The 57671-nt window shown below is 62.1% G+C and carries 52 protein-coding genes; 22 read left to right on the forward strand and 30 right to left on the reverse strand.

Annotation, left to right across the window (positions count from 1 at the left end; all coding sequences use genetic code 11):
- Both ACEW8N_RS10125 and ACEW8N_RS10130 read right to left on the reverse strand, forming a co-directional pair.
- Positions 1–545, reverse strand: a 545-nt coding sequence (locus tag ACEW8N_RS10125) for a lysylphosphatidylglycerol synthase domain-containing protein (protein ID WP_373499695.1), incomplete at its 3' end; no start/stop codon positions are given.
- On the reverse strand, positions 542–1393 hold the full coding sequence (locus ACEW8N_RS10130; protein ID WP_373499696.1) for a CDP-alcohol phosphatidyltransferase family protein: 852 nt from the start codon (positions 1391–1393) through the stop codon (positions 542–544). The genes ACEW8N_RS10130 and ACEW8N_RS10125, both read right to left, overlap by 4 nt.
- A 76-nt stretch (positions 1394–1469) precedes the next feature.
- On the opposite strand from ACEW8N_RS10130, the gene ACEW8N_RS10135 reads away from it, so the two are divergent.
- Both ACEW8N_RS10135 and ACEW8N_RS10140 read left to right on the forward strand, forming a co-directional pair.
- Positions 1470–3116: a sulfatase-like hydrolase/transferase gene (locus ACEW8N_RS10135; protein WP_373499697.1), complete on the forward strand. Its 1647-nt coding sequence runs from the start codon at positions 1470–1472 to the stop codon at positions 3114–3116.
- Between the two features lie 171 nt (positions 3117–3287).
- Positions 3288–3845, forward strand: coding sequence for a hypothetical protein (locus ACEW8N_RS10140; RefSeq protein WP_373499698.1), 558 nt, complete (start codon positions 3288–3290; stop codon positions 3843–3845).
- 73 nt (positions 3846–3918) lie between these two features.
- Here the strand turns inward: ACEW8N_RS10140 and ACEW8N_RS10145 are convergent, their stop codons facing one another.
- The 6 genes from ACEW8N_RS10145 to glpK form a co-directional block, all read right to left on the reverse strand.
- Entirely contained in the window at positions 3919–4941 is a 1023-nt protein-coding gene (locus tag ACEW8N_RS10145; RefSeq protein ID WP_373499699.1) for an NAD-dependent epimerase, read from the reverse strand.
- The gene (locus ACEW8N_RS10150; RefSeq protein ID WP_373499700.1) at positions 4938–5912 is read right to left on the reverse strand and encodes an SDR family oxidoreductase; all 975 of its coding nucleotides are present in this window, start codon (positions 5910–5912) and stop codon (positions 4938–4940) included. The genes ACEW8N_RS10145 and ACEW8N_RS10150 overlap by 4 nt, the downstream gene beginning before the upstream one ends.
- A 41-nt stretch (positions 5913–5953) precedes the next feature.
- Positions 5954–6871 (reverse strand): AEC family transporter, encoded by a 918-nt coding sequence (locus ACEW8N_RS10155; protein ID WP_373499701.1) that lies wholly within the window; start codon positions 6869–6871, stop codon positions 5954–5956.
- 65 nt (positions 6872–6936) lie between these two features.
- Entirely contained in the window at positions 6937–7623 is a 687-nt protein-coding gene (locus ACEW8N_RS10160; protein ID WP_373499702.1) for a hypothetical protein, read from the reverse strand.
- A 251-nt stretch (positions 7624–7874) separates the two neighbouring features.
- Positions 7875–9449 carry a glycerol-3-phosphate dehydrogenase/oxidase gene (locus ACEW8N_RS10165; RefSeq protein WP_373499703.1) on the reverse strand — a complete coding sequence of 525 codons (1575 nt, stop codon included), beginning with the start codon at positions 9447–9449 and terminating at the stop codon, positions 7875–7877.
- Between the two features lie 81 nt (positions 9450–9530).
- Positions 9531–11042, reverse strand: a complete 1512-nt coding sequence (gene glpK, locus ACEW8N_RS10170; protein WP_373499704.1) for a glycerol kinase GlpK — start codon at positions 11040–11042, stop codon at positions 9531–9533.
- A gap of 143 nt (positions 11043–11185) precedes the next feature.
- Here glpK and ACEW8N_RS10175 point away from each other — a divergent pair, with 143 nt between their 5' ends.
- Positions 11186–12019, forward strand: a complete 834-nt coding sequence (locus tag ACEW8N_RS10175; RefSeq protein ID WP_373499705.1) for an alpha/beta hydrolase — start codon at positions 11186–11188, stop codon at positions 12017–12019.
- Here ACEW8N_RS10175 and ACEW8N_RS10180 read toward each other — a convergent pair.
- The 12 genes from ACEW8N_RS10180 to ACEW8N_RS10235 all read right to left on the reverse strand — a co-directional run bounded on the left by ACEW8N_RS10180 (position 11965) and on the right by ACEW8N_RS10235 (position 23650).
- Positions 11965–13338 (reverse strand): ATP-dependent 6-phosphofructokinase, encoded by a 1374-nt coding sequence (locus ACEW8N_RS10180; protein WP_373499706.1) that lies wholly within the window; start codon positions 13336–13338, stop codon positions 11965–11967. The two genes, ACEW8N_RS10175 and ACEW8N_RS10180, sit on opposite strands and share 55 nt — an antisense overlap.
- A gap of 206 nt (positions 13339–13544) precedes the next feature.
- Positions 13545–14519: an SIS domain-containing protein gene (locus tag ACEW8N_RS10185; RefSeq protein WP_373499707.1), complete on the reverse strand. Its 975-nt coding sequence runs from the start codon at positions 14517–14519 to the stop codon at positions 13545–13547.
- Between the two features lie 49 nt (positions 14520–14568).
- The gene (locus tag ACEW8N_RS10190; RefSeq protein ID WP_373499708.1) at positions 14569–15120 is read right to left on the reverse strand and encodes a DUF4468 domain-containing protein; all 552 of its coding nucleotides are present in this window, start codon (positions 15118–15120) and stop codon (positions 14569–14571) included.
- A complete protein-coding gene (locus ACEW8N_RS10195; RefSeq protein WP_373499709.1) occupies positions 15117–15659 on the reverse strand; it encodes a nitroreductase family protein in 543 nt (180 codons plus the stop codon). The genes ACEW8N_RS10190 and ACEW8N_RS10195 overlap by 4 nt, the downstream gene beginning before the upstream one ends.
- A gap of 196 nt (positions 15660–15855) precedes the next feature.
- Positions 15856–16764, reverse strand: a complete 909-nt coding sequence (locus ACEW8N_RS10200; protein ID WP_373499710.1) for a TIGR01777 family oxidoreductase — start codon at positions 16762–16764, stop codon at positions 15856–15858.
- A 67-nt stretch (positions 16765–16831) separates the two neighbouring features.
- Positions 16832–17548: an enoyl-CoA hydratase/isomerase family protein gene (locus tag ACEW8N_RS10205; protein ID WP_373499711.1), complete on the reverse strand. Its 717-nt coding sequence runs from the start codon at positions 17546–17548 to the stop codon at positions 16832–16834.
- 121 nt (positions 17549–17669) lie between these two features.
- The gene (locus ACEW8N_RS10210) at positions 17670–17807 is read right to left on the reverse strand and encodes a hypothetical protein (protein WP_373499712.1); all 138 of its coding nucleotides are present in this window, start codon (positions 17805–17807) and stop codon (positions 17670–17672) included.
- Positions 17808–18192: 385 nt separating this feature from the next.
- The gene (locus ACEW8N_RS10215; protein WP_373499713.1) at positions 18193–19413 is read right to left on the reverse strand and encodes an aspartate kinase; all 1221 of its coding nucleotides are present in this window, start codon (positions 19411–19413) and stop codon (positions 18193–18195) included.
- Entirely contained in the window at positions 19413–19901 is a 489-nt protein-coding gene (tsaE, locus tag ACEW8N_RS10220; RefSeq protein WP_373499714.1) for a tRNA (adenosine(37)-N6)-threonylcarbamoyltransferase complex ATPase subunit type 1 TsaE, read from the reverse strand. Before tsaE ends, ACEW8N_RS10215 begins: the two co-directional genes overlap by 1 nt.
- On the reverse strand, positions 19898–20344 hold the full coding sequence (gene ybeY, locus ACEW8N_RS10225; RefSeq protein ID WP_373499715.1) for an rRNA maturation RNase YbeY: 447 nt from the start codon (positions 20342–20344) through the stop codon (positions 19898–19900). Before ybeY ends, tsaE begins: the two co-directional genes overlap by 4 nt.
- The gene (locus ACEW8N_RS10230; RefSeq protein ID WP_373499716.1) at positions 20247–22646 is read right to left on the reverse strand and encodes an HD family phosphohydrolase; all 2400 of its coding nucleotides are present in this window, start codon (positions 22644–22646) and stop codon (positions 20247–20249) included. Before ACEW8N_RS10230 ends, ybeY begins: the two co-directional genes overlap by 98 nt.
- Positions 22643–23650: a PhoH family protein gene (locus tag ACEW8N_RS10235; RefSeq protein WP_373499717.1), complete on the reverse strand. Its 1008-nt coding sequence runs from the start codon at positions 23648–23650 to the stop codon at positions 22643–22645. The genes ACEW8N_RS10230 and ACEW8N_RS10235 overlap by 4 nt, the downstream gene beginning before the upstream one ends.
- Before the next feature lie 447 nt (positions 23651–24097).
- Here ACEW8N_RS10235 and ndk point away from each other — a divergent pair, with 447 nt between their 5' ends.
- The 3 genes from ndk to ACEW8N_RS10250 are packed head-to-tail and all read left to right on the forward strand — an operon-like array spanning position 24098 to position 26132.
- Positions 24098–24520: a nucleoside-diphosphate kinase gene (gene ndk / locus ACEW8N_RS10240; RefSeq protein WP_373499718.1), complete on the forward strand. Its 423-nt coding sequence runs from the start codon at positions 24098–24100 to the stop codon at positions 24518–24520.
- Positions 24517–25305, forward strand: coding sequence for an RNA methyltransferase (locus ACEW8N_RS10245; RefSeq protein WP_373499719.1), 789 nt, complete (start codon positions 24517–24519; stop codon positions 25303–25305). Before ndk ends, ACEW8N_RS10245 begins: the two co-directional genes overlap by 4 nt.
- A complete protein-coding gene (locus ACEW8N_RS10250; RefSeq protein ID WP_373499720.1) occupies positions 25296–26132 on the forward strand; it encodes a fumarylacetoacetate hydrolase family protein in 837 nt (278 codons plus the stop codon). The genes ACEW8N_RS10245 and ACEW8N_RS10250 overlap by 10 nt, the downstream gene beginning before the upstream one ends.
- Here the strand turns inward: ACEW8N_RS10250 and ACEW8N_RS10255 are convergent.
- The 3 genes from ACEW8N_RS10255 to lnt all read right to left on the reverse strand — a co-directional run bounded on the left by ACEW8N_RS10255 (position 26107) and on the right by lnt (position 29421).
- On the reverse strand, positions 26107–26679 hold the full coding sequence (locus ACEW8N_RS10255; RefSeq protein ID WP_373499721.1) for an HD domain-containing protein: 573 nt from the start codon (positions 26677–26679) through the stop codon (positions 26107–26109). The genes ACEW8N_RS10250 and ACEW8N_RS10255 overlap by 26 nt on opposite strands.
- 60 nt (positions 26680–26739) lie before the next feature.
- Positions 26740–27832 (reverse strand): peptide chain release factor 2 gene (prfB, locus tag ACEW8N_RS10260; RefSeq protein ID WP_373499722.1). Its coding sequence is split into 2 segments (ribosomal slippage): positions 26740–27762 and positions 27764–27832, totalling 1092 coding nucleotides; the frame shifts between segments, so codons are not numbered across the junction.
- A complete protein-coding gene (lnt, locus tag ACEW8N_RS10265; RefSeq protein ID WP_373499723.1) occupies positions 27829–29421 on the reverse strand; it encodes an apolipoprotein N-acyltransferase in 1593 nt (530 codons plus the stop codon). The genes prfB and lnt overlap by 4 nt, the downstream gene beginning before the upstream one ends.
- A 431-nt stretch (positions 29422–29852) precedes the next feature.
- Here lnt and cooS point away from each other — a divergent pair, with 431 nt between their 5' ends.
- The 14 genes from cooS to ACEW8N_RS10335 all read left to right on the forward strand — a co-directional run bounded on the left by cooS (position 29853) and on the right by ACEW8N_RS10335 (position 46899).
- Positions 29853–31829 (forward strand): anaerobic carbon-monoxide dehydrogenase catalytic subunit, encoded by a 1977-nt coding sequence (gene cooS, locus ACEW8N_RS10270; RefSeq protein ID WP_373499724.1) that lies wholly within the window; start codon positions 29853–29855, stop codon positions 31827–31829.
- A 353-nt stretch (positions 31830–32182) separates the two neighbouring features.
- Positions 32183–32629: a flavodoxin domain-containing protein gene (locus tag ACEW8N_RS10275; protein ID WP_373499725.1), complete on the forward strand. Its 447-nt coding sequence runs from the start codon at positions 32183–32185 to the stop codon at positions 32627–32629.
- A 171-nt stretch (positions 32630–32800) separates the two neighbouring features.
- A complete protein-coding gene (locus ACEW8N_RS10280) occupies positions 32801–33607 on the forward strand; it encodes an MlaE family ABC transporter permease (RefSeq protein ID WP_373499726.1) in 807 nt (268 codons plus the stop codon).
- Positions 33608–33613: 6 nt separating this feature from the next.
- A complete protein-coding gene (locus tag ACEW8N_RS10285; protein ID WP_373499727.1) occupies positions 33614–34825 on the forward strand; it encodes an ATP-binding cassette domain-containing protein in 1212 nt (403 codons plus the stop codon).
- Between the two features lie 15 nt (positions 34826–34840).
- Positions 34841–35308, forward strand: a complete 468-nt coding sequence (mlaD, locus tag ACEW8N_RS10290; protein ID WP_373499728.1) for an outer membrane lipid asymmetry maintenance protein MlaD — start codon at positions 34841–34843, stop codon at positions 35306–35308.
- Positions 35309–35407: 99 nt separating this feature from the next.
- Positions 35408–36031, forward strand: a complete 624-nt coding sequence (locus tag ACEW8N_RS10295) for an ABC transporter substrate-binding protein (RefSeq protein WP_373499729.1) — start codon at positions 35408–35410, stop codon at positions 36029–36031.
- A 62-nt stretch (positions 36032–36093) separates the two neighbouring features.
- Entirely contained in the window at positions 36094–36873 is a 780-nt protein-coding gene (locus tag ACEW8N_RS10300) for a VacJ family lipoprotein (RefSeq protein ID WP_373499730.1), read from the forward strand.
- Between the two features lie 22 nt (positions 36874–36895).
- On the forward strand, positions 36896–37636 hold the full coding sequence (locus ACEW8N_RS10305) for a lysophospholipid acyltransferase family protein (RefSeq protein ID WP_373499731.1): 741 nt from the start codon (positions 36896–36898) through the stop codon (positions 37634–37636).
- A gap of 307 nt (positions 37637–37943) precedes the next feature.
- On the forward strand, positions 37944–40349 hold the full coding sequence (locus ACEW8N_RS10310) for a 3-hydroxyacyl-CoA dehydrogenase NAD-binding domain-containing protein (RefSeq protein WP_373499732.1): 2406 nt from the start codon (positions 37944–37946) through the stop codon (positions 40347–40349).
- 265 nt (positions 40350–40614) lie between these two features.
- Entirely contained in the window at positions 40615–41799 is a 1185-nt protein-coding gene (locus ACEW8N_RS10315; protein WP_373499733.1) for an acetyl-CoA C-acyltransferase, read from the forward strand.
- A gap of 280 nt (positions 41800–42079) precedes the next feature.
- Positions 42080–43924 carry an ATP-dependent zinc metalloprotease FtsH gene (gene ftsH, locus ACEW8N_RS10320; RefSeq protein WP_373499734.1) on the forward strand — a complete coding sequence of 615 codons (1845 nt, stop codon included), beginning with the start codon at positions 42080–42082 and terminating at the stop codon, positions 43922–43924.
- Between the two features lie 147 nt (positions 43925–44071).
- Entirely contained in the window at positions 44072–45187 is a 1116-nt protein-coding gene (locus ACEW8N_RS10325) for an NAD(P) transhydrogenase subunit alpha (protein WP_373499735.1), read from the forward strand.
- Positions 45188–45208: 21 nt separating this feature from the next.
- Complete coding sequence (locus ACEW8N_RS10330) at positions 45209–45499, forward strand: NAD(P) transhydrogenase subunit alpha (protein WP_373499736.1); 291 nt, start codon at positions 45209–45211, stop codon at positions 45497–45499.
- On the forward strand, positions 45496–46899 hold the full coding sequence (locus ACEW8N_RS10335; protein ID WP_373499737.1) for an NAD(P)(+) transhydrogenase (Re/Si-specific) subunit beta: 1404 nt from the start codon (positions 45496–45498) through the stop codon (positions 46897–46899). Before ACEW8N_RS10330 ends, ACEW8N_RS10335 begins: the two co-directional genes overlap by 4 nt.
- A gap of 114 nt (positions 46900–47013) precedes the next feature.
- Here the strand turns inward: ACEW8N_RS10335 and ACEW8N_RS10340 are convergent, their stop codons facing one another.
- The 6 genes from ACEW8N_RS10340 to ACEW8N_RS10365 form a co-directional block, all read right to left on the reverse strand.
- The gene (locus ACEW8N_RS10340) at positions 47014–48660 is read right to left on the reverse strand and encodes an ABC transporter substrate-binding protein (protein WP_373499738.1); all 1647 of its coding nucleotides are present in this window, start codon (positions 48658–48660) and stop codon (positions 47014–47016) included.
- A 124-nt stretch (positions 48661–48784) separates the two neighbouring features.
- Positions 48785–49669 (reverse strand): ABC transporter permease, encoded by an 885-nt coding sequence (locus ACEW8N_RS10345; RefSeq protein ID WP_373499739.1) that lies wholly within the window; start codon positions 49667–49669, stop codon positions 48785–48787.
- Positions 49670–49805: 136 nt separating this feature from the next.
- Positions 49806–50759 carry an ABC transporter permease gene (locus tag ACEW8N_RS10350; protein ID WP_373499740.1) on the reverse strand — a complete coding sequence of 318 codons (954 nt, stop codon included), beginning with the start codon at positions 50757–50759 and terminating at the stop codon, positions 49806–49808.
- Positions 50760–50812: 53 nt separating this feature from the next.
- On the reverse strand, positions 50813–51778 hold the full coding sequence (locus ACEW8N_RS10355) for an ABC transporter ATP-binding protein (RefSeq protein WP_373499741.1): 966 nt from the start codon (positions 51776–51778) through the stop codon (positions 50813–50815).
- A 29-nt stretch (positions 51779–51807) separates the two neighbouring features.
- Positions 51808–52794 (reverse strand): ABC transporter ATP-binding protein, encoded by a 987-nt coding sequence (locus ACEW8N_RS10360; RefSeq protein ID WP_373499742.1) that lies wholly within the window; start codon positions 52792–52794, stop codon positions 51808–51810.
- A 1-nt stretch (position 52795) separates the two neighbouring features.
- Complete coding sequence (locus ACEW8N_RS10365; RefSeq protein WP_373499743.1) at positions 52796–54100, reverse strand: NAD(P)/FAD-dependent oxidoreductase; 1305 nt, start codon at positions 54098–54100, stop codon at positions 52796–52798.
- A 375-nt stretch (positions 54101–54475) separates the two neighbouring features.
- Between ACEW8N_RS10365 and ACEW8N_RS10370 the strand changes: the two genes are divergently transcribed.
- Complete coding sequence (locus ACEW8N_RS10370) at positions 54476–55990, forward strand: trimethylamine methyltransferase family protein (RefSeq protein ID WP_373499744.1); 1515 nt, start codon at positions 54476–54478, stop codon at positions 55988–55990.
- A gap of 123 nt (positions 55991–56113) precedes the next feature.
- On the opposite strand, the gene ACEW8N_RS10375 is transcribed toward ACEW8N_RS10370, so the two are convergent.
- On the reverse strand, positions 56114–56515 hold the full coding sequence (locus ACEW8N_RS10375; RefSeq protein WP_373499745.1) for a TraR/DksA family transcriptional regulator: 402 nt from the start codon (positions 56513–56515) through the stop codon (positions 56114–56116).
- Between the two features lie 267 nt (positions 56516–56782).
- Here ACEW8N_RS10375 and ACEW8N_RS10380 point away from each other — a divergent pair, with 267 nt between their 5' ends.
- Entirely contained in the window at positions 56783–57643 is an 861-nt protein-coding gene (locus tag ACEW8N_RS10380; RefSeq protein ID WP_373499746.1) for a YitT family protein, read from the forward strand.
- Positions 57644–57671: the final 28 nt, after the last annotated feature.

The raw sequence follows: 57671 nt of genomic DNA on the forward strand, positions 1-57671 counted from the left end.
ACCGCCGCCGCCCCGAAGCAGACGGCCGTCAGCACCCGCCCCGCCCCGCCTCGCCCGAGGGCGTTGAATGGGAGCCCCCACTCCACTCCCGGGAGCGGACGCCGGACCATCCAGAGAAGCCCGCCCCCCACCAGAATGAGGTTCAGGGCCAGTTCCATGGCCCGTTCGAGAAAAACGGCGGCGGCGGCGATATCGGCCGGGACGCCCTCCCGCCTGACCAGCAGGAAGGCCTGCAGGGGCTCGCCCCCGAACTGGCTGCCGGGCGTGACGTAGCTCACGGCGCCCGCCGCGATGCGGTAGGCCGTGAGGCGGACCGGAGCGATACGATGGCCGAAGGCGGAAAGGATCCTCCACCATCGGCCGGTCGCCGCCAGCAGGATGACGCCGTTGATGGCCGCAAGCCACAGGAGGCCGGGAACCCGGATCCGCGCCATGGCCGCCGCAACCCGCTCCGGCCGGAGAACCCCGGCGGCCGATGCCCCGATCCCCAAAACCGCCAGCACCACGACATACCAGAGGAAGAGCCGCAGGATCGACCGCCTCATGGCTTCCGATCCCCCGTTTCACGATCCACCAAACGATCCTCGGGCCGACAGCGGAAGCCGGCAAAACAGTCATTGCCGGCCTGGCCGCAGACAATCATCCAGTCCCTGCCGAAACCGGCCAGGAGGGGAATCATGACCATCCAGGCGGCAATGGCCGCTGCCTTCGGACTGACGGGCGGGAGCAGCGCCAAGGCCACAAACGCCATCTGAAAGCCCGCGATGATTTTGGCGCCCCGCCAGGGCCGCACCTCCTGCACCGGCTTCCCAAGAAATTCCCGGAAGCGGATCCCCGCGGAAAACAGGTAATAGGCCATGCCGGCAACCAGGTATGCCGGGGGCAGGCGATCTGCGATGACGGCGACCATGGATGCCGCAAGCAGTCCCAGGGCGTCCGTCTCCATGTCGAGTTGCTCCCCCATGCGGGTGACGCAGCCGGTTTTTCTCGCGATCCTCCCGTCAACACCGTCCAGGAGGACGGCGGCGCCGTAAAGCATCCCGGGAATCCACGGCCACGGCACGCCTCCCGCGGTCATCCGGGGCCAGGGAACCAGGGCGAACCCCGCCAGGAGGGCGACAAGCCCCCCTCGCAGGAGGGTGATGCGGTTTGCCGCGCCCAGGTCCCCGTAGATCTGCCCGCCGTCCCCGGGCCGGTTCATGGGCAAAAGACGAAGGAAGCGCCGGTAGATCCAGGCGGCGGCGGCTGATGCCGTCCCCAGCCAGAGCATCCCCAGGGAAAGGCCCCCCCAAAGGGAGACCAGGATCACGCCTGCCACAAGGGCCGCCAGAAAACCGCCCCCCACAAGCCTTGCGCTCCGCCGCTGGGCCGGGGCCAGTCCGGTATAAGCCATTGACAAGGGCGCTGCCTGTCCGATAAATTTACGCATTTTTTCAGCATAGGATCAATCGAGGAGTTTTTCAACCCCCATGCGAAGTCCCCGCGAAAAGCCCCCGGAATCACCAACCGCCATACCCCCCTTCAGAACCGCGGCGGCCTTCCTGGCCGTCTGGGCGGGCCTGAATGCCCTGGTCCAGTTCTCCTGGCCCTTTGGGGAGATCCGCCTTCCGGAGCTGCTCATGCCGTCCCAGGAGCTGTTCGCCGCCCTCTGGGTCCTCTGCATCTCGGCCTGGCTGAAACTGCGTTTTCAGAAAGGCATGGCCGCCGGCCTCGCCGGATTCATGATCTTCGCCGCGGTGTTCCGCGCGGCCGACCGTCTCGTGCCCCTCTATTTCGACCGGGAATTCAACCTCTTCATCGACGGCCGGTTTCTGCCGGACCTCGTCAGCCTCCTGTACGACACGACGGCATCGGGCCTGTTCTTCGCCTGGAGCGCCGCCGCAGCCGCCGGCGCGGGCATCGCCTTCTTCCTGATCTACGGCGGCTTCCGGTGGCTGCAGCGCTATTTTGAACAGGACGGACGCCGAACCGTTTTCATGGCCGCGGCCAACCTCCTCCTCACCCTCTCCCTGGGGTGCGTCCTCTTCGCCCCCACACCGGGCGGCCGCGTGTTTTCCCCGGGGATCTGGCCGCGGATCGCCGCCGAGATCGGCTTCATCCTCACTGTCGAGAAGACCCGGCGCCACCAGCTTGACCTCCTGGAAACCGCCGTGAGGCGCATGGCCAGGCTGCCGTCGTCCCTCGACCGGCTGAACGGGCGGAACGTCTACCTCATTTTCGTGGAATCCTACGGCGAGACCGTGTTCGAGGATCCCCGCCATTTCGGGATGATCGCGCCGGTGCTCCGGAGGCTTTCGGCCGACGACCGCTTCTCCGCCTGCTCCAATTACCTGCGGTCGCCCACGATCTCCGGCTCGTCCTGGCTGGCCCACGGCACCCTGGCGGGCGGCGTGATGACCGACACCCATCTCAAGTTCAAGCTGCTCCTGGGCTCCAGGATCAAGCCCATGGCCCACTATTTCATGCGGGCGGGGTATCGGACCGTCTGCGTGATGCCGGGCACCAAAACCCCCCGCCCCGAGGACGCCTGGTTCGAATTTCAAGGCAAATACGACGCCAACGCCCTGGGGTACCGGGGGCCGGCCTTCGGCTGGGTGACCATGCCGGACCAGTTCGTTTTGGATACCATCTGCCGAAAAGAGATCCGGACGGCCGAATCTCCCCTGTTCATCGAATTCATCCTGGTCTCCAGCCACGCCGCCTTTCACCTCCAGCCCCAATACATCGAGGACTGGTCCAGGGTCGGGGACGGCTCCGTATTTCACGACTTGGAGATGCGGACCTTCCCGGTGGTCTGGCCCGACCTCACCAACGCCTCCGAAGCCTACGCCACATCCATCGCCTATGTCCTCACCGTGATCGAAGGATTCCTGCATCAATGCCTCGACCGGAAGGCCCTCGTCATCGTGGTGGGCGACCATCAGCCGAGCCCCCAGATCACCGGGGAGGGCCGGTCCCGGTCCGTGCCGATCCACATCATCAGCCCATCCCCCGACCTGCTGGCGCCATTCCTGAAAAGGGGCTACACCCCCGGCTTCATCCCCGAACAGCCGCCCCCACACCCCGGCATGGATACCTTTCTGGAGGGATTTCTGGAAGACTTCAGCAGCCGGTGAGGACGGATCAACGCAGATAAAAATTGTTAAAATTTGATGAATCCCTTGCATCATCTGAAAAATGCTTTATTATTACGGGTATTCACCCTGCCGGCCTGCGGCGGGGTGATTTGTTTTGATGCGGGGTGATTCGCTTTTCAATGAAAAAAGAGATGAAAGGAAACGATACACATGACGGAACGTTCACAAGTGACACTTTTTAGCGGCGGCCACAAGGGAGCCGAAGCCGAATTCGGGGAAAATGCTGAGCGCTGGGGCATCCGGGAGGTCAACTACACCTTCGAGGGGCATACGATCGCGCGGGAGAAAAACTACACGGTCCTGAGCACGGCGGAGCTTAAGAAAGGAGACATCAGCATGGAGATCGTCTCCAAACGGATGGGACGGAGCTATGCCAAGGCGGACAAGATTCGAAAGGTGATTCAGTCCATCTTCCACATGGTCAACAAGGGATACCATGTCTTCGCCATCGGCTGGATCCAGCCCGACGCCACGGTCAAGGGCGGCACGGGCTGGGGCGTGGAACTGGCCAAACTCTTCAACCGTCCGATCAGCGTCTACGACCAGGACCGGAAAGGCTGGTTTTCCTGGAAAGAAAACCAGTGGGTCGCCGACACCCCCGTGATTGAAGGCGACAGCTTTGTCGGCACCGGAACCCGCAACCTGACCGAGGACGGGACCCGGGCCATCGAGGATCTCTTCCGGCGCTCCTTTGGAACCCCCGCATAATTCCCCCGTGCGCCGGTCCATAAAAGGTCGAACCCGGGGGGTTGGACCTTTTATCCCGCCCCTTCCCCGCCGCCTACAGGCGATGATACTCCCGGTACCATGATACAAAGCGCTCGATGCCCGTTTCGATGGGGGTGTCGGGCTTGAACCCCACCTCTCTCATCAGGTCGTCGACGTCGGCCACGGTGGCGGGAACATCGCCGGGCTGTAGGTCCAGGTATTCCTTTTTCGCCTTCTTTCCCAGGGCCTTCTCGACGGCGGCGATGAAATCCCCGAGCTCGACCGGCGAGTTGTTCCCGATATTGTAGATCCGGTAGGGCGCATAGGAAGTTCCCGGGTCCGGCTGGTCGCCGTCCCATGCCGGATTGGGTCGGGGCAGCGTTCCCATGACCCGGACGACCCCCTCGACGATGTCGTCGATGTAGGTGAAATCGCGCCGCATCTTCCCGTGGTTGAACACCTGGATGGGCCGGTCTTCCAGGATCGCCCGGGTGAACAGGAAGAGGGCCATGTCGGGCCGTCCCCAGGGGCCGTAGACCGTGAAAAACCGGAGGCCGGTGCAGGGGAGGCCGTAGAGGTGACTGTAGGTATGGGCCATGAGTTCGTTGGCCTTCTTGGATGCCGCGTAGAGCGACACCGGGTGGTCGACGTTATCGTGGACGGAAAACGGCATCCGGGTGTTGGCGCCGTAAACCGAACTGGACGAGGCGAAGACCAGGTGCCCGACCCGGTGGTGGCGGCAGCCTTCCAGAATATTGACAAACCCCGCCAGGTTGGACGACACGTAGGCCTGGGGATTGATGAGGGAATACCGGACCCCGGCCTGGGCCGCCAGGTTGACCACCGCGTCGAAGGCGGTCTCCGCAAAGATCCGCGACATGGCGTCCCGATCGGCCAGGTCCTCCTTGACAAAGGTGAACCCGGGATATTTGGCGAGCCTGGCCAGCCTTGCGGTCTTGTAGCTCACGTCGTAATAGTCGTTCAGGTTGTCGAGCCCCACCACCCGGCACCCCTGGTCCAGGAGGCGCCTGGCCAGATGAAACCCGATGAATCCCGCCGCACCGGTGACCAGAACCGTTTTGTAATGGAATGTCATGTTGATTTTCTTTCCGCCCGATCTCGATACCAGGCCATAGTGATGTCAATGCCGCGCTCGAAGTCATATGCGGGCCGGAACCCCAGCTCCGCTTCGGCGCGGTCGATGCTGGAGAGGGATTCCCGGATGTCGCCCGGCCGGGACGGAGCGTAAACCGGGGCCGCGTCGATGCCGGCCCGCCGGGCGATGCTCAGCCACAGATCGTTGACGGTCATGGCCGTCCCCGTTCCCACGTTGAACACGCCGCCGCTGATGTCCGGCGCCACGCCGGCCAGCAGGTTGGCCCGGGCCACGTCTTCCACGAAAACGAAATCCCGGCACTGCTCCCCGTCGCCGTAGACCACCGGCGGCTCGCCGGTAAAGGCCCGGGTCATGAAAATGGAGATGACGCCGGAATAGGGCGAGGAGGGGTCCTGGCGGGGGCCGTAGACATTGAAATACCTGAGGCAGACCGTCTCGATGCCGTACAGCTCATGATACAGGCGCGCGTAGTGCTCGTTCGTCAGCTTCTGGACCGCGTAGGGGCTCATGGGCTTCGGCCGCATCTCCTCCCGCTTGGGCATCACGGGGTCGTCGCCGTACACCGCCGAGGAGCTGGCCAGGACAACCCGGCGGACGCCCGCCTTCCGCGCCGTGTCGAGCACCTGGAGGGTCCCCATGTCGTTGACCGCCGCCGTCTCGACCGGTGCCGCCACGGTCCGGGTCACGGAAACAACGGCCGCCTCGTGGAAGATCACCTCGCACCCCCGGGCCGCCCGCAAGAGCAGGTCGGCATCCCGGATGTCCCCATGGATGAAATCGACCCGGTCGCCCAGGTGGGCCAGGTTGTCCAGGGAGCCGCTGGCGAGATTGTCGATGACGCGGACCTGGCGGCCCGCCCTGACCAGGACGTCGGCGATATGCGAACCGATAAACCCGGCGCCGCCCGTGATCAGGGCGCGGCTGAAATTGAACTCCGAACTGAATGCCATGGACGATCTCCGTTGTTGGATGTTGATTTCATCCTTCCGACTCAGATCACATGGAGCCACACGGCGAACGAGACCGCCGACAGCATGGTGCTGGCGGAAATGGCCGCGGCCGCGAATTCCGTGTCGCCGTTCATCTCCGCCGCCATGACATAGGCGATGGTGGCCGTGGGCGACGCCAGGAGGATCATGGCCGGAAGATAGCCGGCGGCGGGGATCTTGAAAACATGGAAAAGCGCCATGCCAATCCCGGGAAGGAGCCCCAGCTTGACCATGAAAGAGGATACCAGGGGCGCCGGCCGGGACCGCACGAGGCCGAAGGTCAGGCTCGCTCCGATGAGGAGCAGGGCGAGCGGCAGGGCCAGGTCTCCCAGGATCTTGAGGGCCCGGTCCGGAATGACCGGAAGCGGCATGCCCGCAGCGGAAAAAAGAATGCCCGCCATGGCCGAGAGGATCACGGGGTTTCCGGCAATACCCAGGAACATCCGCCGGGGGGAAAGGCGGCCGGATCCGGTATCACTGTACCACTGAAGCACGATCACGGCGAGCAGGTTCTGAAGGATCATGACAAATCCCGCCAGGATGCTCGCCTGGGCCAGCCCCTGGTCGCCCAGATAATAATAGGCCACCGCAAGCCCGATATACCCCAGGTTGCCGTGAAACGAGCTCTGGATGACGGTGGCGAAGCGCCGCCGTTCGAGGCCGGCGGCCTGGCCGACGCTCCACATCAGGACAAAAACCGTGATAATGGCGGCCAGGGTGATGAGGACCACAGGGAGGTTGAAATCCCGGTCAAAGCTCCCCAGCGAAATGGACCGGAAGATCATGGCCGGGATGGCCAGATGGAAGACGAGACGATTGGCCGGACCGAGAAATGCCTGTGGGATCAGCCCCCTTTTCCTGGCGATCCAGCCGGCCAGGATCACGGTGAACATGGGGATGATGGTGCTCAGGATCTCCATGGCCTCAGCCGGTCCCTCCCCTCATGACCCCGAACCGCAGCGGGTTTTCGCCGGATATGCCGCCGTCACCGGCCACCGTCGGAGTAGCATCCCCGGACCGCATCAAAGGGCTGTTCGGCCAGAAACCGGGCGATGGCCTGATCATAGCGGGCCGTATGGTCGAAGGCCTTCCGGGCGAGGGTGAACCGCATCTCCAGGCTCGTCCGCCCCGAACGGGACCGCATGCCCTCCAGAATCATCGGATAATCGGCAGGATCGACCACCGGGGCCACACGGATGAAGTTCTTCGCCGAAGCCCGGATCATGCAGGGCCCGCCGATGTCGATATTGCCCCGGGCCGCCTCCGCCGTGACATCGGGCCTGGCGACGGTTTCCTGAAAGGGATAGAGGTTCACCACCACCATGTCGATGGGCACCCCATGGGTCCGTTTCAGGTCCGCCTGGTGGGACGGGTTGTAGGTCTCGGTCAAAAGACCCAGATAGATCTTGAAATCCAGGGTCTTCACGAGACCGCCCTGGGTTTCCGGCTGCCCGGTGTACTCCGAGACCTGGGTGAGGCGTCTCGGGGCGGACTCCCCCAGGATCTCCCGGATCCGGCCGAAGGTGCCGCCCGTGGAGAGGATCCTCACGCCGGGGTTGATCTCGACCAGTCCGGGGATGAAGGCCTCCAGGCCGCTTTTGTCGGACACACTGATCAGCACGTGGTCGACCTTGACGAGGTCGTCGATCTTGTCTACGACATTCATGCTCATGGGGTTTCCATGCCGGCGAAACCCTATCCGGCATGCGCTCCTTTCGGTTGGTGGTTGCGGGATGCGTTATCGGTTTTAGAATAAGTCCCGGCAGGCGTCAACCCCATTCACGGGGCCTTCGTCAGGCTCCCTTCCCCAAGTCCATCTGACACGGCATCGAGGTGGATATCCAGCGGCTGGGAGCCGATATGAGCCGATCCATCCAGGAAGCCGACGCCTTCCTCAAAACCTTCTGACGGAACAGCGACCGATCAGGCGGGGCAGACGCCGTCGCCCAGATACCCCCGTGCCAGGGCCTCGAAGGCCCTCGTCTGATCGCTTTCCCAGCGGCCGTCCCGGCCCAGCTCCAACGCCATCAGGCGGGCCACCACGGGCGCCATTTCCATGGAGGCCCGGGCATCCAGGATGAGCACCCTCCGGCGGCGCGACAGAAAATCCTCCACCGTCCGGGCCATTTCGCGGCGGACCGCCCAGACGACCTCGCCGGCCAGGTAAGGGTGGGCCGGGTGAAGGGGGCAGGCGAACCGGGGGTCCTCCCCCAAGAGGGCCTGGACCGAAACGGCGTCCGAGCCATACACCGCGAGATGGCCGAACTGCCCGGCGTTCTGATGGAACCCGTGGATGTTGAGCTCCTTCGTAACCGACGGCCGCTCCTGGAGCTGCGCCAGAAGCGCCGCCTGGTCCACGGTGTCCTCGGCCATCTTCCGGTAGGTCGTCCACTTGCCGCCGGTGATGGTGAGCAGCCCCGACCGGGAGATGTTGAGGGTATGGTCCCGGGAAATGGCGGCGGTGTTCTCGTATCCCCCCAGGCTCACCAGGGGCCTGAGGCCTGCGAAGGCGCTCAGGATGTCCTCCCGGGTCGGGTCCTTGGTCAGGTACCTCGCCGCATGGGACAGCAGGAAATCGATCTCCTCCGGCAGGGGGCAGGGGTCGAGGGGCGCGTCGGCCATCTCCGTGTCCGTGGTGCCCACCACCACGCGATTCTTCCACGGGATGGCGAAGAGCACGCGGCCGTCGTCGGTGTGGGGCACCATGATGGCCGTATCCCCCGGCATGAAGGATTTGTCCAGGACGATATGGACGCCCTGGCTGGGGGTGATGATGCCGGGCGCCTCGGGATCGTCCATCCTTCGGACGGCGTCGGAGAAGACCCCGGTGGCGTTGATGACCACCTTTGCCGTCAGCGCATACGCTTCCCCGGTTTCCATGTCCCTCACGTTCACCCCCCGCACCATGCCGCCGGATTTGACAAGGGATTCCACCCGCATGTAATTGACGACCGTTCCGCCCTGCTCCACCGCGGTCTGGGCCATGTTGACGGCCAGGCGGGCATCGTCGAACTGGCCGTCGTAATAGATGACTCCGCCCCGGAGCCCCCGGGGCTCGAGGGTGGGGATGAACGCAAGGGTTTTCTCCTTGGAGAGCCCCTTGGAATGGCCGAAACCGTGACGGCCGGCCAGCATATCGTAGACCTTGAGCCCGATGCCGTAGAAGGGCCCCTCCCACCAGTCGTAGTTGGGCACCACGAACGGCAGGTTGTGGACGAGATGGGGGGCGTTCCGGCGCATCAGCCCCCGCTCCTTCAAGGCTTCCAGGACCAGGGAGACGTTGCCCTGCTGGAGGTACCGGACGCCGCCGTGCACCAGCTTGGTGCTGCGGCTCGACGTGCCCTTGGCAAAATCGCTCTGCTCGACCAGCAGGACCTGATATCCCCGCGACGCCCCGTCAATGGCGGTCCCCAGCCCGGTGGCGCCGCCGCCGACAACAATGAGGTCCCATTCCCTGTCCTGACGCCGGATTCTTTTCAGCATTTCGTCCCGGTTCATCCCTTCATCTCCCCCTGATCGTCTGTCCGTGAAAGATGGGATGCCGCCCGGTGCGGCGGCCTCCACCCGTGCCTTTCGGCCCTATTCGACCCAGTCGAAGGTGCGCTCGACGGCTTTTTTCCACTGCCGGTAGAGGAACTCCCGGGCGTCGGCATCCATGGTCGGCCGCCAGGTCCGGTCCTCCGACCAGTTGCGCCGGAGGCTGTCCAGGTCGGGCCAGAAGCCGACGGCCAATCCGGCCGCATAGGCGGCGCCCAGGGCCGTGGTCTCCGAAATCCGGGGCCGGATGACCGGAACATTCAGGATATCGGCCTGAAAAGCCATCAGAAGTTCGTTGGTCACCATGCCGCCGTCGACCTTGAGTCGGGAGAGGGCCACCCCCGAGTCTTTCGCCATGGCCTCCACGATGTCCCGGGTCTGGTAGGCGCTGGCCTCCAGCACCGCCCGGGCGATATGGCCCCGGTTGACGTATCGGGTCAGGCCGACGAGGGCGCCCCGGGCGTCGGCGCGCCAGTAAGGTGCAAAAAGGCCGGAAAAGGCCGGAACGAAGTAGGCGCCGCCGTTGTCGGCGACGGTCCCGGCCAGGGTCTCTATCTCCGCCGCCGTCCGGATGAGCCCCAGATTGTCCCGCATCCACTGCACCAGCGCGCCGGAAATGGCGATGGAACCTTCAAGGCAGTAGACCGGCCGGTCCGCCCCGAACCGGTAGCCCAGGGTCGTGATCAGGCCCTGGCGGGAGGGCACCGGCGTGTGGCCGGTGTTCATCAGCAGAAAACAGCCGGTGCCGTAAGTGTTCTTGGCTTCGCCCGCTTCAAAGCAGGCCTGGCCGACCAGGGCGGCCTGCTGGTCGCCCAGGGCGCCGCATACGGGCACCAGCGCGCCCACGGGACCGTCTTTGCGGGTCATTCCCCAGACCTCGGGGTCGCTGGACGGAACGATCCTCGGGAGCATGGCCTCCGGAATCCCCATGACTTCCAGGATCGCCTTGTCCCATGCGAGGGTGTGGAGGTCCATGAGGAGGGTGCGGCTCGCGTTGGTCACGTCGGTGACGTGGACGCCGCCGGCCGGGCCTCCGGTCAGGTGCCAGATCAGCCACGTCTCCATGGTGCCGAAGAGGGCGTCCCCGGCCTCGGCGTCGGCCCTGGCCTTCGGCATGTTCTCGAGGATCCACATGATTTTGGGGCCCGAAAAATAGGTGGCCACGGGCAGGCCCGTCCGGTCCCGAAACCGGTTCTGCCCCTGATCGCGCATGAGCGCCTTGCAGATCTCGTGGGTGCGGGTGCACTGCCAGACCACGGCATGGCCGTAGGGCTCCCCGGTGTGCCGGTTCCACACCACCGTGGTCTCGCGCTGGTTGGTGATGCCGACGGCGGCCAGGTCGGCCCCCGAGAGCCCGCCGGCCCGCAACGCCCCCCGGATGACCGTCCGGGTGTTCTCCCAGATCTCCCCGGCGTCTTGGGCGACCCAGCCGGGCTGTGGGAAAATCTGCTGGTGCTCTCTCTGGTCGACCGCGACGATGCGGCCGTCCCGGTCAAAGATGATGAACCGCGTGCTGGTGGTTCCCTGGTCCAACGCCCCAATGTATCGCTTCATGCAAAGCTCCTTTCTCCGGCCGGATTCCGTTTTTCGGAACCATCTCCCCTTGACCGGCGCCTTCGGATTTCCTACATTGTTGAAGCCTGAAGGGACCACACGGCCATTACCCCCCCAACCCTCTCGATCAGGAAGAATGACGGATGCTTGCCAAAACCCTGGTATCAACCCTTCTCTGGGTCTTTCTGGTGTATCTCGCCTACTGCGCCCTCCTCTACCTCGTCCAGCGGCAGATCGTCTTTCCGGCGGGTCTGACGGGGCCGGCCGCGGGCCCCCCGGCCCTGCCCGGTCTCGAGGTCATTGAGGTCCGCGCCGGCGGGATTCGAACCGAGGCGTGGTTCCTTCCCCCCGCCGCCGCGAAAGGCGGGCAAAGGCATCCCGCAATCCTCTTCGCCCACGGCAACGCCGAGTTGATCGACGGATGTCTCGGGGAATTCATGCCCTTCACCCGCCTGGGAGCGGGGCTCCTCCTGGTGGAGTATCCCGGATACGGCCGGTCCCGGGGGTCGCCGTCCCAGGCCGGCATCGGGGATGTTTACGCGGCGGCCTATGACTGGCTCGCGGCCCGGCCGGACGTGGACTCGGACCGCATCGTCCTTGCCGGCAGGTCCCTGGGCGGCGGGGTTGCCTGCGATCTGGCGGCAAAACGGCCGTCCGCCGCCATGATCCTCATCTCCACCTTCACCAGCGCCCGCGCGTTCGCGGTGAGGTACCTCGCGCCGGGGTTCCTGGTCAGAGACCCCTTCGACAACCTGTCGGTGGTCCGGTCTTACGAAAAGCCGGTCCTCGTTTTCCACGGCCGCGGGGACGACGTCATCCCCTACGCCCACGGCGCCGCCCTGGCGGCCGCTTCGTCCAGGAGCCGCCTCGTCACGCTCGACTGTGCCCACAACGACTGCCCCCCCGACCGCGCCGCCTTTTTTCAGGAAGCGGAGCGCTTTCTCCGCGGCGCGGGGGTGCTCCCCCCCGCCCCCTGATCGTTTTTCAGGGAGCCCTGCCCCGTCGCATCGAGGATGCTCTGCCAGAGGCGGCCGTCGGGGTTGATCTGCTTCCGCCTTCCGGCGGAAGCCGCCATGGGGATGTGCACGAAGTGGTTGTTCCAGTGGCCCAGGAGGAGCCGGGTTTTGCCGGCCATGGCCGCATGCACCGCGTTCCGGCCCAGGAAGCTGCAGAAGACGTGGTCGTTGGAGTTGGCCGGGAGGCTTCGAATGATGTAGCTGGGATCGATATACTTCAGCGAGACATCCGTGTTCCGGTCCTTGAAATAGGCAAGGATACGCTCCTTGAGGAAGGTGCCGATATCGTGGAGCTTGACGTTTCCCGACGGGTCCCTCTTGCCGGATGCGTCGAAGAATTTCTGGCCCGCCCCCTCGGCCACCACGATGACCGCATGCCCCCGCTCCGACAGCCGGCCTTCCAAGGATGTCAGGAGCCCCTTGGGCCCGTCAAGATCGAAATCGACCTCGGGGATGAGGACAAAATTGACGTCCTGCTGGGCCAGGGTGGCGGTGGCCGCGATAAAGCCCGAATGCCGCCCCATGAGCTTGATCAGGCCGATGCCGTGGGGAAACCCCCGGGCTTCGTTGTGGGCGGCACGGATCGACTGGGTGGCAAGGTCCACGGCGGTGTCGAACCCGAAGGAGCGGGAGACCATGTGGATGTCGTTGTCGATGGTCTTTGGAATGCCCACCACGCTGATTTTGAGCTTACGGCGCTGGATGGTGTCGCTGATCTCCGAGGCGGCCATCAGTGTCCCGTCGCCCCCCACCATGAACAGGATGCCCACGTTCATCCGCTCGAGACAGTCGACAATGGCCTCCACATCCTGGGGCCCCCGGGAGGAGCCCAGAAACGACCCGCCCTTCCGGATGATATCGCCCACCACGTCGGGGGTGAATTCCACAACGTCATGGCCGTATTCGGGGATGAAGCCCTGAAGGCCGTAGCGGATGCCGTAGATATTCCGGACCCCGTATCCGAAATACAGCTCCAGGACGACCGACCGGATGATGCCGTTGAGCCCCGGGCAGAGACCGCCGCAGGTCACCAGGGCGCACCGGAGTTTGCTGGGATCGAAGTAGATCTTCCGCCGGGGGCCGGCCTTCTCGAAGGAGGATATCTTCCCTTTGGCCTCGATCGTCTTTTCAAAGCGCCGGGCGTCCACGTCGATAAGCACCCGGTCCTCATCGTTCACGAAATGCCGGTTGCCGTCCAGTTTCCGCCCCTCGATGGGCGACGAAATCCTGGCGTCGCCCAGGGTCGGAATGTCGGTGTCCACAATATCGAAGGATTCCATCGCGCGCCTGCCTTTTCGGAAGCCATGCCTGATGGCCATGTAAAAAGTCGATTTTCAGACGGTTTCGCAAAAAAATTCGAGATACGGCTTGCGAATCCCGAGGAATGAGACATACCTGAAGCACCCCGCAGCGACGAGGGATACGCGTAACGCAAGATATCGGACTTTTTACGGAACCGTCATGCCTGTGCCTGCTTCGCGGGTCTCTATGTGCCGTTGAACTTGAAGCTTCCCTTGCCCAGGATGTCGTGAAGATGGACCACGCCCAGAACGACGCCGTTGACATCGGTGACCGGAAGCACGGTGATCTCGAAGGACTCCATGATATTGAGGGCGTCATAGGCCGGAAGCGCTTGACGGACGGTCTTGGGACCGGGCGTCATGACCTCCCGCGCCGACAGGCTGAAGATCGAAGCGCCCCGGGCCAGCAGCCGCCGGATATCGCCGTCGGTGATGATTCCCGAGAGGGTCAGGTCCGGCTTGACCACCAGGGCGACGCCGATGCTGGCCCGATCGATGACGGCGATGACCTCGGCCATGGCGTCGACCTCGCGGACGGTGGGGAGGGATCCGGTCATCATGAAGTCCGACACCCTCATGGACAGGCGCTGGCCCAGCGCCCCCCCCGGATGGAACCGCCTGAAATCCGACGACTCGAAATGCTTCTCGTTGATGAGCACCACCGCAAGGGCATCCCCCATGGCCAGGAGCGCCGTGGTGCTGGTGGTCGGGGCAAGCCCCATGGGGCAGGCCTCCTTTTCGACCCCGACGTCGATCACCAGATCGCTGTTCCTGGCGAGGGTGGAGCGGGGGTTGCCGGTAAAGGCGATGATCCTGCAGCCGATGCCGCGGATGACCGGAAGGAGAATATTGAGTTCGTCGGTCTCGCCGCTGTTGGAGAGGGCCAGCAGGATGTCGTCCGGGCAGACCATTCCCAGATCGCCGTGCATGGCCTCGACCGGATGGAGAAACATGGACCGCGTTCCGGTGCTGTTGAAGGTCGCCACGAACTTCCGGCCGATGATGCCCGACTTGCCGATCCCCGCGACAATCAGCCGCCCGGTGGATTCGCAGATGAGATCCACCGCCCTGCTGAAATTGTCGTCGATATGATCGACCAGATTCAGGATGCCTTCGGCCTCCAGCCGAAGGACGCTTTTCGCACGTTCGAGAATGTCCATATGCAGACGCCGCCAGTCGGTATCCGTCCCGGGAGATGAGGGTCCGGGGCTACCAGTCATCCTTGGGGGGTTCTTTTTGGAATAGGTCCACCAGGGCATCGACGGCGGACATCAGTTGGGGCCGAATCGCTTCCATGTCCGGTTTCAGGATCTCATCGAAACCGTGAAACCCGACCAGGGCCATATCCGAGAAGGTGGTCCGGATTCTGCCGTCCTTGGTTTCGACCGTGACCGTAAACCGGAAATCTAACCGGTCCGGGCCGCCCCATTTGGAGGGCCGAGAATGGGGGAAGGATGTCTTGCCGATGATGGTTCCCTGATCCCGGTTGGCGTATTGGATGATGTCGATGTCCGACGAGAAGCTGCCGGAAATCCACATCTTCGCGCCTTCGAACAGCTCCTCTCTGGAAAATCCGGGGAGCTCCGAGACCTGCCGGATGAACAGGTCCTCCTGGGCGGCCGGCTCCGGAGGCGGTGCGCTTTTGCAGCCGATCAGCAGCACGGCGCACAGCCCCATCATCACCAGCAGCCCCCAAAGCCCCGGTATCGGCCCGGCCGCGGCTGCCGTTCTGCCCGGCTCCGGCATCCAGCGCCTTTTCAAAACGATTCCCAGTGGACGAATTCGTCGATCTCCCTGCGCTTGGGCGCGCTCGGGGTTTTGGCGGGATATCCCAGCGGGATGAGGGCCACCAGATCGTGGGTATCCGGGACACCCAGGACGGCCCCGGCCTGGTCGTGGTCCATGAGGCCCACCACCACGGTGCCGAGCCCGAGGGACCAGGCGGCCAGGCAGAGGGTCTGGGCGGCGATGCCCAGGTCGAACATGTACCAGTCCCCGAACTTGGTGGAGGCCTTGCCGTCGTAGTATCCGGACACCCCTTTCCGGCCGCAGACGGCCAGCACCACGGGCGCCGCCGCCACGGATTTCAGCGCGGGGTTTTTCGGGGCGACCGCTTCCTGAAGCTTCCGCTTGGTCGCCTCTTCCCGGACCACCACGATGTCCCAGCACTGGCAGTTGGTCCACGAGGGCGCGAAGCGGACGGCCTCGAGAATCTTTCCCAGGGCCTCGTCCGGAACCGGTCGCTCCTCGTATTTTCGAATGCTTCTGCGGGAGAGTACGACATCCATCCACTCCGTCATCAGCGATCTCCTTTTTGATCCGTTAGAAAGCACGGGCGGTCTCATCGGCGACTCGAGCGCCGCCATGCCGCTGTTTCTTTCCATGCCGTGCGGTTCGCCGTTTTCGTGTCCCTCATGCCATGGAAGGGGCCTCCGATGCAACAGATAATATCACCCCGCCGCCCTTCAGCGCGGCATCGGGGGCTTTCTTCGGGCCTCACCCGCGAATCAGGTGTTTCAGGGCCGGGGCGATATCCGGGTATTCAAACCGGAAGCCGCTGTCGAGGAGCCTCACGGGAAGCACCCGCTGGCTGGAAAGAAGCACCCCGCCCAGTTCGCCCAGGGCCGTCCGGATCACGCATCCCGGAACCGGGACCAGGGCGGGCCGGAGCAGCACCCGGCCCAGGGCCTTGACGAAGGTCCGGTTCTGAACCGGATTCGGGGCGGTCAGGTTCACCGGCCCCGCTACCTTGGCATCCGTCAGCGCGAACAGGATGGCCGACAGCAGGTCGTCCATGTGGATCCATGGGAACCAGTGCCGGCCATCGCCCATCGGCCCCCCAAGACCCAGCCGGAACGGCGGCAGCATCTGCTTCAATGCCCCGCCGCTTTTATCCAAAACGATACCGAACCGGGCGATCACCACCCGGACGGCGGTATCCCCGGCCGCCAGCGCAGCCGCTTCCCAATCCCTGGAAAGGTCCGCAAGGAAGCCCTCTCCCCGGGGCGACGCCTCGGTGAGGATTTCATCCCCGCGGTCGCCGTAGTACCCCACCGCCGATGTGCTGACCAGAACCCGTTCCCTCCCGGGGTCTCCACCCAGGGCCGCCGCGATGTTGCGGGTCGTGGCGACGCGGCTTTCGTAGATCTGCGCCTTGGTCCGTTCCGTCCAGTAGCTGAAAATGGAACGGCCCGTCAGGTTGACGACGGCATCAGCCTCCCGAAGCCCCTCCTGCCAGGGACCTTCCCGGCTGGTGTCGGCGGAGACATACCGGAAATTCGGATGACGGATTCCTTCAAAATCCGGTCGGCTGCCGACGGCGGCAACCCCATGGCCCTTTTCCAGGAGAAGGGCCGACAGCCGCGTACCCACAAATCCCGTTCCGCCGGTAATCCAAATGTTCATGATTCACCTCCGAGAGATCGACCCTTCGGGAAGGCGCGGCCGGATGCAAGAAGCGGCGCCTGCCGGGTCAATCGATATTGAATCGTCCGGATTCGATGTAAGGAACATCCTCCACGTCGAGGGCATGGAGGATATCCCTGTACAGCCTGGCTTTCATCTCCCTGAGAATTTCCCGCCGCTTGACAAGCCCCCTGCCGAAGGCCATGGCCTCCGGAACGAGGCGCTCCAGGGTGCAGGCTTTCGTGACAATGTGGTGGCGGGCGCATTCCTCGGCCGTCAGGCGGATTCCGGTGTGGTGCATCTCCTCGAGTTTGTACATGGGGATGGCTTTTTTCAGCAGGGCCAGCATGCCCGGCAGAAACGGAATGCCCAGGTCGACCTCCGGAAAGCAGAAATATCCCCGGTCCGAGCGCATGAACCGGAAATCGAAGGCGCAGGACCAGATGGCGCCTCCGGCAAAGGAATGGCCGGTGATGGCGGCCACGGTGATCATGGGATAGGTCAGGGTCCGCCTGAAGAGCCGGTTGAGCAGATAGAAAAAATCCGTGGCCGCTGCCGTATCCTGGCTCCGGATGATCGGCGTGAGCCACTCCAGGTCGATGCCGTTGCAGAAAATTTTCTCGTGCGACGACCGCACCACGAGGACGGCGGCATCGGTCTCCGCCTCGATGCGGTCCAGTGCGCTCAAAACCGCGTGGATGAAATCGGGATTGAATCGATTCTCACCGGCGCCCAGGGTCAACAGCGCCGTTTGTTCCTCCAGGACATACTCCACCATGGCCATCCCCACATCCTCCCCGGCTTGAAATTCAGACCCGGCGCTCCCTCCTCACAAAAGGCATCGGGTCAAGCAAAAAGGGCAGCCGTATCAGGCCGCCCTTTCTTTAGACTGTCTGACCCTGAATTTAGGAGCAGCAGTTGCTGGTGGTTCCGCAGCCCGAGCAACCGCCGCCGCCGCTGCTGCTGGGCCTGAACTCGGCGTTGCAGGTGAGCTTGAACCCGATGTCCATGAAATCGACCTTGATCGGCTTCACTTTTTCCATGAAATCCTCGTTGATGAGGTACGTAAACCCATCAATCTCTCTCGTCAGATCGCCATCCCGAGGCTCATCCAGAGCCATCGCCAGGGACGGGCCGCCTCAGCCGCCTTCGTTCAAAAAAATACGGATGGGTTCGACATTCTTGCCTTTGAAATATTCCTGAAGTTGCGTCGTTGCCGACGGCGTTACCTCGAGCATGCTTTTTCCTCCTTGGATAATGTATCATGAGACAATTCGCTCATGAACTTGAAATTTCATCTAATCTATTCATGGGGATTGACGTTGTCAATCAAAAAGAGAGCATTTTCCGCGCCACGATCACTCCCGCCAGAACCAGGGCCAGAAGGGCGGCGGCCAGAAGCTGCTCCGGGTCGAAGCGCCTCATCTTTTAGAGGTCGCTGTCCAGCCCGAACGCCGTATGAAGGGCACGAACGGCCAGCTCGGCATACTTTTCCACGATGACGCAGGAGATGTGGATCTCGGAGGTGCTGATCATCCGGATGTTGATATTTTCCGCGGCCAGGGTCGAAAACATTTTCGCAGCCACCCCCGAATGGCTCTTCATCCCCACGCCCACGACCGAGATCTTGGCGATGCCGTCGTCCCCGTATACCCCCTCGGCCCCGATCTCCGCCGCGACCCGCTGCTCGATTTCCATGGCGGCCTTGTATTCCGTCCGCGGCACGGTGAACGCGATGTCATTGGTCCCGTTTTTGGGGGACGACTGAATGATCATGTCCACCACGATGCCGGCCTCGGCAATGGGGGTCAGCACCCGGGCCGCGATGCCGGGCTGGTCCGGCACGCCCTTGACCATGATGCGCGCATCGCTCTTGCTGCAGGTGATCCCGGAGACCATGAGGCGCTCCATATCACATTCCTCGCTCCAAACCATCGTACCCTCCTCCTCCGAAAATGATGAACGCACGTGAATGGGGACATTGTATTTCTTGGCAAATTCCACGGAGCGGATCTGAAGGACCTTCGCGCCGAGGCTGGCCATCTCGAGCATCTCGTCATAGGCGATTTTTCTGATTTTCCTGGCCTTGCTGCAGATGTTCGGATCCGTGGTGTAGACCCCGTCGACATCCGTGTAGATCTCGCAGACATCGGCCTTGAGCGCCGCGGCGATGGCCACCGCCGAGGTGTCGCTCCCGCCCCGGCCGAGCGTCGTGATGTTTCCCTCGCAGTCATGCCCCTGGAATCCGGCGATCACGACGATGTTCCGCCCGTTGAGGAACGACCTGATCCGATCTGCGTGGATATCCAGGATCCTGGCGTTGCCGAAAGCGCAGTCCGTCCGGACCTCCGCCTGAAACCCCATCAGGGACCGGGCCGGATATTTCATGGCCATCAGGGTCATGGCGAGGAGGGAGGCCGTCGTCTGCTCGCCCGTGGCCAGCAGCACGTCCAGTTCCCGCTTTTCCGGCCGGTCGGAGATCCTGCGGGCCATCGAGATGAGATTGTCCGTCACGCCGGCCATGGCCGAAAGGATGACCACCACGTCGTTGCCCGCTTCATAGGTTTTGGCGACCCTTGCCGCGACTTTCTGAATACGTTCGATATCCGCGACCGATGTCCCCCCGAATTTCTGTACAATTACCCCCATCATTTCTCCTTAAAAACATGTTCCAGATCATTGACCAATTTGACCATCCCGGGTCCATGGGCGATCAGCCGGATCCCGCGCCGATCCTCGCCGGCCGCTTCAAGATGGACGGCAAGATATTCAGAAAACGCATTCCCGCGGCACCGCTCCGCCCACTCGACCGCCGCGACGCCGCCGCCGTACAGGGCTTCATCCAGGCCGATATCCGCAACCCCCGCGCCCGCGTCCAGGCGATACAGGTCGATATGATAAAGCGGGAGCCGTCCGGGATATTCGTTGATCAGGGTATAGGTCGGGCTGGTGACGTAATACTCCTCGGGCACCCCCAGCCCCCGGGCCAAGCCCTGCACCAGCACCGTCTTCCCGCTTCCCAGGTCGCCGTAGAGCGCAATGATGGCCCCGGGGGCGACCCGCAGGCCGATCTCCCTGCCGAGGTCACGGGTCTTCTCGGGGGATTGCGACACAAGGGTGAGGACGGCCGGGTTCATGCTTCGATTTCCCGAATCAGGGAGGTCAGTGCCCCGCTCTTCTCCTCCATGCGGCGCGCTTCCGCCTCGCTATTTTCGTGGTCGTACCCCATAAGGTGGAGGATGCCGTGAACCAGAAGCTCGTCCACCCGAAGGGACAGGCCGATCCCCATCTCCTCCGCTTCCCGGCCGGCGGTATCCAGGGAGAGCACGACATCTCCCAGGAGGTAAGGAGTCACATGGGCGAATTCCCCTTCCTGCATGGGAAAGGCGATGACGTTGGTCGGCCCTTCCCGGTTGAGATATTCCTGATTGTACAGAGCCATCTCGCGGTCGTCAACGATCAGGATGGAAAGCTCGGCATTTTCACAGCCCAAGACGTTTAAAATGGTCTGGGCCTTCTTCCTTAGGCTGTCCTGGGAGACGTTGAACCGGCTTTGATGGTTGGTGATCAGCACGCTCATGGGTGTCCTTGCCGTCCTTTGCGGCGTTCTTCTCGGGATAATCGATGCGATGGTGATGGATCCCGTTGAGGATCTTGTTGAAGCTCTTGGCAATCCGGTGAAGGTCCTTCAGGGTCAGTTCGCAGTGATCCAGCTGGCCGTCTGAAAAAATCTTGTTGATAAGGCTCTGGACGAGTCCCTGGATGCGGGACGGGTTCGGGTTCTCCAGGGTCCTGGAGGCGGCCTCGACAACATCGGCCAGCATGACCAGGCCGATTTCCCGCGTCTCGGGTTTGGGGCCCGGGTACCGGAAATTTTCCATCTTGACCGCCTGCTCGCCCCGGAGCTTGACGGCCTTGTCGTAAAAAAACCGGATCAGGCTGGTCCCGTGGTGCTGCTGGATGGCATTGATGATCTCCTTGCCCAGCTTGTGCTTCCTGGCCAGCTCGACCCCCTCTTTGACGTGGGAGATCAAAATCAGGCTCGACATGGACGGGGCGAGTTTGTCGTGCCGGTTTTCACACTGCATCTGGTTTTCAATGAAATACAAGGGCTTGTTGATCTTCCCGATATCGTGATAATAGCCGCAGACCCTGGCGAGGATCGGGTTGGCCCCGATCTCGGCCGCCGCGGCCTCCACCATGGACCCCACCACCACGGAATGGTGGTAGGTCCCGGGGGCCTCCATCATGAGCCGGCGAAGGATGGGCTGCTCCAGGTTGGCCAGCTCCAGCAGGGTGATGTCCGTCGTGTAGCCGAAGGCCAGCTCCATCATGGGCACGATGCCCGCGGTGATGATGCCCGCCGCGATGCCGGAAACAAAGGCGAAGACCCAGACCCAGATGATATCGAAGCCCGGCACGCCCCGGATGTAGACGGCCGCCCCGCTGACGAGGAGAATATTCAGGAAGCCCAGCCGGATGCCCGCCTTGATGAACACCTTCCGCTCCCGGCAGTTCTGCATCCAGTGAGCGCCCATCAGGCTGCTCAGGAAGAAATAGAGAAAAATCTCAAACCGCCCCTGGAAGATCACGGCCGTGCAGGCCGACACCACCGCGGCAAACGAGACGGCCGTGCCGAATCTCAGAAAAAGGCAGACGGTCATGGCCCCCGCGGCCATGGGAATCCCTGCAAAAAGGGTGTCTTCGGAAGCCACGATCGGCGTATTTCGGGCCACGGCCTTGAACAGGGTCTCCGACGCATTGGGGAGGAGCAGGAAAATGATCATCATCACCGAGAGAAACATCACGGCCTTGTTGCTGTCGAGGAGCCCGCTGCCAAGTTGTCGGGTCTGGAGGAAGTAGACGATGATCAGCATGGAGAGGATCAGGATGAGCCCGCCCGCGCCCCGGACGTAGCCCTTTTCCAGGCGGCTCTGCTGCCGCAGGCTGTTGAGCTTGAGAAGCTGGACCTCAGTCACCCGCTCCCCCTCGCGGAGGAGCATCTCGCCGGCCTTGATCTGGTATAATATCGGTTTGACGGCCTCCGCGGCCGCCGCCTTCCGCTCCTCGGTCTCTCTCCGGTTCAGGGTGATGTTGGGCTGAAGCAGCCTCTGGGTGAAGTCCACGATCAGGTTGGATGCGGTATAGCTGAGGTCGCCCAGGAGCGGCTTGCCGACGATCCTCACCATGGCCTTGGCCTGGTCCAGGCCGTAGAACTGCTCCAGGTTGTGGACCGCCTTCTCTTCCACGGAGTCGACGGTCCGAAGGATGATGCCCCGGTCGGCATCCCGCATCAGCAACTCCTTGTTGGATACCACCCCGTTGGTGAGGATCCGGTCGATGATCCCTAGGATCAGGGTGGGGATCTCGAAGGAAAAACCCTCCTTTTCCAAGACATTGAAGGCACCGGTGCTGACGGTGATGCCGAGCTTCTTCTCGAAGGCGTCCTTCTGCTGCCATCCCCCGCGGGGCGCCTCCCCGGGCGGGCTTTCGGCGGCATCCGCCGGCGCCGGAGCGCCGTCCGGCGTCCCGGCCGCGCCGGCGGCCTCTTCGGGTTCGTGCATCATGGCGAATGCACCTTCCACGTTCCCCCGGATGGCCTCGATCAGGGCCTTGTTGTGGTCATATACCGTCAGCACCGCTTCGGCGGCCTGCTGCCGCTTTTTTTCCGTGCCCGCCAGGTCTTCGATAAAGAAGTCCCGGGGCGCCTTGATATCGCGCTCGGCCACATCCCCCAACTGGTAGTCATGCCTTCTGATAATGGTATTGGGGTAGAGAAGCGTCGTGAAGACCGTCATGACCAGGACCAGCAGGATCCACTTGACCGGCCCCGTGCTCTCCAGCACCGAAAACACATGGCTTTTGGCTTTTTCGAGAGTCATTTGTCCATCCGTTTCAACTCGTCCAGCTTTTCGTAGGCGTCGATGACGTCCTGCACCAGGCGGTGGCGGACGACATCGGTCTTCGAAAAAAAGACGAACTCAATGCCCTTGATGTTCCGGAGGATATCCCGGGCTTCGATCAGCCCGGAGATCCGGTGGGGAGGGAGGTCCACCTGGGTGACGTCTCCGGTGATCACGGCTTTTGAGTTGAACCCGATGCGGGTCAGAAACATCTTCATCTGTTCGGAGGTGGTGTTCTGGGCCTCGTCGAGGATGATGAAGGAATCGTTCAGGGTCCTGCCGCGCATGAAGGCGATGGGCGCCACCTCGATCACGTTCTGCTCCATCAGCTTCGACGCCTTCTCGAACCGCATCATGTCATGGAGCGCGTCGTAGAGCGGCCGCAGGTAGGGGTCCACCTTATCGGTCAGGTCCCCCGGAAGAAACCCCAGCGTCTCGCCGGCCTCGACGGCGGGGCGGGTCAGGACGATCCGGCTGACCACCCCCTTGGACAGGGCCGCCACCGCCATGGCCATGGCCAGGTAGGTTTTCCCGGTGCCGGCCGGCCCGATGCCGAAAACGATGTCGAACTGCCGCATGGCATCGATATAGGCCTTCTGGGAAGGGCTCTTGGGCGTAATGGAGCGTTTTTTGGAGGTCACATAGACCGTGTCCAGAAAGATGTCCTTCAGGCGCGTCCGGTCATCGTGACTCAGGACGCTGACGGCGTAGTCGATGTCGTTGGGATAGACGGGATACCCGTTTTTCAGGAGATCGTAAAGCTGCTCGAGGATGTTCCGGACCAGGGCCGCCGGGATCGGATCGCCATCAATGAACACCGTGCTGCCCCTTGCGTGAATGCGGCAGTCGGTCGCGTCGGCGATGCGAAGGAGATTGCGGTTGTGCTCCCCGAAGAGCTGCCGGGCCAACTCGATGTCCGAGAAGGAGACCTTGCCGATGTTCTGCTGATGATCCGCCGGGGCTTCCCCCACATGGTTTTCCATTGATTTTTCCGCGGTATTGGGTTGACAATCTGCCTGTGCGGCGGCCCTGTCAACGGCCGACACACCTGTCCGGGGGAGCGGCTGTTCGTTCCCGGCGCATTCGGATCTCCCTACCACAAGTGTTTCAGCCTTTGCAAACGGCATTTTATCATCCGCCGAGGGGCTAGCCCCGACACGGCACGCGCCGCAACGGCCGCGCCGCTTTTCGGGCGGGGCGTCTTCCTCCGCCTTCCGGTGCCGACTGCCCGATCTGTCGCCGAAAAAACCGGATCACAATGGAAATCCTGCACCCGACGGGATCTCCGAACCGGGCCATGGTCCGCATTCCAAACCCCCGCAGGCGGTAACACATGGATTTTTTTGCGACATCCCCATGCCCGTTGACTTGGCCCCCGCCTTTTGATATGGCACCGGGGAACCTAAACCCATGAAAGGAAACGTGCCATCATGATTGAAAGAACCTTATCCATCATCAAACCCGACGGCGTGGCCAGGGGGCTCATCGGAGAGGTGATCAAGCGCTTTGAATCGGCGGGCATCCGGATTGCCGCCATGAAGATGATCCACATGACCTCCCCCCAGGCCGAGGGGTTTTACGCCGTTCACCGGGAGCGCCCCTTTTTCGGCAGCCTCACGGCGTTCATGAGTTCGGGGCCTGCGGTCGTCATGGTGCTGGAGGGCGACGGCGTCATTGCCAAAAACCGTGAACTGATGGGCGCCACCAACTACAAGGACGCCGCCGAGGGCACCATCCGAAGGGATTTTGCCACGGACATCGAGAAAAACATCGTCCACGGATCGGACGCCCCCGAAACCGCCGCATTCGAGATCGGCTATTTCTTCAACAGCTTTGAGATCGTCGGCGGATGACCGAGGCCGTCACCCTGGACCATATCACCATCGTCCTGCACCAGCCCCGGTATCCCGAAAATATCGGGGCCGCGGTGCGGGCCATGCGGAACATGGGAATCGGCAAGCTCACGGTGGTCGACCCCCGGGAGTACGATCTTGAAAAAATCCGGAAAATGGCCACCCACGCCTGCCTGGAGACCGTGGAAGGCATTCAACTCAAAGCCACCCTCAAAGAGGCCCTCGAACCGTTCCAGTACGTGGTCGGCACCACCGCCCGCCTGGGGGGGCAGCGCAGGACCAGCGCCCCGGCCGCCATGGCCGAGAAGCTCATCGCCGTCTCGCGGGAGAACCAGGTGGCCGTCGTCTTCGGGAGGGAAGACCGGGGCCTGGCCAACGACGACCTCGTTCTCTGCCACGAGCTGGTCCATATCCCCACCGCCGAGTTTTCCTCCCTCAACCTGGCCCAGGCGGTCATGGTCATGTGCTATGAACTCTTCAACGCCGGGAGTGAATCGAAGCCCGCCTTCGCCCCCCGCATGGCCAGCCGGCGGGAGCTGGACGACATGCTCGATCAGCTCAAGGAAATCCTCATCAAGATCTGCTACATCAACCCGGAGAACCCGGACTACTGGATGCACCACCTGCGCCAGTTCTTCACCCGCATCCAGGCGCGGGCCAGGGAGGTCAACATCATCCGCGGGCTGATCCGCCAGGTCGCCTGGCACGCGGAAAAACGCTACCGGGACGGCCTTGACGACGGCCGGGGCACCCCCGGGGAAAAGGAGACGGAAGGATGCGGCTGATACGATTCGGTGAGCACGGAAGAGAGCGGCCGGGCCTTTTGAAGGCGGGCGGCATCGTCGATCTGCGCGCCTGTTTTCCGGACATCCCGGACATCGGGGAGGATTTCTTCGCCGGCGGATGGGCGGCCCGGGCTGCCGGGATCACGGACCCCGGGCAGCCGACGGCGGCCCGGCTGGGCCCGCCGATCCGGCGCCCCTCCAAGATCATCTGCCTCGGCAAGAACTACCTGGAGCATGCCCGGGAGGGCGGATTCGACTCCCCCCCGGCGCCGCTGCTGTTCGCCAAGGCCCCCTCCAGCCTCACCGGGCCGACCGACCCGATCCTTCTGCCCGAGACGAGCGGCCAGGTGGACTGGGAGGTGGAGCTGGCCGTGGTCATAGGAAAGGCCGGGAAACGGATCGACCGCCGGGACGCCTTCCTTCATATCGCGGGATTCACGGTGATGAACGACGTCTCGGGGCGGGAGGCCCAGTTCGGCGACGGCCAGTGGTTCCGCGGGAAATCCTTCGACACCTTCGCGCCCCTGGGGCCGGCCATCGTGACCCCCGACGAGATTCCGGACATCACGGAACTCCGCCTCGAAACGCGGGTGAACGGCCAGGTGATGCAGACGGGCACCACCCGGGACCTGATCTTCGACATCCCCGCCATCATCGCCTACATCAGCCGCGACATCACCCTGTGGCCCGGGGACATCATCTCGACGGGGACCCCCGCCGGGGTGGGGATCTTCCGGGACCCGCCCGTCACCCTCCGGGACGGGGACGTGGTGGAATGCAGCATCGAGGGTATCGGTACCCTCAGGAACCGGGTGAGGGCTCAGTAAGGGCGTCTTTGCCCTCGAACCGACGAATCCAGGCGCGGAACACCGCGGCCTTGTCCGGCCCGAAGCGTTCCAGCCCCCGGAGGATCTCCGTCACCGGTTTTTCAGCCGCATCGCCGCCCTTGGAATAAAATTTGTCCGCATAGGCGATGATCTCCTCCTCCAGGGTGACGGGGCGCATGTCGCGCAGGGGGAGCGGCAGGGCCTGGCCCACAATGTCATCCGGGGTGATGCCCACGCCCACGTGGCGCTCGCACACGAGGGCGTGGCGGAACAGCCCTTTCCGCTCCAGGAGCTCCCGGCCGAGGTACCCGTGGCAGACATAGGGACAGGTCCCCGTGCAGCCGATCTTTCGGGCCCGGGTCAGGAAGATGCCGATATCATGGAGAAGGGCCGCCTCCTCGATGAACTTGAGGTCAGGCGCCCCGCACCCCAGACGCCGGGCAACGTCAAGTGCCTTTTTCGCAACCTGCTCGCCGTGGCGGATCATGATCCGGTGGGGTTCGGATCCGGGGGCATAGAATTCGGAAATCAATTCATACGGGTTCATCGCTCTCCTGCCGGCTCCCGCCCGTCGCAGCCCGGGACGCGTCCGCCGGGGGGATGGAGGCTACCTGCCGCGGCTCAGCAGCACGCCCTCGATGAAAACGTCGATATCTCCGTCCAGAACGCTGTTCACATTCCCGACATCCAGTCCGATCCGGTGGTCCTTCACCATCTGGTAGGGCTGGAGCACATAGGAGCGGATCTGGTTCCCCCAGGCGATGTCGTCCTTGCCGGCGGTCATCTCCTCGATCTTCTCGTCCTGTTTCCTTTTTTCAAAATCGTAGAGCCGCGAGCGCAGGACCTTCATGGCCAGATCCTTGTTCCGGTGCTGGGATTTCTCCTGCTGGCACTGCACCACGATCCCCGTGGGCAGGTGGGTGATCCGGACCGCGCTGCTCGTCTTGTTGACGTGCTGGCCGCCCGCGCCGCTGGCCCGGTAGACGTCCACCCGAAGGTCCTTTTCATCGATGTCGACGACGATCTCGTTGTCCAGTTCGGGGAAGACGAAGACCGACGCAAACGAGGTGTGACGCTTTCCGCTGGCATTGAAGGGCGAAATCCTCACCAGGCGGTGAATGCCCTTTTCAGACCGCAGATATCCATAGGCATTCAGCCCCTCGGCCGTGAAGGTGACGCTCTTGATGCCGGCCTCGTCCCCCGGCTGAAGGTCGATGATTTCGCTCTTGTAGCCCTTCCGCTCGACCCACCGGGCGTACATGCGAAAGAGCATCTCCGCCCAGTCCTGGGCTTCGGTGCCGCCCGCGCCGGCATTGATGGAGATGATGGCGTTGTTTTCGTCGTTCTCGCCGTCGAGCATAAGGTCCAGGGAAAATGCCTTGAGCCGCTTCTCGATGGAGAGGATTTCCCGGGCGGCCTCGGCCTCCGGGTCGTTTTCCTCCAGGGCCATGTCGAGGAGCAGCTCGCCGTCCTCCACCCCCTGGGCCAGATTCATGTACTGGTCAACCTTGAGGGCGATGGAGGTTCTTTCCTTCAGGATCAGCTTGCTCTGGTCGGGGTGGTTCCAGAAGCCTTCGGCGGCGCTGATCTTTTCGATTTCTTCCAGGCGTTTTTCTTTTCCCGCGAGGTCAAAGATACCCTCGTAACTGTTCCAGTTTGGCGTGCATTTCCTTGATCGTCTGTTTGAGTTCGGTGTTCATGGGGTTTTCCTCCTGAATGTTGCGATGCATGACATCATTACTGCAATCCCTGAGCAGGCGGCTGCAAACCAGTCCCCCGCGCGGGTGTAGGGCGTTTTCCGGGTCAGCACCGGGACGGCGCGCGTCACGGCCGCGTCGACGAAGAGGGGGGTGCTTCCTTCCACCCGGCCCACCGGATCGATGAACCCGCTGATCCCCGTGTTGGCCGACCGGATCAGGGCCCGCTTGTTTTCCACGGCCCGGAACACGGCCATGGAAAAATGCTGGTACGGGGCGCTGCTCCGCCCGTACCAGGCGTCGTTGGTGACGTTGACCAGGAGCCCCGCGCCGTTTGCTGCGGCAGCCCTGGACAAATCCGGAAAAATGATTTCATAGCAAATCAGCACCCCGAGCCTGGCACCGGTTCCCGCTCCGGCTCCGCCATGCCGCGGGCCTGCCATACCCAGGGTCTTGCCTTTTTCCCCGGTCTTGAAATCGCCCACCTGAACGACCAGCTTCCGGATGAAGGGCAGCCATTCCTGAAGGGGAACGTATTCCCCGAAGGGCACCAGGTGCACCTTGTCGTATCTTCCGGCCGGACGGCCGTCCGGGGCCACGAGGTAGGCACTGTTGAAATAGTCGATGCCCGTTTTCGACTGCGAAAAGGCCGGGCTGCCGATGACAAAATGGGCGCCGGTCTCCTGGACGCCCCGGATCACCCTCTCCGTCAGGGCCGCGTCGTCGAAGAGGTAGAAGGGGACGGCCGTCTCCGGCCAGACCACAAGGTCCGGCCCGGGGTCGATGCTTCGGGACAGGGCCAGGTATTTCTCGGTGGTCTGCTCCTGAAACGCCGGGTCCCACTTGATCATCTGGTCGATATTCCCCTGGACGACCGCGGCCCGGAGAGACGGCGCCGTCTCCATCATCCTTTCCGTGGACCGGATGCAGAGCGTGCCGTAGGCCAGGGACCCGCCCACGGCGATGAGGGCGGCCAGAAGCCCCCCGGCGGCGTGAGCGGCCTTTACCGGTCGCCCCCGCCAGGGGGATTTGGCCAGATGCGCGGCCGCGAAAAACACGGCGGCATTTCCCAGGACGATCAGAAAAGAGACCCCGTACACACCGAATATATCTGAAATCTGAATCAGATGCAAATTCCCGTACTGGGAATATCCCAGAAGCCCCCAGGGAAATCCGGAAAACAGGAAAGATCGAAGATATTCGAGCCCGGTCCACAGCGCCGGGGCCGCGAAGACCGCCACGAAAACGCCTTTCGCGAGCCTTGCCCACACCATGGCGAAGAGACCGACATATATGGAAAGATAGGCGGAGAGCAGAATCAGTGGCGGCACCGCGAGGTGCCACGGCAGGCCGCCATAGGTCCGCATGGTGTAGACCAGCCAGTAGATCAGCGTCAGGTAATGGACCATCCCCGCCACCATGCCGCGGCGGAATGCCGTCCGGGCGGAGGCACCTCTCAGCGACGTCATGAGGGGCGCCAGGGCAAACCACGCGACCCAGTGCATGTCGACGTCGGGATGCGCCGCGGTGAGCAGCACCCCGGCGGCTCCGGCGAGAAGGTCATCGGTCCATTCGGTTTTTCGTTTCAGCATGTCCATCGGCCAAAAAAAAACCTACACTCCCTGCGTAGGTTTTCCTTCCCTTGAATATGGTTTGGAGGGGTTATCCGACAATACCGGCCGACCTGTCAACCCCATAGGTGCGCGACCGGCAATTTTTTCATCCATTCACTCCAATGACATCAACATTTTGATTGACAAGGCCCTCAAAGTATCATAAATTCTTAGTAACAGTTACTATTAAGAACTAATATATTGTAATTGTTATTAAAAAAATACTTCACTTACTATTTGCATCCGTATCCCAATGCTCCCCTTGACCCGAAGTTTTTTGACACGGCCCTGCTTCAGAAATCGCGATCCGGCTTCGACCGCATCACATGTAGCGGACCGGGTGAAGGAGAAGCGTTCCGCAACGCCAGAAGGACCTTTTTCACTATAATCTTTCCACGAAGGGAGAAACCATGACCGACAAGAAACCGTCAAAAACCATCGAGGCACCCGTCAACTTCAGAGACATCACCATTTGTGACGCCACCATTCAAATGCTCGAAAAGGCCAGGCGGGACGGCGTCGAGACCGCCTTCGACCGGGCCGCGTCCATGAAGGCCTGCCCCATCGGTTCGGACTCCGCCTGCTGCAAGCACTGCTTCATGGGCCCCTGCCGCCTCAATGCCAAGGACCCCTACGGCAAGGTCGGCGTCTGCGGCGCCACCATCGACACCATCATGGCCCGAAACTTTGCCCGAATGGTCGCCGCCGGCGCCGCGGCCCACACCGACCACGGCATGGGCATGCTCGACCTGTTCCGCGAGGTCGTGAGCGGCCACATCACGGAATACCGCATTAAAGACGTCCAGAAGCTGGAGCAGGTCGCCCAGTCCATCGGCATTGAAATCGAGGGACGCACTACCGAAGACATCGCCATGGACCTCTACAAAGAGCTCGAGAGAACCTACACCCAGGTTGAAGGCGAGATCCCCTTTGCCCAGCGCGCCCCCAAGAAAACCCAGGAGACCTGGCGGAAGTACGACATGATCCCCCGGGGTTCCATGCGCGAGATCATGGAGATGATGCACCGCACCCACATGGGCGTGGACCAGGATTTCGAAAACCTCACGAAACAATTCAGCCGGACGGCCTTGGCCGACGGGTGGGGCGGCTCCATGGTGGCGACCGAGATCTCCGACATCCTTTTCGGCACCCCCACGCCCGTCGCCGTCGAAGTCAACATGGGCGTCCTGAAAGAGGACTTCGTCAACATCATCGTCCACGGACACGAGCCCAACATGTTCGAGTCCATGCTGGTCTCCGTCAACGAGCCGACCCTGATTCAGGCGGCTAAAGACGCAGGCGCCAAGGGCCTCAACCTGGTCGGCATGTGCTGCTCCGGCGCAGAGATGATGTCCCGCCACGGCGTGCCCCACGCCGGCAACTTCATGTCCACCGAGGCCATTCTGGTCACGGGCGCCGTCGACGCCATGGTCGTGGACGTGCAGTGCATCAAACAGGGGCTGGTCAAGGTGGCGGAATGCTACGGCACCCCGCTCTTCACCACCAACTACCGGTGCCACATCGAGGGCGCCACCCACATGCAGTTCCATGAAGACCGGCCCAGCGAGTGCACCGACGAGTTGGTCATCAAGGCCGTCAGCCGCTTCAAGGGCCGCAACAAACCCATCGAAATCCCGAAGATGCGCAACATGGGCATCCACGGATTCTCCCACGAGTACATCAACTACATGCTGGGCGGCACCTTCCGGGGCTCCTACACCCCGCTCAACGACAACATCATCAACGGCCGCATCCGCGGCGTCGCCGGCGTCGTGGGCTGCACCAACCCCCGCGTCAAACAGGACTGGGTCCATGTGGAGCTGGTCAAAGAGCTGATCCGGAACGACGTCCTCGTCGTCCAGACCGGATGCTCCCAGGTGGCCCTCGCCAAGGCGGGCCTGCTGACCCCCGAGGCGGCCCATCTCGCCGGCCCCGGCCTGAGCGAGGTCTGTGAAACCGTCGGCATGCCGCCGGTCCTGGGCCTGGGCTCCTGCGTCGACAACAGCCGCATCCTCATCGCCTGCACCGAGATGGTCAAAACCGGCGGCCTGGGCGACAGCATCGCCGACTTGCCCGTTGCCGGCGCCGCACCCGAGTACATGAGCGAGAAGGCCATCGCCATCGGGCAGTACTTCGTCGCCTCGGGCGTCTACACGGTCTTCGGCGTCACCTTCCCGATCGTGAAGGATACGAAATTCCATGATATGCTGTTCCGGCGCATGGAAGAGGAGTGGGGACTCGGCAAATGGGGATTCTCGCCGGATCCCTATGAGATGGCCCGGATGATGATCGAGCACATCGACAAGAAACGCAAGGCCCTGGGCATCGACAAGGCCAGAGATCGCGTCATGATGGACTTCGCGGATCGCCAGAAACTGGAAGCATAGGCATCTGCTGAATGGATCCGGGGGGCTTGGTCACAAGCCCCCCTTTTTTTGGGGTTTCCCATCGGCCTTGCCCGGGCGGGAAAGACCGCGCACCAACGCTTCACCGGGCGGGTTGTTTCGAAAATGATGGAAGGCCGCGCTCTTTTTATTGCTCGATATCTTGATTGACATACGTAAGGATATGTCTTAAAAAGAGCGATTCCAATCGGTCTCAAGCGCTTTGATCAAAGCATCCCTGCCCTTGAGGTGGCTGCACAGACACGATCCCATCGTCGTCTGAGATCAGCCTTGATAAAAAGATCCGAAACTTGTTACTCAGGCACCAAAACCAATAAAAAGAGGGAGGTCCATTAATGAAGAAAGTGCTGATTGCGTATGCGAGCCGAACGGGAAAAACCCAGAAAATGGCTGAATTTATCGCTGAAGGCATTCGTATCTCAGGCCATGCCGCGGACGTCAAAAAAATTTCCGACTTCAAAAAAGCCGAAGAAATCGACAATTACGATGCCTATGTGTTCGGCTGTCCGACATACCACAGGGATATGACCGCAGGCATGAAAACCTTTCTTTTTCTGGCGGAAAACCTCAATCTCACGGGAAAGATGGGCGGGGCCTTCGGATCCTATACCCACAGCGGGGAATCAGCTCCCATGATATTCGACACCATGGAATTCGTCTACAAAATGGACATGACGGACCTGGGTGCTTTGAGCCTCAAAGAGGCGATCATCGACACGACCGACGGCAAAAAAGCCTGTCAGGACTACGGCAAGTCCGTGGGGACGAAACTCCCTCTGTAGGAACGCCGGCGGCATCCGTGCCGGCCTGATTTGAGCATTTCGAAGACCGGGGCCCGTTCCCCGGTCTTTTTTTTGGAGCCAAATGCCCCTTGACACGCCCATGACGCTCGATTATATCTATCAGGCTAAAGAAACTATTTTTTCATTTTATTTTATACGCTTAGGATCGCCATGATGGAACCCCCGGCCACGCTCGCAGCGCCGCTTCATACCCTGGGTGCGAAAATCATCTTTATCGTTCGGGAACTGGGTCGCTTGGCGATCTTTTTCACGCGGGGGGTTGTCCATATCTTTTCCTACCCGATTCAATTTTCCAAATTCATCGATCAGCTCTACTTTATCGGGATGAAATCCGTCCTCGTCATCTGCCTGACGGGGGCCTTTACGGGAATGGTCCTGGGCTTCCAGGGGTATTACACCCTGGTCCGGTTCGGATCGGAAGGGATCCTGGGAACCATGGTGGCTTTGACGCTCATCCGCGAGCTGGGACCCGTCCTCACGGCCATCATGATCACGGGAAGGGCCGGGTCCGCCATGGCCGCGGAGATCGGGATCATGCGCATTTCCGAACAGATCGATGCCCTCGAAACCATGGGCATCAATTCCATCCGGTTTCTTTTCAGCCCCCGCCTCCTGGCTTCCTTTATCAGCTTTCCCCTTCTGACGGCCATTTTCGACGCCGTCGGCATCTTCGGCGGGTACCTGACCGGGTCGCTCCTCCTGGGCATCAGCCCCGGCATCTACTTCTACCGGGTGGAATACAGCGTTCAGATGGTCGACATCAACGGCGGATTCATCAAGGCCGTCGTCTTTGGCGCGGTGGTCGTCACCATCTGCTGCTTCCAGGGCTATTATACCCACACACGAAAGGAAGGGTTCGGCGCCAAAGGGGTCGGGCTTGCCACAACCTCCGCCGTGGTGATCTCTTCCGTTCTGATTCTGGCAACCGACTATGTGTTGACCTCTTTCTTGATGTAGGTCTGAATGGCGCAGCCTCTGATTCAAATCCAGGATGTCCACAAGGCCTTCGGCGACAACACCGTGCTGAACGGGGTGACCCTGAGCATCTACAAGGGGGAGATCACCGCCATCATCGGCAAGAGCGGCGAGGGCAAGAGCGTACTCCTGAAGCACATCATCGGCCTCATCGAGCAGGACCGGGGAACGATCTTTTTTGAGGGCGTGCCCGTCTCCGGGATGAACAAGGACGAACGGAAGGCCCTGAAAAAAAAGTTCAGCTACATGTTCCAGGAAACCGCCCTTTTCGATTCCATGACCGTCTTCGAAAACATCGCCCTGCCGCTAAAAGAGAAAACCCGGTTGTCCAAGAGCAAGATCCGGGAGCGGGTGCAGGATAAGATGCATCAGCTCGACCTGGTCGATATCGACGGCGTATACCCCTCTCAGCTTTCCGGAGGCATGAAAAAACGGGTCGCGCTGGCCCGGGCACTGGTCACCGAACCCGAGATCATCCTCTTCGATGAACCCACGACAGGCCTGGATCCGGTCCGGAAAAACGCGGTTCACAGCATGATATCCGATTACCAGAAGCGCTTCGGGTTCACGGGCGTCGTCGTCAGCCATGAAATCCCTGGAATCTTTTACATATCCCAGCGCATTGCCATGATTGATGGGGGCAGGATCATCTTCGAGGGCAGCGCGGATAAAATCCAACTCTCCGAAAATACCATCATTCAGGAGTTCATCCTGGGACTGGAGAGCCGGCATGACGACCTGACGGGGCTGCCGCCCCAGCCCCAGGGGGAGCGGCGCTTCCAGGAGGAGATGGCACGCATGCGGGACGACAATCGCACTTTCACGATTGTGATCCTGACCATCGAAAACCTGGACATGGTGAAAAAAATGGCCGGATACGAGGCCCAGCAGGACGCCTTCAGGCGGTTTGCAAACCGTGTGCAGCGCCACCTGCGGATCACCGATGTCTGCTCGCGCCTCGGGATGAACAAGATGATGCTGATTCTCCCCCGAACGGACAGGGGCCGCGCCCAGGAACTCTGCAGGGCCATGGCGGAAAAATTCAAATCCGACGGCCACCTGGAGATTCAGGCCTACCCGGGGTTCTGTTTCTCCGTCAGCGCGGGAATAGCGGAGGCGGCGCTGGACAAGCCCATTGCGCAGCTCATCATCACGGCGGAATCGGCGAAAAACATCTTTTACGAATTCAAGGTCTGTTAGCGCCATGGAGGCTGCATGAAAAAAGGAACCGTCGAAGCGGCCGTGGGTATGTTTGTCGTCCTGGGGCTGCTCTGCGTGGGGTATCTCACCATCAAACTGGGTAAAATGGACTGGATCGGAGGAAACTTTTATACCGTCAACGCCCGTTTCCAGTCGGTGTCGGGCCTCAAGGAAGGCGCCGAGGTCGTGATTGCCGGCGTGGTCGTCGGCAAAGTGGATCATATCCGGTTGGACCGTGACCGGATGGAGGCCGTCGTCGAAATGAGAATCCAGCGGGAAGTCTCGCTTTCAGACGATGTCATCGCATCCGTAAAGACCGCGGGACTGATCGGAGACAAATATATCCGGATGACGCCCGGCGGATCGGAAGAAATCATCCCGCCGGGGGGCATGATCATCGAGACCGAATCCCCCATCGATATCGAGGAGTTGGTCGGCAAATACGTCTTCGGCGGCGTCACAGGCCCCTCCGGGCAGGATTGAAACCGGGCAGAAGAAAATGAAATCGCAGCCTCCCCGATCCACGTGGACCGGCCTGGATGATTTCAATACTATTTTAAATTTCTCAGAAAGGAGACACTGATGTTCAAAGTGATCCCTGTTGTCCTCATACTGATTTTCCATGTCCAGGCGCTGGCCTACGGCGCCCAGCCGCAGCCCATGGACGATATCCGGCCGCCCATCGAGAAGGGCATCGCCCTCCTGAAAGATCCGCAATACACCCGCCCGGGGCAGTTCACGGCCCAGCGGGAAAAGATCTGGGAGACCATCCGGGATATCTTCGATTTCAGGATCATCTCCATGATGTCCCTGGCCATGGATTGGAAATCCTTCACCCCGAAACAGCAGGACGAGTTCATCGAAGCCTTCACGGAGCTGCTCAAAAACAACTATCTGAACAAGATCCAGGGACAGTTTCACGATGAGGAGATCGTCTTCCTCGGACAGGATCTCCTGAGCGACAAGAAAGCCGTCGTAAAGAGCAAGGTGCTTCGCCAGCAGACCGAAATCCCCATGGACTACAAGGTCGTCTTGAGCCAGGGCAAATGGCGGATCTACGATATCAACATCGAGGGGATCAGCCTCATCAAGAACTACCGAACCCAGTTTAAAAGCATCCTTGCCAAGGAATCCCCCGACCGCCTCATCCGGCGCATCCGGGAAAAAAACCTGGAAGAAGGCACGGACGGCAAGCCCAATGCCTGAGTCGGCGGGCGAAAGATGTGGACGCCCCTTCAGCCTGAAACCTTTCACACAGTGAGATACGCATGATGGAAAAAGAAATCATACGGTGGGCGCGGGTAATGGTTGCGCTTGCGGGCATCCTCTTCTCCGCCCCGGTCGCCCTGGCAGAGGAACCGCCAGTGCAGGAAGAGTCGCTTTCAACCGAAGACGAGGCGTTCGCCTTTGCGGAATCCCTGAGCGAGGATGACGAGGCCCCGCCGCAGATCGCGGATCCCCTTTACTACTGGAACAAGGGGATGTTTCATTTCAACGACAAACTCTATCTGTGGGGCCTGAAGCCCGTTGCCGAGATCTACCGGGCGGTCATGCCCAGGCCTTTTCGCACCGGCATCCAGAATTTCTACGACAACATCAAAATGCCCATCCGGTTCGTCAACTGCCTGCTTCAGTGCAAGACCGACCGGGCGGGCGTGGAGCTGGGAAGGTTCATGGTCAATACCGTCTTCGGCGGCCTGGGATTCTGGAACATGGCGGACCTCGAGTCCAATCTGCAGAAGCCCCCCGAGGAGGACCTGGGGCAGACCTTCGGGGCCTATGGGATCGGGAACGGCTTCTATCTGGTCTGGCCCATTCTGGGCCCCTCGACCCTGAGGGACACCTTCGGCAGGGCCGGGGATATGTTCATCGATCCCGTGGCCTACCTCGCCCCGGAGGCGTCGCCGTTCCTGAGAAGCTACGAACGGATCAACTGGCTTTCGCTGAACGTAGGGGATTACGAATCGGTCATGGAGGCCGCCGTGGATCCCTACGAGTCATTCAAAAACATCTATCTCCAGTATCGCGAAAAAGCAGTCAAACGATGAAAGGGGGCACCAAGAACCCTGCATGAGGAAGATCCGGCGGATACTCTATCAACCCTATAAATGGCTGATCCTGGTCCCGGTTTTCATCGTCAGCACGATTTTCTTCGGCGGCCTCGCCGTGGTCCTGTGCACCTTTCTCTCCCCCAGGATCCCCAGCTACCTCTGCGGCGCCACCTGGGCCAGACTGAACGGCTGGCTCACCCCCATGTTCGTCCGCGTCACCGGCCGGGAATTCATCGACAGAACCCGCTCCTACGTGATCATTTCCAACCACCAGAGCCAGTATGATATTTTCGTCCTCTACGGCTGGCTGGGGATCGATTTCAAATGGGTCATGAAGATCGAATTGAGAAAACTGCCTTTCATCGGGGTGTCCTGCGAACGGCTCGGCCACATCTTCATCGACCGGTCCGACCGCAATGCCGCCATCCGAACCATCAACGCCGCCAAGGAAAAGATTGCCGGCGGGACCTCGGTGCTGTTTTTCCCGGAGGGCACCCGGAGCCGCAGCGGACGACCGGGGGCGTTCAAGAAGGGTGGATTCAAGATGGCCCTGGATCTGGGGCTCCCCATTCTTCCCATCACCATCCGCGGCACGCGGGCCATTCTGCCGCCCGACACATTCGACATCCTTCCCGGAAGAGCGGACCTGATCTTCCATCCGCCGATTGAAACGAGCGGATATCATGACGGCAACTTAAAGGAACTGATCGACCGGGTCCACGCAATCGTGAATTCGCCGCTGGCCTCCCCAATAAATTGAACGCACATTCATTTTTTCCTTTTCCCCCTCCCCGGCCGCAGCCCGGTCCTGCCGCCATCCCTCCGGAAACACTCCGCGGGAAAGATCCCGCCGGGTCGATCCCGCTTTCATCCGCCATGAAAGAATAGATGAAAATTCATCTGTCTTTCAGATTTCCGGCCGATCCGACTTTCATCGCATCTCATTGAAGCCGCTTAATTTGAACCGGCCCCTCAAAGGTTTTTCTTGACATAAAGATCCCCGGTTTGCTAAATGAATGAACATTCATTCATTTTTTAGCGTTTACCTTTCGACTCAGGAGGTCATCATGGTCAGAAAAATAAGAACCGCTGCCGTCATCGGCTCCGGCGTCATGGGCGGAGGCATCGCCGCGCTCCTGGCAAGCGCCGGGGTGAAAACCCTGTTGCTGGATATTGTCCCCTTCGATCTCACGGACGACGAAAAAAACGTTCCGGCCGCCCGCAATCGCATCGTCAGCGCAGGTCTGGCCACGCTCGTCAAATCCCGCCCGCCCCTCCTGATGCACCCCGGGGATGCCGATCTGATCACCATCGGCAACATGGAAGACGATTTTGACAAACTGAAGGCCTGCGACTGGATCATAGAGGTCGTGGTGGAGAACCTCAAGATCAAACAGGCGCTCTTTCAGCGCATCGAACCCCTGAAAAAGCCCGGCGCCATCGTCTCCTCCAACACCTCCGGCATCCCCCTCAGGAAAATGACCGAAGGCCTGGGCACCGAATTCAAACAGCATTTTCTGGGCACCCATTTCTTCAATCCGGTCCGCTACATGAAGCTGCTCGAGATCATCCCGGGCGAGGAGACCCTCCCCGAGATCCTCGCATTCATCGCCGACTTCGGGGAGCGCATCTTGGGCAAAGGCATCGTCTGGGCCAAGGACACCCCCAATTTCGTGGGGAACCGCATCGGCGTCCACGGCATCGTCAAGGCCATGCAGTTGATGGTTGAAGACGGGCTCACCATCCCCGAGGTCGACGCCCTGTTCGGGCCGGCCCTGGGGCGCCCCAAGACCGCCATGTTCAAGACCACCGACCTCGTGGGCCTCGACACCATGGGACATGTGGCCGGCAACACCTACGACCTAGTGCCCGACGACGAGCAGCGGGAGGCCTTCCAGGTCCCGGAATTCATCCACCGGATGATCGAGAAAAAATACCTTGGCAAGAAGGCGAAGAGCGGTTTCTACAAGACCGACCTGACGCCGGAATGGAAGAAGGTCCGGAAGGTCATCCAGGTCGACACCCTCGAATACGCGGAGTATGGCGCCCCCGATTTCCCCTGCCTCGCCGAGGCCAAAAAGGCCAAAACCCTGCCGGAGAAGATGAAGGCCGTCCTCTACGGCGACGACAGGGGCGCCCGGTTCGCCTGGAAGGCCATGGCCTGGGCCTTGATCTACGCCGCCAACCGCGTGCCTGAGATCTCCGACACCATCGTCGAGATCGACAATGCCATGAAATGGGGCTACAATTTCGAAATGGGCCCCTTTGAGACCTGGGAGGCCCTCGGCCTCCGGCAGTCCGTGGAAAAAATGACGGCAGACGGCATGCCGGTCCCGGAGAAGATCCGGAAGATGCTCGACGCGGGCCACGAAACCTTTTACCGGACGGTGGAGGGGAAAAAATACTACTACGATTTCGCCTCAGGCGACTTCAAGCCCATGGCCGTCTCCGGCAACATCATCACCCTGGCAGCCCTCAAATCCTCGGGGAAAACCATCGATTCCTGCAAATCAGCCTCCCTCGTGGATCTGGGAGACGGCGTCTTCTGCTGCGAGTTTCATTCCAAAATGAACGCCATCAACGCCGAGATCGTCGACTTCATCGGCGGGGCCCTCGACTACGTGAACGACAACGGCGTCGGCCTCGTCATCGGCAACCAGGCCGGCGGCATGCCCGGCGCCTTCTCGGCCGGGGGGGACCTGTTCTACATGGCGGGCCTGGCCCAGGCGGGCAAATACGAAGAGATCGACGCCTTCCTCAAAAAGGCCCAGGACGGCCTCCAGCGCGCCCGATACGCCGCCTTCCCGGTGGTGGCGGCCCCGTTCGGCCTGGCCCTGGGCGGCGGCTGCGAGGTCTGCCTCGCGGCCGACCGGATCGTGGCCCACGCGGAGCTTTACATGGGGCTCGTGGAGATCGGCGTCGGCCTGCTTCCGGCCGGCGGCGGATGTACCAACCTCTGGAAGAAGTTCATCGCCGCCATTCCGGAGGCCGTGACCGCAGCAGACCTGCCGACCTTCTTCCTGCCGGTCTTCCAGGCCATCGCCATGGCCAAGGTCTCCTCCTCCGCGGCCGACGCCCGGAGCATCGGGCTGCTCGGGCCAGGGGACCGCATCGTCTTCAGCCGCGACCATCTCATCGGCGAAGCCAAGAAAGAGGTGCTGCGGATGGTTGATGAGGGATATGCCCCGCCCGTCAAGCGAAAGATCCCGGTGGCCGGACAGGCGGCCCAGGGCATGGTCCATGCGGAGCTGTTCAACCTCCAGAGCGGTGGATTCGTGAGCGAATACGACGTCTTTCTGGCCCGTCGGATCGCCTATGTCATCTCGGGGGGCGACGTGAAAAAGGACACCGTCGTGGAGGAAGACCTGCTGCTCAAACTCGAACGGGACGCCTTCGTAGATTTCTGGAAGCAGGAGAAGACCGCGGCCCGGGTGGCGCACATGCTGAAAACCGGAAAGCCCCTGAGAAACTGATCGGACACCCTCGCCCGGCATGCCGGCCTGCGGCTTTTCCCGCATCGGTCATGCCGCCCCGGGCAGTCCATCACCGTGACCTGTTTGAACCTTTGATGCGCTCGCAAAAAGTCGATTTCCAGACGGTTTCGCAAGAAGGCCGAGATCAAGGCTTGCGAATCCCGAGGAATGAGGCGTACTTAAAGTACGCCGCAGTGACGAGGGGTGAGCGTAACGCAGATATCGGCCTTTTTGCGGAACCGTCAACATTTGGAGGAACCTAACCATGAGAGATGCATATATCGTCACATCCGTCAGAACCCCCGGCTGCAGAAGAAACAAGGGGGCCTTCAAGGACACCCGGCCCGAAGAGCTGCTGTCCTTTATCCTGAAATCAGCCGTGGAAAAGACCCCGGGCCTCGCCCCCGCCATGATCGATGATGTCATGGTCGGCTGCGCCTTTCCCGAGGCCGAACAGGGCCTCAATATCGGCCGCATCGCCGCCCGGATCGCTGGATTTCCCGAGACGGTCGGCGGCGCCACCGTCAACCGCTTCTGCGCCTCGGGCCTCGAGGCCATCGCCCTGTGCGCCATGCGCATCATGACGGGCTGGTCCGACATCGCCGTGGGCGGCGGCGTGGAATCCATGACCTTCGTGCCCATGGGGGGCAACCAGCCCCGCCCCGACGCCGACTTCACCCGGGAGCATCCGGACCTTTACGTTTCCATGGGCATCACGGCCGAAAACGTGGCCTCGCGGTACAACATCTCCCGGAAGGACCAGGATGAATTCGCCTGTCAGTCCCAGATGAAGGCGGCGGCGGCCCTGAAGGGACAGCTTTTCAAGGAGATCGTGCCCACCCCGGCGGTCAAATTCGTGATGCAGGCCGACGGCACCTACAAAAAGGAGACCTTTCTCCAGGATTTCGACGACGGCATCCGTCCGACCACCACCGTTGAAGATCTTTCCAAGCTGTTTCCCGTCTTCCGGGCGAACGGGTCGGTCACCGCCGGGAACTCCTCCCAGACAACGGACGGCGCCGCCGCATCCGTGATCATGAGCGGGGAGATGGCGAAAAAACTGGCTGTGACACCTGTCGCAAAACTCAAATATTACACCACCGTGGGGTGCCGTGCGGACGAGATGGGTGTCGGCCCCCGGTACGCCATTCCCAAGCTTTTAAAGATGGCCGGCCTCACGGTTGACGACATCGGGCTGTGGGAGATCAACGAAGCCTTTGCCTCCCAGGCCCTCTACTGCATCCGGGAACTGGGAATCGACAAATATATGGACCGGATCAATGTCTTCGGGGGCGCCATCGCCCTGGGGCACCCCCTGGGATGCACCGGCGCAAAGCTCTGCGCCCAGTTGGTCAACCGCATGAAGGAACGCGGCGTCAGATACGGCGTGGAATCCATGTGCATCGGCGGCGGCATGGGCGCCGCGGCCTTGTTCGAACTGTGTGAATAGAATTCTTTTTGGCTGAAGCGACAATGCCTCAGGGGGGTTCCGCAAGGACCCTCCTGGGTTTTGCGCCGCCTTCCTGTCCGCCATCCGCTGCGATCGCATCCCAGGAACCCATTTCCGCTATTGATTTTTCCCATAAAAACATCATATTTCCAGATCATCGACCCAGTTTCACCGGGATCTGTTTCCAAACCCGACTGGAATGAAGAATCCGCTTCATGGCCCGATCCGCGCCGCCGGGGTGCGAACCGGCAATCCCAGCCGCATTCAAGGGAGCAAAAAAATGGAAAAGCACACCAAGTTCAATTTCTATTATCTGGTCCTGGCCTTCTGGGGCGTTCTCATTCTTCAGAACCTCATCTTCGGGCAGTTCAAGCCCCGGGTAATCCCCTACAGCGAGTTCCTGCAGGCCATCAACGAAAACCGGGTCAAGGAAATCGCCATCGGCAAGGAACAGATCACAGGACGCATGCTGGATGGATCCGGGACCCCGGAGGTCTTCGTCACGGTCCGCGTCGATACGGATCTCTCAAAGACCTTAGAGCAGCACCAGGTCGAGTTCCGGGGAGAGGTGGAAAACACCTTCCTGAAAACCCTCCTCTCCTGGGTGGTGCCGATTTCTCTGTTTTACCTCATCTGGTTTTTCATGATGCGCAAAATGCAGATGTCCCAGGCCGGCATGATGACCTTTGGCAAGAACAAGGCCAAACTGGTGGGAGAAAAGGATGTCGAGACGCGTTTCACCGACGTGGCCGGCGCGGACGAAGCCAAGGAGGAGCTGCAGGAGATCGTCTCCTATCTTAAGGAACCCCAAATCTATCAGGAGCTGGGCGGCCAGATGCCCAAGGGGGTCCTGCTGGTCGGCCCCCCGGGCACCGGAAAAACCCTGATTTCACGGGCCGTGGCCGGGGAAGCCGGGGTGCCCTTCTTCTCCATCAGCGGCTCGGACTTCGTCGAGATGTTCGTGGGCATGGGGGCGGCCCGGGTGCGGGACCTGTTTGTCCAGGCCCGGGAAAAGGCCCCGTGCATCATCTTCATCGATGAACTGGACGCCATCGGCAAGGCCCGGGGCATCGGCGGCATCGGCGGCCACGATGAGCGGGAGCAGACCCTCAACCAGCTTCTCGTGGAAATGGACGGCTTCGATCCGCGAACGGGCGTCATCATCATGGCCGCGACCAACCGCCCCGAGGTATTGGACCCGGCCCTGCTCCGGTCCGGCAGATTCGACCGCCATGTCCTGGTCGACCGCCCCGACGTCAACGGCAGGGAAGCCATTCTGAAGATTCACGCCGAAAAGATCAAACTGGCCAAGGATGTGGACCTTCGCGTTCTCGCTCAGAAAACCGCCGGGTTCTCGGGCGCCGACCTGGCCAACGTCCTCAACGAGGCAGCCCTCCTGGCCGCCCGCAAACGGAAAAAAAGCGTCGGCATGACGGAACTCGACGAGGCGTCCGACCGTCTGATCGGGGGCCTGGAAAAGAAGAACCGGGTCATCAACCCCAATGAGAAAAAGATCGTCGCCTACCACGAAACAGGCCACGCCCTGGTGGCGGCCTTCACGCCCGGGGCCGACAAGGTCCACAAGATCTCCATCATCCCCCGGGGCCTGGCCGCCCTGGGGTACACCCAGCAGCGCCCCACCGAGGACCGCTATCTCATGAGCCGGGAAGAGCTCCTGGGCAAGATCGACGTTCTTCTGGGCGGCCGGATGGCGGAGAAAATCACCTTCGCGGACGTGACCACCGGCGCCGGCAACGACCTGCAGCGGGCCACGGACATCGCCCGGGCCATGGTCTCCGAATACGGCATGGGCGAGACCCTGGGCCTCTCCACCTACCCCCGGCGGCAGACCCCGGTCTTTCTCGGCACCGACCAGACCGGCATGTCCGGCCGGGATTACAGCGACGAGACCGCGGCAAAGCTCGACGCGGAGGTCAAGAAGATCCTCGCCCAGCGGGAAACCCACGTCACCGACATCCTGATGGCGCACCGGGAGACGCTGGTCTCGGTCGCCGAAACGCTCCTTAAAAAGGAGGTCCTGGATGCCGGGGAGTTCGAGGCCCTGGTTCATGGGGGACCGAACGCAACAGGCATAGCCTCGGCGGAACCATCAAAATTCGCTTGACAGATCCCGCAGCGGGCATCATTGTTTGGGTGAATCATCTCGATTTGAATGGCTTGCCTGAACCATTGCGGCCCCGCGGATCTCCGCCGCATAATATCGCCATAGCCTGCTTTTCAATAATCCATGACCCAACCTGAGGAGGGGCCAGTGAAGATCGGTTTTGTATCGGAACGGGATACGGGAGAACCCCGCATCGCTGTCGTGCCTCCGGTGGTCGAAAGATATCGCAAGGCCGGCATCGAGGTTGTCGTGGAGCGGGGCATCGGCTGCCACCTGGGCATGTCCGACGACGCCTTCACGGCAGCCGGGGCTGAAACCGCCGACCGGCGCACCGTTTTGAGTGCACCTGTTCTGGCCCGGCTCCGGGCACCCGAAGACGAGGAGGTCCCCGCCATCCCCGCCGGAACCCTCCACATCAGCTTTCTCGACCCCTTTACCGAGGCCGGCCGGATCGAGCGCATGGCCGCCCGGGGGCTCGCAGCCGCCAGCATGCAGATGATCCCCCGCTCGACTTATGCCCAGAAGATGGACGCCCTGAGTTCCCAGGCCAACCTCGGGGGATACGTGGCGGTGATCCTGGGCGCGGCCCGGTCCGGCAGGATCATGCCCATGATGACCACCCCCGCCGGCACCATCAAGCCCATGACCGTCCTGGTGGTGGGCGTCGGGGTGGCGGGGCTCCAGGCCATCGCCACGGCCCGGAGGCTGGGGGCCCGCGTGTCGGCCTTCGACACCCGGCCGGTGGTCGAGGAGCAGGTCAAGTCCCTCGGGGCCAAGTTCGTCAAGATCGACATCGGCGAGACGGGCCAGACCCAGGACGGATATGCCAGAGAGCTGACCCCCGAACAGCTCCGGATGCAGCGGGACGGCATGGCCAAGATTTGCGCCCAGTCGGATCTCATCATCACGACGGCTCAGGTCTTCGGACGGCCGGCGCCCCGCATCCTCACGGCCGAGATGCTGGCGGCCATGCGCCCCGGCACCATCGTGGTCGACATGGCGGTCGAGAGCGGCGGCAACGTGGAAGGCTCCCGGAAAGACGAGGAGGTCGACGAAAAGGGCGTCATCATCCTGGGACATACGAACCTTCCCGGGCGCGTGCCGGTGGATGCAAGCACCATGTACGCCATGAATGTCTTTCACCTCGTTCAGGAATTCCTCGACGAAAAGACCCGGGAACTTCGCCTCGACGCCGGGAACAAGATCACCGAAGCCTGCCTGCTGACGCGCAGCGGCGCCGTGCTGAAAAAACTTTCCTCCTGAAGTCATTGGAAAGGAGACGCCATGTCCTTTGATATGCTCTTCGTGTTCATGCTGACCATCTTTCTGGGGTTTGAACTCATCTCCAAGGTGCCCTCGACCCTCCATACGCCGCTCATGTCGGGGGCCAACGCCATCTCCGGAATCACCCTCATCGGCGCCCTCGTGGCGGTCAATCTGTCCGGCGCCGGCGGCGCGTTCAGCCATGTGCTCGGGGTCCTCGCGGTGGTCTTCGCCACCATCAACGTGGTCGGCGGCTATGTCGTGACCAACCGGATGCTGGCCATGTTCCGAAAAAAGGACGGTCCCCGATGAACCCTGAGACGGTGAACCCGATCATGGAGCATATCACGTCCCTGGCCTACATCGTTTCGGCTGCCCTGTTCATTTTTGGCCTCAAGATGCTGGGCTCGCCCGAAACCGCGCGCAGGGGCAACCTGGTCTCGGCGGGGGGCATGTTCCTCGCCGTGGTCTTCACCCTGGCCCGGGCCGGGCTCGATTTCAAATGGATCGCCCTGGGCATTGCCGTCGGGACCGCCGTCGGCGTGGTTGCCGCCCTCAAGGTGAAGATGACCGGGATGCCCGAAATGGTGGCGCTCTTCAACGGCGGCGGGGGCCTGGCGAGCATGCTGGTGGGCTGGTCCGAGTTTCACGCCCACCCCGGCCAGACGGCCGTCTTTATCCTGGTGGCGATCTATCTGGCCGTCCTCATCGGCGGCGTAACCTTCACCGGCTCCGTCGTGGCATGGGGGAAACTGAGCGGCGCCATGCCCTCCCGGCCGGTCCTATTCAGCGGCCGGCAGGTCATCAACGGCTGCCTTCTCCTCGCCACCCTGGCGGTGGGGGTGCTCTTCTGCGGCGGCTTCGCTCCGGGGGGGGCGGCGGTTTATGTGCCTGCGGCGGTCCTCCTGTCCCTCATCATCGGCGTGACCACCGTCATCCCCATCGGCGGCGCCGACATGCCCGTGGTCATCTCCCTGCTCAACTCCTATTCGGGGCTGGCGGCCTGCGCGGCCGGGTTCGCCATCGGCAACACCATCCTCATCGTGGCCGGCGGCCTGGTGGGCGCGAGCGGGCTCATCCTCACGAACATCATGTGCAAGGCCATGAACCGGTCCCTGGCCAACGTCCTCTTCAGCGGGTTCGGCTCGGCGCAGGCCAAGATCGGTGCCGGCGCGGAGGAGGGCACCGCCCAGGCCACCTCGGCGCAGGACGCCTACCATGTCCTCGAAGCGGCCTCATCGGTGGTCTTCGTCCCGGGATACGGCATGGCCGTGGCCCAGGCCCAGCACGCCGTCCGTGAGCTGGCGGACCTCATCGAGGCCAACGGCGCCGAGGTGGCCTTCGCCATCCATCCGGTGGCCGGCCGCATGCCGGGGCACATGAACGTGCTCCTGGCCGAAGCCAACGTGCCCTATGACAAGCTGGTGGAGATGGACGACATCAACCAGACCATCGACACCGTCGACGTGTGCATCGTGATCGGCGCCAACGACGTGGTGAACCCGGCCGCGCGGGAAGACGAAGGCAGCCCCATCTTCGGGATGCCCATCATCGAGGCCGACAGGGCGCGGAACGTTTTCGTGCTGAAGCGGTCCATGGCCTCGGGTTTTGCCGGGATCCCCAATCCCCTTTTCTACAAGAGCAACACCCGCATGATCTTCGGTGACGCCAAGGCCACCATCGAAACCCTGGTGGAGGAATTCAAGAGCTGAGGCCCGCCGCCCCCGGAAGCGTCCCCAAGGCACGCAACCGCCCCGCCCCCGATGACAAACGCCCGCCGCAGATGCGACAGGCGTTTTTTTGCTTCAAGATACCCGGAAAGGGGCTCAGGCCCAGGACCAGTTCTGGATGTTCCAGGTGATGTCGGTTGTGTAGGGATTGATCTCGTAGCCGTTCAGGTCGCTCTTCTTGCCGTACATGAACATGTAGGCGAAGATCGGCGCGAAGGGGACGTCCTCCAGGAGGATGGACTGGATCTGATCATAGACGGCCTTGCGTTTTGTCATGTCTGAAATCAGGACCCCCTCATCCAGGAGCTTGTCGAGCGCGGGGTTCTCATACTGGACATAGTTGGACCCCGTGCCGCTCTTTACGGGGATTTGCTTGGAATGGCACCGGGCGGTGTAGTCGGGGTCCATCCCCACCGTCGGCTCCCAGCCCACCATCAGGGTGTCGAACTGGCTCTTGGTGGTGTATTCTCCCCACACCACCGAGGCGGGCATGTTCTTGATCTCCATGGCCACGCCGATCTCCTTCCAGCCGGCCTGGATCATGGCCTCGGCCTGCTCCCGGGCCTTGGAGCCGGCCGTCGTCGACATGGAGAATTGGAGCTTCACGCCGCTTTTCTCCCGGATGCCGTCCGCCCCCTTCTTCCAGCCGGCGGCATCGAGCATCTCCGCGGCCTTCCCGGGATTGTAGCCCGGATCCTTGAGGGCTGAATTATAGGCCCAGTGGGTCGGGTGAAGGTAGGAGAGGGTCCGGGGCGGCAGGCCGTAATAAATGTCCTGGATCCACCGGCTGCTGTCGATGGACAGGTAGAGGGCCTGGCGGACCATCTTGTCCTGGAACTGGGGCTTGCCGCAGTTGAAATAGATGAATTCGACCCAGGGCGCGGGGGTTTCGAGGGCGTTCCGGCCGGGCAACAAACGGGATTCGTCGAACCTTTCGGGCGGCACGCCGTGGAGGCCGAACACATCGATCTCGCCGGTTTTGAACTGGGTGTAGGCCACGGTCTGGTCCGGGACGAACTTGTGGATCACCGTTTCGATGGCCGGCGCGCCCCGATGGTAGGCGGGATTCGCCTTGTAGACCATGTGGCTGCCGGCGACCCGCTGGACGAGCATGTAGGGACCCGTGCCGACAGGCTGGGTGTTGAAGGCGGCCGTGTTGATGTCCTTCTCCTTGGAGAGGATGTGGGCCGGGACGACGTGCATCTTCTGCCAGGCCCAGGCAAAGGGGACGAAGGGCTTGGAGAGGATGATCTCGACATTCCGGTCATCGACGATCTTGAACTCTGAAATCAGGTCGAATCCGGAGCGGGAGCGGATGGCCACGTCGGGATTGACGATGGTCTTGTAGGTGAACTCCACGTCCCTGGCTGAAAACGGCGTGCCGTCGTGCCATTTCACGTCCGGTTTCAGTTCGATCTTCCAGACCATGCCGTCCGGGGAGATGCCGCCGTTCTCCAGCGTGGGGACCTTGACGGCCAGGTTCGGGATGAATTCGCCCTTTCCGTTGATGTCCCAGAGGGCGTCGAACACGCAGGCCTCGGGCACCTCCTCGGTCCCCGAGTTGACATACAGGAGCGGGTTGAAATTGACCGGCTCCTGGGTCATGCCCACGACCACGCTGTTTTTCGCGGCCCACGCCTTCTTCGGGAGCATGCCGACGGCCGATCCGGACAGAACGGCGCCGGCGGTGACCATGCCGGTGGTCTTGATGAAATCTCTGCGGGTAATCCTCTTTGGGTCCATGTCTTCTCCTTCTCTTCGGGTGTTCGGGTTGATGGTGAAGATTCCGTTTACGAAACCTTCCGGCAAGCGACTTGTACGTTGCCATCAATTGTTCAGGGCAGCGGACGGCATCCGCCCTCCGGGATCACATCCTCAATCTCGGGTCCAGGGCGTCCCTCAGGCCGTCGCCCAGGAAGTTGAAGCTCATCACCGTCAGGGTGATCATGGCGCCGGGCAGGATCGCCAGCCAGGGCGCCAGGTCGAAATAGGCCTGGGCATTGGTGAGCATGTTGCCCCAACTGGCCAGGGGCGGCTGGATGCCGTACCCGAGAAAGCTGATATAGGACTCCATGAGCACCGCGTTGGCCACGTTCAGGGTGGCCGAGACCATGACCGGCGCCAGGGCGTTGGGCAGCAGCTCCCGGAACATGATGCGGGTCTCCGAGGCGCCCAGGGCGAAGGCCGCCTGAATGAAATCCTGCTCCTTGATGTACTGGATCTGGGACCGGATGATCCGGGCCACCTCCATCCACGAGGTCAGGCCGATGATGAGGGCGATGGAGATCACCGTGGGCGTGACGAAGGCCGCCAGAACCAGCAGCAGGAAGACCTGGGGGAAGCAGAGCATGGTGTCGGTGAACCGCATCAGGAGGTTATCGATCCGGCCGCCGTAAAAGCCCGAGACCAGCCCGACCGCGAGACCCGTGAATATGGTGGCCAGCATGGCGGCAATCCCCACCACCAGGCTGATGCGCCCGCCGTGAAAGAGCCGGCTCAGCATGTCCCGGCCCATCTCGTCCGTCCCCAGGACGAAGGAGGGGTTTTCGAAGGGCGGAATGAACCGCCGCTGCGTATCCAGCGCCAGGGGGTCGTGGGGGGAGATGATGTCGGCCGCAAGCGCCGTGAGGAGGATGGCGATGACGACGCACAGCCCGGTGACGGCCAGACGATGGCGGGAGAACCGCCTGACGATCCGCCGCATCTGGGTTTCATAGTATCCCGACGCGGGGTTCGGCGGAAGCTGACACACGGCGCTTCCCCCGTCCGAAGGCGCCGCCGGGTTCGATGCTGCGGGTGGTATGCGATGATGGCTGTCCATGGGTCCAGTCTGGGTTGATGCAATCGGGTTCAATTCGTTCCTTCCGGCCGGGTCCGTCCCGCCGGAATCAAGCCATCCGGATGCGCGGATCAATCCACGCATTGATCACGTCCGCCAGGAGATTGCCGACAATGACCGTCATGGCGGTGATCATGACCATCCCCATCAATATGGGATATTCCTTCATAGTCAGGGCGTCCACGAACAGGCGCCCCATGCCGGGCCACCCGAAGATGGTCTCGGTGACCAGCGCCCCGGAAAAGAGCCACGGAAGCTGCACCCCGGCCAGCGCGACCAGGGGCGCCACGGCGTTGGGAAAGGCGTGGCGGAACAGGATCCGCGCCCCGCCCAGGCCCTTGGACCGGGCCGTACGGATGTAATCCTGGTGGATCACCTCCAGGAAGCTGGACCGGGTATAGCGGCTCCACTGGGCCACCAGCACCAGGGCCAGCACCACGGTGGGCAGGACGAGATGGATCGCAAGGTCCAGGATGTCCTCCTCGCCGCCCAGGGTGTACATGCCGCCGGACGGCAGCCAGCCCAGCTTGAGGGAAAAGATGAAGATCGCCATCAGGCCGAACCAGAAGGTCGGGAAGGACAGGGCGATCATGGCGCCGGTGGTGGCCAGGTAATCAAAGACCGAGTATCGCCTGACCGCGCCCAGGACGCCGATGAGCATGCCGACAAGCACTGCGAGCGACATGCCCGACCCCATGAGCAGGAAGGTCGCCGGGATCCGCTCCAGGATCACGTCCAGGACCGGCCGGCCTCCGAAAAAGGTGTTGCCCCAGTTCCCGGTGAACATGCCGTATGCCCATTTCAGGTACTGGATATGGATGGGCTGATCCAGCCCGAAGACGTGCTTGATCCGCTCGATGTCCTGGGCCGTGATGGTCGGGTTGAGGGTGTAGACGGCAAGCGGGCCTCCGGGCGCCAGGTGCATCATGAAGAACCCGATCATCGAGACCCCGATCAGGAGCGGTATGGCCTGCAAAAAACGTTTAACAACATAGTGAAACACGGTTGATCTCCCGGGTGAATGACGGCCGCGCAGGCGGCGTCACGCCGCCCGATTCAGTATAGGTGGCACGCAACAGCATGGTCCGCCGAAACGGCCCTCAATGCCGGTTCGGCGGTATCGCACGGACCGAACCGCCGGGGGCACCGCGGGTGGAACCGGCACCCCGGGGGCGGCCGGACCGGCGAAGGGACATCCCCCTTGAGGGCCATCCGCCGACGCTTCCGGCTCGGGTCCGGCACGGGCACGGCCGCGAGCAGGGCCGCCGTGTAGGGATGAAGCGGATTTTTGTAGAGCCCCCGGCTTTCGGCGGTCTCGACGATCTTCCCCAGGTACATGACGGCGATGGTGTCGGCGATGTGGCGGATCACGGAGAGATCGTGGGCGATCATGACGTAGGTCAGCCCCAGGGCCTCCTGGAGGTCCTCCAGGAGGTTGAGGATCTGGGCCTGGATCGAGACGTCCAGCGCCGACACCGGCTCGTCCCCCACGATCAGCCGGGGGCTTACGGCAAGGGCGCGGGCGATGCCGATCCGCTGCCGCTGGCCGCCCGAGAATTCATGGGGATACCGCCGCATGGATGCCGCCGGAAGCCCGACCTGCCGCAGGAGCTGGGCGATCCGGTCCTCCTTCTCGCTCGCTTCGGCCAGGCGGTGGATCTCCAGAGGGGCGGCAATGATGGCGCCCACGGTCTGCCGGGGGTTCAGGGAGGAGAAGGGGTCCTGGAAAATGATCTGCATCTCCCGCCGGAAACGCTTCATCCGGCGGCGGCTTAAACCGGTGATGTCCTCCCCGGCGTAGCGGATGGTGCCGCCGGTGGGCTCGATGAGCTTGAGGATGGTCTTCCCGGCCGTGGTTTTGCCGCAGCCGCTTTCGCCCACCAGCCCCATCGTCTCCCCTTTCACGACCCGGAGGCTGACGCCGTCCACGGCGTGCACCCGTCCCACCTCCCGGGAGAAGATCCCCCGGCGGATGGGAAAGTATTTCACCAGATCCGTGACTTCGAGCAGGGCCTCGGCCATCTTCTCATCTTCTCTTTTCGGTTGTCGGTTCACGCCTGGTTCTGGGCCACCCAGCAGCAGGCCAGATGACCTTCGCCGTCAACCGGCTCCAGTTCGGGGCGCTCCGCGAGGCAGCGCTCGACGCGCACGGGGCACCGGTCGTAGAAAGCACATCCCGGCGGCAGGAAGCAGAGGTTCGGCACCCGGCCCGGGATCTCCTTCAGGCGCCGGGGCCGGGCGTCTTCGTCGAGCCTCGGGATGCACTGGAGGAGCCCCTGGGTGTAAGGATGGCGAGGATCGTCGAAGATGCGCCGGACACCGGATTTTTCGACGATGCGCCCGGCATACATCACGGCCACCCGGTCGGCGGCTTCGGCGATCACCCCGAGGTCATGGGTGATGAGCAGGATGCTCGTGCCCAGCTCGTCCTGGAGGTCGATCATCAGGTCAAGGATTTGGGCCTGGATGGTCACGTCCAGGGCCGTGGTCGGCTCGTCGGCGATGAGCATCCGGGGGTTGCAGGCCAGGGCCAGGGCGATCATGATCCGCTGGCGCATTCCGCCGGAGAGCTGGTGGGGGTACTCGTCCGCCCGCCTTCGGGGCGAGGGGATCCCCACCCGGTTGAGAAGTTCGACGCTCCGGTCCCGGGCCTCGGCCGTCGTCATCATTTGGTGGGTCAAGAGGACCTCCGCGATCTGAAACCCCACGGAGATGACGGGATTCAGGGAGGTCATGGGCTCCTGGAAGATCATGGAGATGCTCCGGCCCCGGATCCGGCGCATCTCCTTCTCTTCGGCCCGGATGAGGTCCCGCCCCTCGAAGAGGATCTGGCCCCCGTGGTACTCGGCCGGGGGCACGTCCAGCAGTTTCAGGATCGCAAGGGACGAGACCGTCTTACCGCAGCCGCTCTCCCCCACCAGGCCCAGGGTCTCCCCGGGAAATATCTGATAGGAGACCTGGTCGACGGCCCGGGCCGTCCCTTCCCTCACATGGAAATGAATCGTGAGGTCCCGGACATCCAGGAGCGGTGCGTCCATGTCAGCCGATGACCGAAAAGCTGGAATCGGGGTTGATCGTCCTGAGGCGGCTGAAAAAACCGATATTGCAGGTCCGGCCGGTGTGCTTCATGGTGAAGGTCACCGGCGTCCGGTCATGATCCCGGCCGGCCTCGACCTTCTCGATCAGCTCCGACATCAGCACCCCGACGACCGGGGCGTTCTTGTACTGGTTGCCCGAGGTGCCCACGGCCATGTAAAATCCCGGCAGGTCGGACACGTCGTAGACGGGGATCCAGTCATCGGTGACGTCGTAAAGATCCACCACCCCCTGGGGCTGGTTGGGGATGGGCAGCCGGTCGATGCGCTGGGCCTCCCGCAAGGCCTGGGTGGTCCACTGCCGGGTGAAGTCCCGGTTGTAATCCTCCGGATCGACCCACTCCCGTTCGTCGCACTCGGGGTCCTCACTCCCGATGAGGACATTGTTGCCGAGTTCGGGGCGGGAATAGCAGGCGATGTCTCCGTCGGAGATGATGGGCATGGTCGTCTCGTAGTCAAAGCCGTCGGGGGACGGCACGTGGCAGACCTCCTGGCGCAGGGCGCGGGTTCTGATCTTCATGCCCTCCTCCACGCCGGCCATGCGGTTGAGGATATAGGAATGGGGACCGGCCACGTTCACGACGACGGGCGCATGGATTTCGGTTCCGTCCGCGAGGCGGACGCCCGCGGCCCGGCCGTCTTTTTTCAGGATCGCCGCCACCTCGGCATGGTAGCGGAATTCGGCGCCCACGGCCTCCGCCGCCGCCTGAACGTTGTGGGTCGAAAGCTGGGGATCGGTGACATAGCCCGATTCGGGCACGTAGATGGCGCCCGCGACGGCCGGTCCCGCGGGTTTGCCGAATTCCGGATCATCCAGGGATCTGGCCGGAAAGTAGCAACGGGTGTTGAGCAGGGGAAACCGCGCCCGGATGGCGTCCACATCCAGCTCTTCATACCGGACGCCCAGGTCGTCCAGGCTCGCCATGACGTTCCTGAGATTTTTGTTGAGGGGGGTTTTCATCACCAGGCAGCCGGTGTTGACGTACCGCGCCATCCCCGTCTCGTCCCGGACGCCCAGATACCCCTCCCAGTCGATCCAGTAATAATACCCCTCCCGGGCCATGGCCACCCCGTCGGGCGTCGAGTAATGCAGCCGGACAATGGCGCAGGACCCCGAGGTCGAACCGTGCCCGGCGCCGGCCAGTTTGTCGACGTTCAGGGTTTTCAGGCCTTTCTTGGCCAGCTCAAATGCGGTGCAGCACCCGATGATACCCGATCCGATAATGACGGCGTCATATGTTTTTCCCATCCACATGCTCCTTAGATGACGTGCTGTTTCAACAAAATTGGTTTGTTCTTCCCGCCGCGGCAGGCACACCCCACCCGCAGATCCGGCATCGGCGCCGCCGGGGTTCATTCTTGAAAACGCTGCACAGGTTTCATACAGCGGGGTCCCGGCCATGGAACGATCGGCCGGATACAGCGTCCGGACAGAATCGGCTCCTGCGGCATCGCACCCTCGATCCGCGGGATGACGCAGGAGGCGCCATGGGGCTTGCTGGGACTAAATAGGCCTTGATCCAACCACTTTTTTGACCCATAACCAGTCTATACAGCTTTTGTCAAGGTGTTTTAAATGCCGCGTCCCCAGGCAAAAGGCTTGCCGTTGGCGCACCGAACGGATATGAACACCAGATCGATAACCGGAACGGGATCAACCACAGGAACCACAGGGAGGGATGACATGGCGATTCAAACCAATACCACCATCAAAGGCACACCCCGCTTCAACCTGCTCCGCAGGGACCAGATCCACGAACTCGTGCGGGCCGCGTTCGAGATCATGGGAAAGGTGGGCTTCAAGGTGCTTCACCCGGGGGCCCGGGAGATGCTCAAAAAGGCGGGCGCCGTCGTAAAGGAGGATCGGGTCAAGGTGCCCGAATTCATCGTCACCGGCTGCCTGTCCACGGCGCCGAAGGGATGGACGCTCTACAACCGCAACGGGGAGCGCACCCTCGAGGTGACCGGCCGCAACAGCTACTTCGGCACTTCGACGGCGAGCCCCAACACCAAGGACGCCCTTACGGGGGAATACCATCCGACCACCGTGGCGGATCTCGCCCGGTCCGCCAGAATCGCCGACGCCCTCGAAAACATCGACTGGGTCATGCCCATGGGCTCCTGTCAGGACGTGCCCGCCAACGCGGCCGACCTCCACGAATTCCACGCCACGGCCACCAACACCGTCAAGCCCATCGTCTTTCTCAACTACACCCCCCGGGGGACCGAGCTGGTGTATGAAATGGCCGCGGAAATCGCCGGCGGCATGGACGCGCTGCGGGAAAAACCCTTTCTCGTGCTCTACCCCGAGTCCATCTCCCCCATGGTTTTCCCGGAGGAGGTCGTGGCGCGGATGTTCGTGGCGGCGGACCTGTTCATGCCCCAGATGATGGGCCCCACCATCCAGCCCGGCGCCACCGGCCCCGTCACCATCGCCGGCGGGGTGGCACAGGCCCTGGCCGAATCCCTCATGGGGCTCGTCATCTGCCAGCTGAGGCGGCCGGGGACCCCCGTGGGGCTGGGGTGCAATTTCGGCATCCTCGACATGCGCCGGGGCCTGATGTGCATCTCCGCGCCCGAAACCAGCCTGGGCCTGGCGCTCCAGGCGGAGGTGGCCCAGTATTTCGGCCTGCCCACCTGGGGGCTGGCCGGATCCACGGACGCCAAGGTCCTGGACGCCCAGGCCGGGGCCGAGGCGGCGTTCCACCTCCTGGCCCAGAGTCAGGCCGGCCTCAACCTCATTCACGACGTGGGGTACATGGACATGGGCATGGCCTGCGCGGTGGAGATGCTCGTCCTGGGCGACGAGGTCATCGGGATGGTCAAACGCTTCCTCAGGGGCGTGGAGATCAGCGCCGAAACCCTGGCCATGGAGGTCATCGCCAAGGTTGGGCCGGGGGGCAACTACCTTCAGGAAATGCACACCTGCAAGAATTTCCGCAGCGAGCTGTGGCAGCCGGGGGTATTTACTCGGGAATCCTACGGCAACTGGGTCGGCGGCGGCTCAAAGGATACGGCTCAGAGGGTCCGTGAAAAAATCGTCCACATCCTGGATACCCACCAGGCCCCGGCCCTCCCCGACAAAACGGCACAGGCCCTGCAGGGGATCATCACCAGAGGGGAAAAAGAGCTTGGGTGAGATTTCTCCTTCCCCCTGTCCACCCCGAGCCGGATGGCGCACCCTGAGCGCTCATCCGGCCGATCTTATCCGGCCGGGCGGAAAGTTGCCGGGAGCCCTCCCGCGCATCGCCGCGCCCCGGCTTCAGGCCATATGCCGTTCCGCAATCTCCTGAGCATCCAGGGACAGGCTGGCATGGGGCACGATCTCAAGCCGCCGCAAACCGATTTCGTCTCCGGTCATTCGACAATACCCGTAGGTCCCGTCATCGATCCGCGCAAGCGCCGCCGTGAGCTGTTCGATCGTCCGGCGGTAATGGCGGCAGGCCCTCAGTTTCATCTCCCAGAGGGTCTCCAGATCGGATCTGTCGATGATGTCCGTTTCCCTGGTTTCACGCTCCCGGATCTCATGAAGCGTCTCTCTGATCTTGTCATGGATCCGGGCCTGCATGTCGAGAAGCTTCTGTCTGAAATACCTGAGCTGCCTTGCATTCATGTAAGGCTCATCATCAATGGGCCGGTAGTCGGCATCCCCAAAATACGCCATTTCATCCTCCCTTCAGCATACGGAAAAAAATTTCGGGTCTGTGTGGGCGGGTCAACAGGCCCAGCGGCCTGATTTTACGGGAGAGGTTATAACTGTTGATTGTTAGGGAATGATGAAAATACCGTTAAACGATGATCATGCCCCGAAAAACCTTCGGCCGCGGGAAAAGCGCAGACGACATCGCTGTCTGGAGGTCTATGCCCACCGCCCGGGGCTCTTGGCGCGAATATCTTGGTTTACCCTCCAAGTTATGGTAGGATCGCCGTCATGATGAATCTGAAAAAATACACTTATGCCCCCTGGTGGAACATCCTGCTCATCACCCTGGGGTCGATCCTCTTCTCCCTGGGGGCCAAGGCCATCGTTGTCCACCACAATTTCATCACCGGCGGCATCTACGGCGTCGGCCTGCTCATCTATTACAAAACGAAATGGCTCTCGCCGGGCTTCTGGTATCTTCTGTTCAACCTCCCCCTGTTTGCCGTCGGGTGGTTCTTTGTCAGCAGGCGCTTCTTTCTCTACAGCCTCTATTCGGTGGCGGTCATCACGGTGTCGTCGGAACTGATCCACCTCAATTTCGGCATCCATGAACAGATCTACGCGGCCATCGCCGGCGGACTCATCTGCGGCACGGGAAGCGGCATCATCCTCCGCTCCCTGGGCTCCGGCGGCGGCCTGGACATCATCGGCGTCATCCTGAACCAGAAATTCAATCTGGGCATCGGCAAATTCTACCTGATGTTCAACATCGCCCTGTTCAGCTTCGTGATCACCTACTACAATGCGGATATCTTCATTGCCTCCATCATTCTGGTCTTCATCACCTCCCTCTCGCTGGAGCACATGCTGGCCCTGTTCAACCAGCGGAAGGTGATCTTCATCGTGAGCGACAGGAACGAAGAGATTTCCAATGTCATCGTCCACGAACTCCACCAGGGGGCGACCTTCCTCAAGGGCCGGGGGGTCTACAGCGGCAGGGACAAACTGCTTCTCATGGCCATCACCAACAACATCCAGATGCGGCGCATCGAGGAGGCGGTCTTCAACATCGATCCCAAGGCGCTTTTCATCGTGGAGAACAGCTTCAACGTCATCGGCTCCAGTTTCGGCGAACGCAAGACGTATTGAAAGGAGCCGGCCATTCCCGTCCCGATGA

It is taken from the genome of Desulfococcus sp. (assembly GCF_041737845.1).
GTDB lineage: Bacteria > Desulfobacterota > Desulfobacteria > Desulfobacterales > Desulfococcaceae > Desulfococcus.

Coding starts and splice junctions, on each gene's coding strand:
- ACEW8N_RS10130 (WP_373499696.1), bottom strand. CDS start 1,393: ATGGCTTATACCGGACTGGCCCCGGCCCAGCGGCGGAGCGCAAGGCTT.
- ACEW8N_RS10135 (WP_373499697.1), top strand. CDS start 1,470: ATGCGAAGTCCCCGCGAAAAGCCCCCGGAATCACCAACCGCCATACCC.
- ACEW8N_RS10140 (WP_373499698.1), top strand. CDS start 3,288: ATGACGGAACGTTCACAAGTGACACTTTTTAGCGGCGGCCACAAGGGA.
- ACEW8N_RS10145 (WP_373499699.1), bottom strand. CDS start 4,941: ATGACATTCCATTACAAAACGGTTCTGGTCACCGGTGCGGCGGGATTC.
- ACEW8N_RS10150 (WP_373499700.1), bottom strand. CDS start 5,912: ATGGCATTCAGTTCGGAGTTCAATTTCAGCCGCGCCCTGATCACGGGC.
- ACEW8N_RS10155 (WP_373499701.1), bottom strand. CDS start 6,871: ATGGAGATCCTGAGCACCATCATCCCCATGTTCACCGTGATCCTGGCC.
- ACEW8N_RS10160 (WP_373499702.1), bottom strand. CDS start 7,623: ATGAGCATGAATGTCGTAGACAAGATCGACGACCTCGTCAAGGTCGAC.
- ACEW8N_RS10165 (WP_373499703.1), bottom strand. CDS start 9,449: ATGAACCGGGACGAAATGCTGAAAAGAATCCGGCGTCAGGACAGGGAA.
- glpK (WP_373499704.1), bottom strand. CDS start 11,042: ATGAAGCGATACATTGGGGCGTTGGACCAGGGAACCACCAGCACGCGG.
- ACEW8N_RS10175 (WP_373499705.1), top strand. CDS start 11,186: ATGCTTGCCAAAACCCTGGTATCAACCCTTCTCTGGGTCTTTCTGGTG.
- ACEW8N_RS10180 (WP_373499706.1), bottom strand. CDS start 13,338: ATGGAATCCTTCGATATTGTGGACACCGACATTCCGACCCTGGGCGAC.
- ACEW8N_RS10185 (WP_373499707.1), bottom strand. CDS start 14,519: ATGGACATTCTCGAACGTGCGAAAAGCGTCCTTCGGCTGGAGGCCGAA.
- ACEW8N_RS10195 (WP_373499709.1), bottom strand. CDS start 15,659: ATGACGGAGTGGATGGATGTCGTACTCTCCCGCAGAAGCATTCGAAAA.
- ACEW8N_RS10200 (WP_373499710.1), bottom strand. CDS start 16,764: ATGAACATTTGGATTACCGGCGGAACGGGATTTGTGGGTACGCGGCTG.
- ACEW8N_RS10205 (WP_373499711.1), bottom strand. CDS start 17,548: ATGGCCATGGTGGAGTATGTCCTGGAGGAACAAACGGCGCTGTTGACC.
- ACEW8N_RS10210 (WP_373499712.1), bottom strand. CDS start 17,807: ATGGAAAAAGTGAAGCCGATCAAGGTCGATTTCATGGACATCGGGTTC.
- ACEW8N_RS10215 (WP_373499713.1), bottom strand. CDS start 19,413: ATGGGGGTAATTGTACAGAAATTCGGGGGGACATCGGTCGCGGATATC.
- tsaE (WP_373499714.1), bottom strand. CDS start 19,901: ATGAACCCGGCCGTCCTCACCCTTGTGTCGCAATCCCCCGAGAAGACC.
- ybeY (WP_373499715.1), bottom strand. CDS start 20,344: ATGAGCGTGCTGATCACCAACCATCAAAGCCGGTTCAACGTCTCCCAG.
- ACEW8N_RS10230 (WP_373499716.1), bottom strand. CDS start 22,646: ATGACTCTCGAAAAAGCCAAAAGCCATGTGTTTTCGGTGCTGGAGAGC.
- ACEW8N_RS10235 (WP_373499717.1), bottom strand. CDS start 23,650: ATGGAAAACCATGTGGGGGAAGCCCCGGCGGATCATCAGCAGAACATC.
- ndk (WP_373499718.1), top strand. CDS start 24,098: ATGATTGAAAGAACCTTATCCATCATCAAACCCGACGGCGTGGCCAGG.
- ACEW8N_RS10245 (WP_373499719.1), top strand. CDS start 24,517: ATGACCGAGGCCGTCACCCTGGACCATATCACCATCGTCCTGCACCAG.
- ACEW8N_RS10250 (WP_373499720.1), top strand. CDS start 25,296: ATGCGGCTGATACGATTCGGTGAGCACGGAAGAGAGCGGCCGGGCCTT.
- ACEW8N_RS10255 (WP_373499721.1), bottom strand. CDS start 26,679: ATGAACCCGTATGAATTGATTTCCGAATTCTATGCCCCCGGATCCGAA.
- lnt (WP_373499723.1), bottom strand. CDS start 29,421: ATGCTGAAACGAAAAACCGAATGGACCGATGACCTTCTCGCCGGAGCC.
- cooS (WP_373499724.1), top strand. CDS start 29,853: ATGACCGACAAGAAACCGTCAAAAACCATCGAGGCACCCGTCAACTTC.
- ACEW8N_RS10275 (WP_373499725.1), top strand. CDS start 32,183: ATGAAGAAAGTGCTGATTGCGTATGCGAGCCGAACGGGAAAAACCCAG.
- ACEW8N_RS10280 (WP_373499726.1), top strand. CDS start 32,801: ATGATGGAACCCCCGGCCACGCTCGCAGCGCCGCTTCATACCCTGGGT.
- ACEW8N_RS10285 (WP_373499727.1), top strand. CDS start 33,614: ATGGCGCAGCCTCTGATTCAAATCCAGGATGTCCACAAGGCCTTCGGC.
- mlaD (WP_373499728.1), top strand. CDS start 34,841: ATGAAAAAAGGAACCGTCGAAGCGGCCGTGGGTATGTTTGTCGTCCTG.
- ACEW8N_RS10295 (WP_373499729.1), top strand. CDS start 35,408: ATGTTCAAAGTGATCCCTGTTGTCCTCATACTGATTTTCCATGTCCAG.
- ACEW8N_RS10300 (WP_373499730.1), top strand. CDS start 36,094: ATGATGGAAAAAGAAATCATACGGTGGGCGCGGGTAATGGTTGCGCTT.
- ACEW8N_RS10305 (WP_373499731.1), top strand. CDS start 36,896: ATGAGGAAGATCCGGCGGATACTCTATCAACCCTATAAATGGCTGATC.
- ACEW8N_RS10310 (WP_373499732.1), top strand. CDS start 37,944: ATGGTCAGAAAAATAAGAACCGCTGCCGTCATCGGCTCCGGCGTCATG.
- ACEW8N_RS10315 (WP_373499733.1), top strand. CDS start 40,615: ATGAGAGATGCATATATCGTCACATCCGTCAGAACCCCCGGCTGCAGA.
- ftsH (WP_373499734.1), top strand. CDS start 42,080: ATGGAAAAGCACACCAAGTTCAATTTCTATTATCTGGTCCTGGCCTTC.
- ACEW8N_RS10330 (WP_373499736.1), top strand. CDS start 45,209: ATGTCCTTTGATATGCTCTTCGTGTTCATGCTGACCATCTTTCTGGGG.
- ACEW8N_RS10335 (WP_373499737.1), top strand. CDS start 45,496: ATGAACCCTGAGACGGTGAACCCGATCATGGAGCATATCACGTCCCTG.
- ACEW8N_RS10340 (WP_373499738.1), bottom strand. CDS start 48,660: ATGGACCCAAAGAGGATTACCCGCAGAGATTTCATCAAGACCACCGGC.
- ACEW8N_RS10355 (WP_373499741.1), bottom strand. CDS start 51,778: ATGGCCGAGGCCCTGCTCGAAGTCACGGATCTGGTGAAATACTTTCCC.
- ACEW8N_RS10360 (WP_373499742.1), bottom strand. CDS start 52,794: ATGGACGCACCGCTCCTGGATGTCCGGGACCTCACGATTCATTTCCAT.
- ACEW8N_RS10365 (WP_373499743.1), bottom strand. CDS start 54,100: ATGGGAAAAACATATGACGCCGTCATTATCGGATCGGGTATCATCGGG.
- ACEW8N_RS10370 (WP_373499744.1), top strand. CDS start 54,476: ATGAACACCAGATCGATAACCGGAACGGGATCAACCACAGGAACCACA.
- ACEW8N_RS10375 (WP_373499745.1), bottom strand. CDS start 56,515: ATGGCGTATTTTGGGGATGCCGACTACCGGCCCATTGATGATGAGCCT.
- ACEW8N_RS10380 (WP_373499746.1), top strand. CDS start 56,783: ATGATGAATCTGAAAAAATACACTTATGCCCCCTGGTGGAACATCCTG.